55 protein-coding genes, 3 tRNA genes and 1 riboswitch (2 of these 59 only partly in view) are annotated in these 54981 nt (G+C 70.7%); of the genes, 24 read left to right on the top strand and 34 right to left on the bottom strand.

Features of this window, described 5'->3' with window-relative positions:
* Positions 1-1661 carry the 3' portion of a hypothetical protein gene (locus OIE67_RS01285; protein ID WP_326635830.1) on the top strand. 55 nt of this gene lie to the left of the window's left edge, so the window shows 1661 of its 1716 coding nt (coding positions 56-1716); its start codon lies off the left edge, out of view; it ends in the stop codon at positions 1659-1661.
* Between the two features lie 156 nt (positions 1662-1817).
* Here OIE67_RS01285 and OIE67_RS01280 read toward each other — a convergent pair.
* From OIE67_RS01280 to OIE67_RS01260, 5 genes are all read right to left on the bottom strand, one after another.
* Positions 1818-1890 (bottom strand) — tRNA-Glu (locus OIE67_RS01280).
* Between the two features lie 18 nt (positions 1891-1908).
* A tRNA-Glu gene (locus tag OIE67_RS01275) sits at positions 1909-1984 on the bottom strand.
* 78 nt (positions 1985-2062) lie between these two features.
* Positions 2063-2644 (bottom strand): hypothetical protein, encoded by a 582-nt coding sequence (locus OIE67_RS01270; protein ID WP_326635828.1) that lies wholly within the window; start codon positions 2642-2644, stop codon positions 2063-2065.
* Positions 2645-2754: 110 nt separating this feature from the next.
* Positions 2755-3369, bottom strand: coding sequence for a response regulator (locus OIE67_RS01265; protein ID WP_106249281.1), 615 nt, complete (start codon positions 3367-3369; stop codon positions 2755-2757).
* Positions 3370-3478: 109 nt separating this feature from the next.
* Positions 3479-4681 (bottom strand): sensor histidine kinase, encoded by a 1203-nt coding sequence (locus OIE67_RS01260; RefSeq protein ID WP_326635826.1) that lies wholly within the window; start codon positions 4679-4681, stop codon positions 3479-3481.
* A gap of 110 nt (positions 4682-4791) precedes the next feature.
* Between OIE67_RS01260 and OIE67_RS01255 the strand changes: the two genes are divergently transcribed.
* Positions 4792-5748: an alpha/beta fold hydrolase gene (locus tag OIE67_RS01255; RefSeq protein ID WP_326635824.1), complete on the top strand. Its 957-nt coding sequence runs from the start codon at positions 4792-4794 to the stop codon at positions 5746-5748.
* Between the two features lie 41 nt (positions 5749-5789).
* Here the strand turns inward: OIE67_RS01255 and OIE67_RS01250 are convergent.
* Positions 5790-5861 (bottom strand) — tRNA-Gln (locus OIE67_RS01250).
* 166 nt (positions 5862-6027) lie between these two features.
* Here OIE67_RS01250 and OIE67_RS01245 point away from each other — a divergent pair.
* Positions 6028-7998: a M3 family metallopeptidase gene (locus tag OIE67_RS01245; protein ID WP_326635822.1), complete on the top strand. Its 1971-nt coding sequence runs from the start codon at positions 6028-6030 to the stop codon at positions 7996-7998.
* A 112-nt stretch (positions 7999-8110) separates the two neighbouring features.
* On the opposite strand, the gene OIE67_RS01240 is transcribed toward OIE67_RS01245, so the two are convergent.
* Positions 8111-8659 (bottom strand): PadR family transcriptional regulator, encoded by a 549-nt coding sequence (locus tag OIE67_RS01240; RefSeq protein ID WP_106249287.1) that lies wholly within the window; start codon positions 8657-8659, stop codon positions 8111-8113.
* Positions 8660-8714: 55 nt separating this feature from the next.
* Here OIE67_RS01240 and OIE67_RS01235 point away from each other — a divergent pair, with 55 nt between their 5' ends.
* Complete coding sequence (locus OIE67_RS01235) at positions 8715-9965, top strand: MATE family efflux transporter (protein ID WP_326635819.1); 1251 nt, start codon at positions 8715-8717, stop codon at positions 9963-9965.
* Here OIE67_RS01235 and gltX read toward each other — a convergent pair.
* Both gltX and OIE67_RS01225 read right to left on the bottom strand, forming a co-directional pair.
* On the bottom strand, positions 9859-11232 hold the full coding sequence (gene gltX, locus OIE67_RS01230) for a glutamate--tRNA ligase (RefSeq protein WP_326635817.1): 1374 nt from the start codon (positions 11230-11232) through the stop codon (positions 9859-9861). The genes OIE67_RS01235 and gltX overlap by 107 nt on opposite strands.
* Positions 11225-12001, bottom strand: a complete 777-nt coding sequence (locus OIE67_RS01225; RefSeq protein WP_106249291.1) for a fumarylacetoacetate hydrolase family protein — start codon at positions 11999-12001, stop codon at positions 11225-11227. The genes gltX and OIE67_RS01225 overlap by 8 nt, the downstream gene beginning before the upstream one ends.
* A 182-nt stretch (positions 12002-12183) precedes the next feature.
* Between OIE67_RS01225 and OIE67_RS01220 the strand changes: the two genes are divergently transcribed.
* From OIE67_RS01220 to OIE67_RS01190, 7 genes are all read left to right on the top strand, one after another.
* On the top strand, positions 12184-12726 hold the full coding sequence (locus OIE67_RS01220; RefSeq protein WP_407674883.1) for an Asp23/Gls24 family envelope stress response protein: 543 nt from the start codon (positions 12184-12186) through the stop codon (positions 12724-12726).
* Positions 12727-12953: 227 nt separating this feature from the next.
* Positions 12954-13214, top strand: coding sequence for an Asp23/Gls24 family envelope stress response protein (locus OIE67_RS01215; RefSeq protein WP_326635812.1), 261 nt, complete (start codon positions 12954-12956; stop codon positions 13212-13214).
* Positions 13211-13399, top strand: a complete 189-nt coding sequence (locus tag OIE67_RS01210; RefSeq protein WP_326635810.1) for a hypothetical protein — start codon at positions 13211-13213, stop codon at positions 13397-13399. Before OIE67_RS01215 ends, OIE67_RS01210 begins: the two co-directional genes overlap by 4 nt.
* A 92-nt stretch (positions 13400-13491) precedes the next feature.
* Positions 13492-13842, top strand: a complete 351-nt coding sequence (locus tag OIE67_RS01205) for an Asp23/Gls24 family envelope stress response protein (protein ID WP_326635808.1) — start codon at positions 13492-13494, stop codon at positions 13840-13842.
* Positions 13839-14702, top strand: coding sequence for a DUF6286 domain-containing protein (locus OIE67_RS01200; protein WP_326635806.1), 864 nt, complete (start codon positions 13839-13841; stop codon positions 14700-14702). Before OIE67_RS01205 ends, OIE67_RS01200 begins: the two co-directional genes overlap by 4 nt.
* Positions 14703-14724: 22 nt before the next feature.
* Entirely contained in the window at positions 14725-15312 is a 588-nt protein-coding gene (locus tag OIE67_RS01195) for a hypothetical protein (RefSeq protein WP_326635804.1), read from the top strand.
* Between the two features lie 16 nt (positions 15313-15328).
* Positions 15329-15706, top strand: a complete 378-nt coding sequence (locus OIE67_RS01190; RefSeq protein WP_326635802.1) for an antibiotic biosynthesis monooxygenase family protein — start codon at positions 15329-15331, stop codon at positions 15704-15706.
* A 60-nt stretch (positions 15707-15766) separates the two neighbouring features.
* On the opposite strand, the gene OIE67_RS01185 is transcribed toward OIE67_RS01190, so the two are convergent.
* Positions 15767-16363 (bottom strand): HD domain-containing protein, encoded by a 597-nt coding sequence (locus OIE67_RS01185; RefSeq protein ID WP_326635800.1) that lies wholly within the window; start codon positions 16361-16363, stop codon positions 15767-15769.
* A gap of 110 nt (positions 16364-16473) precedes the next feature.
* On the opposite strand from OIE67_RS01185, the gene OIE67_RS01180 reads away from it, so the two are divergent.
* On the top strand, positions 16474-18108 hold the full coding sequence (locus tag OIE67_RS01180; RefSeq protein WP_326635798.1) for a heparinase II/III domain-containing protein: 1635 nt from the start codon (positions 16474-16476) through the stop codon (positions 18106-18108).
* Positions 18109-18127: 19 nt separating this feature from the next.
* Here the strand turns inward: OIE67_RS01180 and cimA are convergent, their stop codons facing one another.
* Entirely contained in the window at positions 18128-19705 is a 1578-nt protein-coding gene (gene cimA / locus OIE67_RS01175; RefSeq protein ID WP_326635796.1) for a citramalate synthase, read from the bottom strand.
* Positions 19706-19963: 258 nt separating this feature from the next.
* Complete coding sequence (locus tag OIE67_RS01170; RefSeq protein WP_326635794.1) at positions 19964-20608, bottom strand: DsbA family protein; 645 nt, start codon at positions 20606-20608, stop codon at positions 19964-19966.
* 248 nt (positions 20609-20856) lie between these two features.
* Here OIE67_RS01170 and OIE67_RS01165 point away from each other — a divergent pair, with 248 nt between their 5' ends.
* A complete protein-coding gene (locus OIE67_RS01165; protein WP_326635792.1) occupies positions 20857-21363 on the top strand; it encodes a Uma2 family endonuclease in 507 nt (168 codons plus the stop codon).
* A 51-nt stretch (positions 21364-21414) separates the two neighbouring features.
* Here the strand turns inward: OIE67_RS01165 and OIE67_RS01160 are convergent, their stop codons facing one another.
* Both OIE67_RS01160 and OIE67_RS01155 read right to left on the bottom strand, forming a co-directional pair.
* A complete protein-coding gene (locus OIE67_RS01160; protein ID WP_326635789.1) occupies positions 21415-22512 on the bottom strand; it encodes a branched-chain amino acid aminotransferase in 1098 nt (365 codons plus the stop codon).
* A gap of 286 nt (positions 22513-22798) precedes the next feature.
* On the bottom strand, positions 22799-23845 hold the full coding sequence (locus tag OIE67_RS01155) for a 3-isopropylmalate dehydrogenase (RefSeq protein WP_106249313.1): 1047 nt from the start codon (positions 23843-23845) through the stop codon (positions 22799-22801).
* 99 nt (positions 23846-23944) lie between these two features.
* Positions 23945-24092: riboswitch (cyclic di-AMP (ydaO/yuaA leader) on the top strand.
* 180 nt (positions 24093-24272) lie between these two features.
* Here OIE67_RS01155 and OIE67_RS01150 point away from each other — a divergent pair.
* A complete protein-coding gene (locus OIE67_RS01150; RefSeq protein WP_326635786.1) occupies positions 24273-24680 on the top strand; it encodes a C40 family peptidase in 408 nt (135 codons plus the stop codon).
* Between the two features lie 75 nt (positions 24681-24755).
* On the opposite strand, the gene OIE67_RS01145 is transcribed toward OIE67_RS01150, so the two are convergent.
* Positions 24756-25727 (bottom strand): ArsR/SmtB family transcription factor, encoded by a 972-nt coding sequence (locus OIE67_RS01145; protein WP_326635784.1) that lies wholly within the window; start codon positions 25725-25727, stop codon positions 24756-24758.
* A 136-nt stretch (positions 25728-25863) separates the two neighbouring features.
* Between OIE67_RS01145 and OIE67_RS01140 the strand changes: the two genes are divergently transcribed.
* Together OIE67_RS01140 and OIE67_RS01135 are read left to right on the top strand one after the other, a co-directional pair.
* Entirely contained in the window at positions 25864-26394 is a 531-nt protein-coding gene (locus OIE67_RS01140) for a dihydrofolate reductase family protein (protein WP_326635782.1), read from the top strand.
* Between the two features lie 63 nt (positions 26395-26457).
* On the top strand, positions 26458-27273 hold the full coding sequence (locus tag OIE67_RS01135; protein ID WP_326635780.1) for a class I SAM-dependent methyltransferase: 816 nt from the start codon (positions 26458-26460) through the stop codon (positions 27271-27273).
* Between the two features lie 489 nt (positions 27274-27762).
* Here the strand turns inward: OIE67_RS01135 and serA are convergent, their stop codons facing one another.
* On the bottom strand, positions 27763-29352 hold the full coding sequence (serA, locus tag OIE67_RS01130) for a phosphoglycerate dehydrogenase (RefSeq protein WP_326635778.1): 1590 nt from the start codon (positions 29350-29352) through the stop codon (positions 27763-27765).
* Between the two features lie 242 nt (positions 29353-29594).
* Here serA and OIE67_RS01125 point away from each other — a divergent pair, with 242 nt between their 5' ends.
* The gene (locus tag OIE67_RS01125; RefSeq protein ID WP_106249324.1) at positions 29595-30449 is read left to right on the top strand and encodes a hypothetical protein; all 855 of its coding nucleotides are present in this window, start codon (positions 29595-29597) and stop codon (positions 30447-30449) included.
* A 91-nt stretch (positions 30450-30540) separates the two neighbouring features.
* Complete coding sequence (locus OIE67_RS01120; protein ID WP_326635774.1) at positions 30541-31902, top strand: MFS transporter; 1362 nt, start codon at positions 30541-30543, stop codon at positions 31900-31902.
* On the opposite strand, the gene OIE67_RS01115 is transcribed toward OIE67_RS01120, so the two are convergent.
* The 3 genes from OIE67_RS01115 to OIE67_RS01105 are packed head-to-tail and all read right to left on the bottom strand — an operon-like array spanning position 31862 to position 35573.
* The gene (locus OIE67_RS01115) at positions 31862-34393 is read right to left on the bottom strand and encodes an FtsX-like permease family protein (protein WP_326635772.1); all 2532 of its coding nucleotides are present in this window, start codon (positions 34391-34393) and stop codon (positions 31862-31864) included. The genes OIE67_RS01120 and OIE67_RS01115 overlap by 41 nt on opposite strands.
* Positions 34390-35070 carry an ABC transporter ATP-binding protein gene (locus OIE67_RS01110; RefSeq protein ID WP_326635770.1) on the bottom strand — a complete coding sequence of 227 codons (681 nt, stop codon included), beginning with the start codon at positions 35068-35070 and terminating at the stop codon, positions 34390-34392. The genes OIE67_RS01115 and OIE67_RS01110 overlap by 4 nt, the downstream gene beginning before the upstream one ends.
* On the bottom strand, positions 35067-35573 hold the full coding sequence (locus tag OIE67_RS01105) for a PadR family transcriptional regulator (RefSeq protein WP_326635768.1): 507 nt from the start codon (positions 35571-35573) through the stop codon (positions 35067-35069). Before OIE67_RS01105 ends, OIE67_RS01110 begins: the two co-directional genes overlap by 4 nt.
* A gap of 88 nt (positions 35574-35661) precedes the next feature.
* Here OIE67_RS01105 and OIE67_RS01100 point away from each other — a divergent pair, with 88 nt between their 5' ends.
* Positions 35662-36210, top strand: a complete 549-nt coding sequence (locus tag OIE67_RS01100) for a DUF1707 and FHA domain-containing protein (protein WP_106249333.1) — start codon at positions 35662-35664, stop codon at positions 36208-36210.
* Positions 36211-36308: 98 nt separating this feature from the next.
* Positions 36309-37853: a D-alanyl-D-alanine carboxypeptidase/D-alanyl-D-alanine endopeptidase gene (gene dacB / locus OIE67_RS01095; RefSeq protein ID WP_326635765.1), complete on the top strand. Its 1545-nt coding sequence runs from the start codon at positions 36309-36311 to the stop codon at positions 37851-37853.
* Between the two features lie 59 nt (positions 37854-37912).
* On the opposite strand, the gene OIE67_RS01090 is transcribed toward dacB, so the two are convergent.
* A complete protein-coding gene (locus OIE67_RS01090) occupies positions 37913-38686 on the bottom strand; it encodes a class I SAM-dependent methyltransferase (protein WP_326635763.1) in 774 nt (257 codons plus the stop codon).
* A gap of 242 nt (positions 38687-38928) precedes the next feature.
* On the opposite strand from OIE67_RS01090, the gene OIE67_RS01085 reads away from it, so the two are divergent.
* Positions 38929-39741 (top strand): CAP domain-containing protein, encoded by an 813-nt coding sequence (locus tag OIE67_RS01085; RefSeq protein WP_326635761.1) that lies wholly within the window; start codon positions 38929-38931, stop codon positions 39739-39741.
* 227 nt (positions 39742-39968) lie between these two features.
* Here OIE67_RS01085 and OIE67_RS01080 read toward each other — a convergent pair whose 3' ends face one another.
* Genes OIE67_RS01080 through OIE67_RS01065 form a run of 4 tightly spaced genes read right to left on the bottom strand, consistent with a single transcriptional unit; the run spans position 39969 to position 43289 of the window.
* On the bottom strand, positions 39969-40748 hold the full coding sequence (locus OIE67_RS01080) for an ABC transporter permease (protein ID WP_326635759.1): 780 nt from the start codon (positions 40746-40748) through the stop codon (positions 39969-39971).
* Positions 40745-41494 carry an ABC transporter permease gene (locus OIE67_RS01075; RefSeq protein ID WP_326635757.1) on the bottom strand — a complete coding sequence of 250 codons (750 nt, stop codon included), beginning with the start codon at positions 41492-41494 and terminating at the stop codon, positions 40745-40747. The genes OIE67_RS01080 and OIE67_RS01075 overlap by 4 nt, the downstream gene beginning before the upstream one ends.
* A complete protein-coding gene (locus OIE67_RS01070; RefSeq protein ID WP_106249344.1) occupies positions 41491-42243 on the bottom strand; it encodes an ABC transporter ATP-binding protein in 753 nt (250 codons plus the stop codon). The genes OIE67_RS01075 and OIE67_RS01070 overlap by 4 nt, the downstream gene beginning before the upstream one ends.
* Positions 42240-43289, bottom strand: a complete 1050-nt coding sequence (locus OIE67_RS01065; RefSeq protein WP_106249346.1) for an ABC transporter substrate-binding protein — start codon at positions 43287-43289, stop codon at positions 42240-42242. Before OIE67_RS01065 ends, OIE67_RS01070 begins: the two co-directional genes overlap by 4 nt.
* A gap of 217 nt (positions 43290-43506) precedes the next feature.
* On the opposite strand from OIE67_RS01065, the gene OIE67_RS01060 reads away from it, so the two are divergent.
* Positions 43507-44694, top strand: a complete 1188-nt coding sequence (locus tag OIE67_RS01060; RefSeq protein WP_326635751.1) for an amidohydrolase family protein — start codon at positions 43507-43509, stop codon at positions 44692-44694.
* Here OIE67_RS01060 and OIE67_RS01055 read toward each other — a convergent pair.
* The gene (locus OIE67_RS01055; protein WP_326635749.1) at positions 44659-45801 is read right to left on the bottom strand and encodes a PucR family transcriptional regulator; all 1143 of its coding nucleotides are present in this window, start codon (positions 45799-45801) and stop codon (positions 44659-44661) included. The two genes, OIE67_RS01060 and OIE67_RS01055, sit on opposite strands and share 36 nt — an antisense overlap.
* Before the next feature lie 88 nt (positions 45802-45889).
* On the opposite strand from OIE67_RS01055, the gene OIE67_RS01050 reads away from it, so the two are divergent.
* Positions 45890-46840: an adenosine deaminase gene (locus OIE67_RS01050; protein WP_326635747.1), complete on the top strand. Its 951-nt coding sequence runs from the start codon at positions 45890-45892 to the stop codon at positions 46838-46840.
* A gap of 68 nt (positions 46841-46908) precedes the next feature.
* Here the strand turns inward: OIE67_RS01050 and OIE67_RS01045 are convergent, their stop codons facing one another.
* The 5 genes from OIE67_RS01045 to OIE67_RS01025 all read right to left on the bottom strand — a co-directional run bounded on the left by OIE67_RS01045 (position 46909) and on the right by OIE67_RS01025 (position 50089).
* A complete protein-coding gene (locus tag OIE67_RS01045; protein WP_326635745.1) occupies positions 46909-47169 on the bottom strand; it encodes a hypothetical protein in 261 nt (86 codons plus the stop codon).
* A gap of 325 nt (positions 47170-47494) precedes the next feature.
* On the bottom strand, positions 47495-48262 hold the full coding sequence (map, locus tag OIE67_RS01040) for a type I methionyl aminopeptidase (protein WP_326635743.1): 768 nt from the start codon (positions 48260-48262) through the stop codon (positions 47495-47497).
* A 63-nt stretch (positions 48263-48325) separates the two neighbouring features.
* Positions 48326-49048 (bottom strand): siderophore-interacting protein, encoded by a 723-nt coding sequence (locus OIE67_RS01035; RefSeq protein ID WP_326635741.1) that lies wholly within the window; start codon positions 49046-49048, stop codon positions 48326-48328.
* Positions 49049-49133: 85 nt separating this feature from the next.
* Entirely contained in the window at positions 49134-49664 is a 531-nt protein-coding gene (locus OIE67_RS01030; RefSeq protein WP_326635739.1) for a PadR family transcriptional regulator, read from the bottom strand.
* A gap of 62 nt (positions 49665-49726) precedes the next feature.
* Entirely contained in the window at positions 49727-50089 is a 363-nt protein-coding gene (locus tag OIE67_RS01025; RefSeq protein WP_326635737.1) for an ester cyclase, read from the bottom strand.
* A gap of 169 nt (positions 50090-50258) precedes the next feature.
* Between OIE67_RS01025 and OIE67_RS01020 the strand changes: the two genes are divergently transcribed.
* Positions 50259-51014: a TetR/AcrR family transcriptional regulator gene (locus OIE67_RS01020; protein ID WP_326635735.1), complete on the top strand. Its 756-nt coding sequence runs from the start codon at positions 50259-50261 to the stop codon at positions 51012-51014.
* A 162-nt stretch (positions 51015-51176) separates the two neighbouring features.
* On the opposite strand, the gene OIE67_RS01015 is transcribed toward OIE67_RS01020, so the two are convergent.
* The 4 genes from OIE67_RS01015 to OIE67_RS01000 all read right to left on the bottom strand — a co-directional run.
* Positions 51177-52154, bottom strand: coding sequence for an NAD(P)-dependent alcohol dehydrogenase (locus tag OIE67_RS01015; protein ID WP_326635732.1), 978 nt, complete (start codon positions 52152-52154; stop codon positions 51177-51179).
* A gap of 275 nt (positions 52155-52429) precedes the next feature.
* Positions 52430-53413, bottom strand: coding sequence for a ketol-acid reductoisomerase (gene ilvC, locus OIE67_RS01010; protein WP_106249500.1), 984 nt, complete (start codon positions 53411-53413; stop codon positions 52430-52432).
* A gap of 21 nt (positions 53414-53434) precedes the next feature.
* On the bottom strand, positions 53435-53959 hold the full coding sequence (gene ilvN, locus OIE67_RS01005; protein WP_326635730.1) for an acetolactate synthase small subunit: 525 nt from the start codon (positions 53957-53959) through the stop codon (positions 53435-53437).
* Positions 53952-54981, bottom strand: the 3' portion of a protein-coding gene (locus OIE67_RS01000) for an acetolactate synthase large subunit (protein ID WP_326635728.1). It continues 710 nt past the right edge of the window; only the last 1030 of its 1740 coding nucleotides appear in the window; the start codon falls outside the window, past its right edge; the stop codon is at positions 53952-53954. The genes ilvN and OIE67_RS01000 overlap by 8 nt, the downstream gene beginning before the upstream one ends.

Here is a 54981-nt window from a genome sequence, read left to right as displayed (position 1 = left end):
TCATCATGTGGGCGCGTGCGAACGCGCCCGGGAGCGACCCCGAGCTCGTGGGACCCGCCGCACTGTGGCACCGTCTCGCCTTCTCGCAGGACCTCGGCACGTGGAAGCGTGCCGACCTGCGTAACCTGCTGCTCGACCGCATGCCCAAGGTCGTGGAGGATCCCGACGCCGCCGCCGACGGCATGCTTCCGGCCGTGGACGCCTACCTGACGTTCCTGTCCCAGACCGGCCGGCTGGCCAAGGGCTCCGACAGCCTCGCCGATCTGCAGGCCGAGCTCGACGACGTCGAGGACGAGTTCGTCGACCTCATGGAGGAGATGCTGGACGACTCCGAGGGCGACGACGAGGCCGAGGCGGCCGAGTCCGGCGACCTCGGCGACTTCGAGCCGTTCGCCGACGAACTGGCCGACCTCGACACGATCAGGCTGCGGCCCGACTCCGAGCTCGCCGCGGCGGCCCGCGAGGTGCCGCTCGTCGCCAAGGCCCGTGATCTGGCCGTGTGGGTCGGCTCGGGCCGGCGGGTGGGCGAGGACACCCTGCTCACCGACGCCGAGGTGGAGGAGGCGCTGCGGGCCACGGGCCTGCCCAGCCCGGAGACCGACGGCCCCATCGCCGAGGCCGTGCCCCAGCTGTGGAACATCTGGAACCTCGCGGTCGACCTGGAGTTCCTGGAGCCGGGTGAGGCCGGCACGGTCGCGGTGCAGGACGACACCTCCGAGTGGCCGTTCGACGACGACGAGGACGTGCTCGACGCCTGGATGCTCGGGCTCCACTCGGTCGACTACGGCGACCCCGAGCTGGAGGACGACGACCTCACGATGGCCCTGGCGGGCCTGACCAGGGGGCTGCTGGTGCGGCTGCTGCTGGCGGGCGGCTCGCGTGATCTCGGTGAGCTGTCGCGCGATCTGGCCGAGGCCGCCGCCGAGCTCGACGAGCTGGGCGCGGACGCCTGGGAGGCGGCCGGCGACCCGGTGGCCTCCGCCGTCGAATGGCTGACCGGCTACGGCATGGTCGAGCTCGACGACGGCACGCTGCGCCTCACGCCGCTCGGCACCGAGGGCGTCATCCACCTGGTGGACGACGCCGACATCGAGGTCGACGCCCGGCCGGCGATCGAGTCCATGAGCGCCCACGAGCTGCTCGCGCTGAGCGCCGAGCTGCCCGAGGAGGAGGCCGACGCCGAGTTCGCCGCCTGGATGCGGCTGCGCGAGCCCGCCAAGGCGGCCGAGGAGCTGCTGGACGCGGCGGCCGAGGACGAGAGCGACGCGCTGATCAGGGTGCAGGCCGCGAGCGTGGTCGGCACGCTGGGCGAGGCCGCCGTGCCGGCCTGGCAGGCCGCGCTCAAGCAGTCGTCGCTGCGTCCCTACGCGGCGACGCAGCTGAGCCAGCTCGGGGTCGAGGGCGCGCCCGAGCCGACGACGGACGACACCCACTGGCTCATCCTCGACATGTGGACGATCTCGGCGGGGCTGGGGCGCTCGGAGTTCGTGAGCAGCCTGCGCGACATCGGGCCCGACATGGTCAACAGCCTGCTGGAGGTGATCTGGAAGATCCCGCACGCGCACGTGGAGGAGCTGCTGGATCTGATCTCGCAGGTGCATCCGGACAAGCAGGTGGCCAAGGCCGCCAGGCGGGCGCTGTTCAAGGCCCGCTCCGCCTGATCCGGCTCGACCGACGATCCCCCCGCCGCCGGCCGCGGCGGGGGGATCTCCGCGTTCCAGGGTCGTACTCGCTTCGGGGACACGCGGACTGAGATCGGGTGGGGAAAACAAAAACGCTCCGGGCTATGTGCACCGGAGCGATTGTTGCTGCAGACGTAGTCCCGACCGGATTCGAACCGGCGCTACCGCCTTGAGAGGGCGGCGTCCTGGGCCACTAGACGACGGGACCTTCGCGAGCTTGTGACAGTGGTAGTCCCGACCGGATTCGAACCGGCGCTACCGCCTTGAGAGGGCGGCGTCCTGGGCCACTAGACGACGGGACCCTGTCCACAAGCTGGTGTGCCGGGCCTCCCCGGCGACGCAGGTAACTCTACCGCACCCGGAAGACCACACCAAACCGCTTATCCGCCTACCAGATCGGCTCTGTGGCGCCGGACCCAGTCGCCCATCGGGCCTCGTTCCCACTGCGGATCGAACTCACCCAGCGGGATCGCCACCTCCGGCCTGCCGGTGGCGGGGTCCACGGGGACGGCGGCGAGGCGGGCGCGCATCCAGCGGGGAACGCGGGGCGGGACCGTGCGCTCGCCCCATCCGATCAGCCCGGTCGAGCGCAGCGGCCGCACCCGCGCCCTGGCAGCGGCGGGACGCCCGATCACGCGGGGATCGGCCTGCTGCGTGTCCACGACGCCGACCCTGGTGATGTCCGGCCAGCGGAGGCGGACGCGGAAGCCGTGGGAGTCGGCCAGCTCGACGCCGTCGGCGGAGAAGCGGACGACGGTGCCCGTGACGAGGCGGCGGTGCTTGCCGGCCAGGACGGCGACCAGCACGCCGGTGGCGAGCGCGCCGATGACGACGCCGAGCGCGGTGTCGTTCGTGAGGATGGCGCCGAGGAGGAGGCAGACGGCGAAGAAGAGGACGAGCGGGGCGATGAACGGAAGCAGGAAGCGCGGGAAGCCACCCGCGCGAAGACGAAATTCAGCCATAAGTGGGGCGCGACTCTACCGGATCCGCCCGAACTGCCGTCCCAGGACAAACGAGCCCAGATCGACGAGCGAGGACCGGCGACCTCGATCGGCGGGCGGGGAGGCGAGGGCTAGCGGGCGAGCAGGCCGCGGCGGTAGGCCTCGCCGACGGCGGCGGCGCGGTCGCGGACGTCGAGTTTGGCGTAGATGTGCAGCAGGTGCGTCTTCACGCTGGCCTCGCTGATGAGCAGGCCGGCCGCCGCCTCCTTGTTCGTCGCTCCCCCGGCCACCAGCCGCAGCACCTCCAGCTCGCGCTTGCTCAGCTGTCCCCTCGCGGGCCTGCGCAGGTGGTCGGCCAGGCGGCCGGTCACGGCGGGGGCGAGCACGGTCTCGCCCCGGTGGACGGCGTGCACGGCCCGGACCAGTTCCTCCTTCGGGGCGTCCTTGAGCAGGTAGCCGCCGGCGCCGGCTTCGAGCGCGGGCACGACGTCGCCGTCGAACGTGGTGAGGACCAGGATGCGCGGCCCGGTGCCGCTGAGCCGGCGGATGGCGCTCAGCCCGTCGAGGCCGGGCATGCGCAGGTCCATGAGCACGACGTCGGGAACGAGCTCGGCGGCCAGCCGCACGGCCTGGTCGCCGTCGGCCGCCTCGCCGACCACCTCCAGGCCGGGCTCGCCGTCGAAGGCGGCGCGCAGTCCCTCGCGCACGATCGGATGATCGTCGGCTATCAGCAGCCGCAGGGGCATCGGTCCTCCTCGTCCCGTGGGCGTCGGCTCGGCGGGCATCCGTCCGCACCAGGATCTCATCAGCGGCCGGAATCGCGCCCCTGGCCGGAGTGTCGCGCTTGTCGGGATCTCACCGCTCGCCGTGCCCGGGGAGGGCGGGGACGGCCGCCGCGACGGTCGTGCCCCGGCCCGGTTCCGACTCGATCTCCAGGGTGCCGCCCACGCCGCGGACGCGCTGGCGCATGCCGTCCAGGCCGAAGCCGTCAGTACGCTCCTGCGGGGCGAAACCGGCTCCGTCGTCGCGGATGTCCAGCAGGACGAGTTCGTCCGTGTACGAGAGGGTCAGCGCCGTCCTGGTGGCTCCGGCGTGCTTCGCCACGTTGGCCAGGGCCTCCTGGGTGACCCGGAAGAGGACCTTCTCCACGTCGGCGGAGAGCGGCACGGGCTGCCCGGTGACCTCGTACCGGAGCTCCACCCCGGCGGTGTCGGCCCACGACCTGGCCAGGTGGCCGATCGCGTCCGGCAGCCTGGCCTCCTCCAGCGGCTCGGGCCGCAGGGCGCTCACGGATCTGCGGGTCTCGGTCAGGCCGCGGCGGGCGAGTTCGGAGGCGCGGTCGAGGTGACGGCCGCGGACGTCGTCCCGGCCGGCGCGGGAGGCCGCGTCGAGCTGGCCGATCAGGGCGACGAGATCCTGGGCCAGCGTGTCGTGGATCTCGCCGGCGACGCGGTGCCGCTCGTCGAGCACGCCGGCCCGCCTGGCCTGGTCGAGCAGCCTGGCGTTGAGGTCGGCGTTCTCGTCCATGGCGGCGCGCAGGCGGGTGACCAGGCGGCGGCGTTTGTCGTGCTCGGCGGAGACGTACCAGCCGGCCAGGACCAGCGGCAGCGCGACGCCGGCGATCACCGCGAGCAGTGTGGCCCGCGCGCCGGGCGCCGACTGGGTGGTGACGTTGACCAGGGCGGTCAGCGTGACGCCCGCCATGATCAGCCGGGCCGGGAGCATGGCGATGGCCAGCGGGTAGCCGATCGAGGCGAAGACGACGAAGGCCGTGCTCCGGAACGACAGGGCGGCGGCGAGCGCGAGCAGCACCAGGTAGTGGCTTATGACGAACGCGCGGCGCCGGTCGCGGCGCGGGTAGAGCCAGGGGACGGCGGCCAGCCAGACGGCGGCGAGCAGGACGAGCACCGGCCAGGGCACCGACTGCCAGGGCGGGAACGGCCACTCCGGCGGCGCGGCGGGGACGCCCAGGAGGGCGGCCGAGGTCGCGGAGATCGCGAGCAGTGCGTAGGCGAGCGCCGGGTAGACCCAGCGTTCGCGCCCGTCGAGCCAGCTCATGGGGTCAAGCCTGGCACGGAGGTCCACCGATCGGTTGATGGCCGCCGTCGGCCGCATGTCCGCCCCGGCGGGCGATGTGCGCCCCCTGCCTCCGGCGCGAGCATCGAGGCATGAACGAACCGACCCGCAGAGCGGCCCTCCGGCTCGCCGCCGCCACCGGCGCCGCCGCCACCGCGTCCGCCACCATGTCCGTCCTGAGCTCGTCCGCCTCCGCCCAGGGAAAGAGCAGAGAAGTGACCACGTACGTCTTCGTGACCGGTTCCAACGGCATGGCCTCGGGCGATGCCGAACTCGTGCTGCGCGGCCACCGCACCGTGGGCGTGAGCCTGCCGGGGCACGGCGCCGAGGAGCAGTTCCACGCCGCCTACCAGGCGCCGCAAGATCTGAAGGCGCTCGCCGCGATCCCCTCCCCCATGGCCGGGGTGACGCTGGACGACTACGTGGAGGCCACCGTGAACGTGGTGCGCCGGGCCGCCCGGTACGGCCCGGTCATCCTGGTGGGCGGCAGCCTGGGCGGCTCGACGATCACGAAGGCGGCCGACGAGGTGCCCGGCCTGATCGACCGGCTGGTCTACGTGGGCGCGTACTGCTGCACGAAGCTGCGGTCGCCGGCCGAGTACCTGGAGACGCCGGAGGGGAGCACGAGCCTCGGCGCGGCCATCCTGCCGGCCGTCGTCGGCGATCCCGCCGTGCTCAAGGCGATCAGGCTCAACTGGCGCACGAACGACGCGAAGTTCCTGGCCGCGGCGAAGGCGGCGTTCATGGCGGAGGGGACCGACGGGGAGTTTCTCGCCATGCTCAACTCGTCGCTGCCGGACGAGAGCCTCCAGGTGTCCAGCGCCGACGCCAGGGGCCGCAAGGACGCCTGGGGACGGGTGCCGCGGGTCTACGTCAGGCAGACGCTGGACCGGGTGATCCCGCCGGCGCTGCAGGACCGCATGATCAGGGAGGCGGACGAGGCGACGCCGGGCAACCGGTTCGAGGTCTTCTCGGTGAAGGGGCCGCACGCGCCGACGCGGAAGTCGTACCGGCGGATCACGGAAATTCTCGCCGGGCTGGCCCGGTAAAACAGAAACGGACATCTCGTTGAGAGATGTCCGTGTAAATGCTGGGGTACCAGGACTCGAACCTAGACTAACTGAACCAGAATCAGTCGTGCTGCCAATTACACCATACCCCACCGCTGCGATCTCCTCGCGGAGCGCGCTTGGCGACGTCCGAAAGAATAGCCCAGCTCTGGGGCTAAGACCAAAACGATTCGCCGACCCGCGCTCCGCCGCTCCCCTCACGTGCCCGGCCGTGCCAAGCTGAAGGGGACAAAACACGCACGTGGAGGAGCCCAAGCGTTGGCTGAGAATCCGTTGTTCGCCCCCAGCGACCTGCCGTACGAGCTGCCGCCCTTCGCCGAGATCCGCGAGGAGCACTACCTGCCGGCCTTCGAGCGCGGCATGGCCGAGCAGCTGGCCGAGGTCGACGCGATCGCGAGCGGCACCGAGCCGCCGACGTTCGCGAACACGATCGCCGCGCTCGAGCGGTCGGGCCGGATCCTCGACCGCACGGCCACGGCCTTCTTCACCGTCTCGGCGTCCAACACGACCGACGGCCTCATGGAGATCGAGAAGCGGGTCTCGCCCCAGCTGACCCGCCACAGCGACGCGATCCGGCTCAACCGGGCCCTGTGGGCCCGGGTCAAGCAGGTCACCACGGAGGACGCCGAGGAGTCCTGGCTGCTGGAGAAGTACCGCGACGACTTCATCAGGGCCGGGGCCGACCTGTCGGAGCCGGAGCAGGACCGGCTGCGCGCGATCAACGAGGAGCTGTCGAAGCTCTCGACGACGTTCGCGCAGAGCCTGCTCAAGGCGTCCACCGAGTCGGCGCTGCGGGTGACGGACCCGAAGGAGCTCGACGGGTTCGACGAGGCCGAGATCGAGGCGCTGCGCCAGGACGACGGCACGTACGTGCTGCCGCTGCTCAACTACACCCTCCAGCCGGGCCTGGCCCGGCTGACCGACCGCGACGTGCGCCGCCGCCTCTACGAGCTGAGCGTCAACCGGGCGCCGGGCAACTTCGAGCTGGCGGTCACGATGGCGACGCTGCGGGCGGAGCGGGCGGCACTGCTCGGCTTCCCCAGCCACGCCGCCTACTCGGTCGCCGACCAGACGGCCAAGACCGTCGAGGCGGTCGAGAACATGCTCGGCCAGCTCGTCGGCCCCGCCGTGCGCAACGCCAAGAAGGAGGCGGAGGCGCTGGCGGAGCAGGCCGGGTTCGCGATCGAGCCGTGGGACTGGTCCTACTACTCCGAGAAGGTGCGCCAGGCCCGCTACGACTTCGACGGCGCGGCGATGCGGCCGTACTTCGAGCTCGACCGCGTCTACCGTGACGGCGTGTTCTTCGCGGCCACGAAGTTGTACGGGATCACCTTCGCCGAGCGGCCCGACCTGGGCGGCTACCACCCCGACGTGAGCGTGTTCGAGGTGGCGGACGAGGACGGGACCCCGCTGGGGCTGTTCGTGCTCGACCCGTACGCCAGGCCGGGCAAGCGCGGCGGCGCGTGGATGAACAACCTGGTCGACCAGTCGATCCTGTTCGGGCAGAAGCCGGTGGTGATCAACAACCTCAACGTGACCAAGCCGGCCTCCGGGCCGACGCTGCTGACGTACGACGAGGTGAACACGGCCTTTCACGAGTTCGGCCACGCGCTGCACGGGCTGTTCTCGAAGGTGCGCTACCCGCGCGTGTCCGGCACCAGCGTGCCGCGCGACTTCGTCGAGTACCCGTCGCAGGTCAACGAGATGTGGGTGACCTGGCCCGAGATCCTGGCCAACTACGCCAAGCACCACGAGACGGGCGAGCCGATGCCGGCCGAGCTGGTGCAGAAGCTGAAGGCGGCCGAGATGTTCAACCAGGGCTTCCAGACCGTCGAATACCTGGCCGCCACGCTGCTCGACTGGGCCTGGCACAAGCTGGCCGCCGGCGAGAACGTGACCGACCCCGAGGCGTTCGAGGCGACCGCCCTGGAGGCGGCCGGGATCGCCTTCCCGCTGGTGCGGCCGCGGTACCGGACCAACTACTTCGCCCACATCTTCACGGGCGGCTACAGCGCCGGCTACTACTCCTACATCTGGAGCGAGGTGCTGGACGCGGAGAGCGTGGAGTGGTTCAAGGAGAACGGCGGGCTCACCCGGGCGAACGGCGACCACTTCCGCCGCGAGCTGCTGTCCAGGGGCGGGAGCATCGACCCGCTGACGGCCTTCCGCAACTTCCGCGGGCGCGAGGCCACGATCCAGCCGCTGCTGGCCCGCCGCGGCCTCACCTGAGCCGCCGCCCGTACGAGCACCCGCATGACCGCCCGTACGGACACCGCTTGACCGCTGACACCCGAGCGGCCCGCCGCGCACGACGCGCGGCGGGCCGCTCGCGTTCCGGCGGTCAGTGGGGCGCGGCGTCCAGTTCTTCGAGGCGTTCACGGAGCCATGCGCGCTCGGCCAGGCTGACGGCGCGGGCGATCTTGAGCATGCCGCGCCGGTACGGGTCCGGCTCGTCCTTCGCCCTGACCGGCCTGCCGCCCTCGTAGAAGAAGCTCGCCGGGGCCTCCAGGAAGGCCAGCCGGCGGCGCAGCACCGCGGCCTGGTCGGCGGGATCGGGCAGCGCCGACAGGAACGTGAGCAGGGCGAAGAACCGGCTCTGGTCGCTGATGTCGAGGTCGGCGGGCTCACGCAGCCGCCGCAGCAACTCCTCGCGCCCGGCCGGCGTGATCGTCAGCACCTGCCTGCGCGCGGCCGCCGCGCCCGCCTCCTCGTGCCGCTCGACCAGCCCCTTGCCCTCCAGCCGGGAGATGGCCGGATAGAGCGCGCCGTCGCTGACCGGGCGCAGGTGGCCGGTCAGCGCCGTGAGCCGCGACTTGAGCTCGTAGCCGTGCATCGGCCGCTCGTGCAGAAACCCCAGGATGGTGAGGCTCAGGTCACCGCCGCTTGCCATGGGGTGCATCGTAACGCTATACCTCTAAACGATATACATCGAAACGAGGTATGTGATGATCCGGCTCGCCCTGCCCATCTATGTGGAGCTGCTCACCGCCGTGGTCGCCGTCGGCCTGATCGACCTGCTCTGGGTGTCCGGGCTGGGCGAGGGGGCCATCGCGGCGGTCACCGTGGGCACCACGGCCGAATACCTGGCCTACGGGCTGTTCCTGGCCGTTCCGACGGGGATCACCGTGCTGGTGGGCCGCCGCGACGGGCGCGCTCCCCTGGGGCCGGTGATCAGGACCGGATGGCTGCTGTGGGCGGTCTGCTCCGTGGCCGTCGCCGTGCCGGGCGTGCTGCTGCGCGAGCCGCTGGCCGCGCTGTTCACCGACGATCCGGCGCTGACGGCGGACTTCTTCCTGATCTCGCTGGGCGGGCTGCCGGTGTACTACGCCCAGACGGTGGTGGACGGCGTGCTCAAGGGCCTGGGCGACACCCGGCGGCCGATGCGGCACGCGATCATCTGCAACGTGCTGGTGGTCGCGCTGGACCCGCTGTTCATCTTCGGGTTCGGCATGGGCGTCCAGGGTGCGGCGCTGGCGACGGTGATCGCGCGGGCCGTCACGCTGGCGATCGCGCTCCTCTATCTGGTACGCCTGCGCGTCCCCGCCGGGCACGGCCTGACGACCGGCGAGGTGCTCCGCACCGGGTTCCCCATGTCCGGAGATTTCCTGGCCCGTGCGGTCGTGGGCATGGCGCTGGTGGAGATCGTGGCCGGGTTCGGCACGTCGGAGGTGGCCGGTTACGGCATCGGGCAGAAGATCATGCTGGCCGGCGTCATGGTCTTCTACGCGTTGCGGCAGGCGGCGATGATCCGTACGGCGCGGTCGGAGGCCGTCAGGTCACCGCTCCTGCTCGGCCTCGGGTCGGGCGCGGCGGTCGCGCTCGTGCTGAACCTGCTGGCCGCGCCGGTCGCCGGGATGTTCACCGGCGATCCGGCCGCGGCCGTCTCGTTCCTGCGCTGGATGACGCTCTACCTGGTGCCCTTCGGCGGGCTGATCGCCGTGGGCGGGGTGCTGCAGGCGAGCGGCAGGGGCGGCCGTCTGCTCGCCGCCACGCTGGCGGGCTTCGCGGTGCAGCTGCCGCTCGCGTACGCGCTGAGCTCGTGGCTCGGCGTCACCGGCGTGTGGCTGTCGATGGCCGCCGGGGCGTCGATCAGCCTCGCAGCCGCGCCAGCGCGGCGCGCAGGCGCTCCCGCGCCCGCTCACGACCGAGCACCTCGATCGACTCGAACAGCGGCAGACCCACCGTCCGGCCGGTGACGGCCACCCGCACCGGGGCCTGGGCCTTGCCCAGCTTGAGCCCGTGGGCCGCGCCGACCTGCTCCAGCGCCTCCTTGAGCGACTCGGCGTCCCAGCTCACGCCCTCCAGGCGCTCCAGGTAGCCGGTGAGGATCTCCTCGGGGGAGTTCTTCATCGCCTTGTCCCAGGACGCCTGGTCGAAGACGGGCTCGTCGAGGAACAGGAAGTCGACGTTCTGCCGGATCTCCGACAGCACGGCGATGCGGGTCTGGGCCAGCGCCGCGACCTTGCTGAACAGCTCGCGGTCCCACGCTTCGCCGAGGTAGGGGGCGCAGCGCTCCTCGAACGTCTCCAGCGGCAGCGCCCTGATGTATTCGCCGTTGAACGCGCGCAGCTTCTTCTCGTCGAAGAAGGCGTTGGAGGCGTTGACCTCCTCCAGCCGGAACAGCGGCACCATCTCCGACCACGGCATGATCTCGCGGTCCTCGCCGGGCCCCCAGCCGAGCAGCATGAGGTAGTTGACCATGGCCTCGGGCAGGTAACCCTCGGCGCGGTAGTCCTCAAGCGCCACCTTGTCGCGGCGCTTGGACAGCTTCTTGCGCTGCTCGTTGACGATCACCGGCAGGTGGGCCCAGACCGGCGGGGTCGCGCCCAGCGCCGGCCAGAGCAGCTCCTGGCGGACCGCGTTGGGCAGGTGCTCCTCGCCCCTGGCCACGTGGGTGATGCCCTGGGTGATGTCGTCGACGGCGTTGGCCAGCACGTAGAGGGGCGAGCCGTCGGAACGCGCGATGACGAAGTCCTCCTGCGCGTTGTTGGGGAACTCCACCCGGCCGCGCACCAGGTCGTCGACCACGGTGACGCCCTCGTCGGGGGTGCGGAAGCGCACCGCGCCCTCGCTCAGCCCGCGCTCGCGGCAGAAGCCGTCGTAACCCTTGTCCTTCGAGCCGGTGCGCTCCTGGACCTGCTCGCGGGTGCAGTCGCAGTAGTAGGCCTTGCCGTCGGCCAGCAGCTTGGCCACGGCCTCGCGGTGCTGCGGCTCGTAGGCCGACTGGAAGTAGGGGCCCTCGAAGACCGGATTGCCGCCGTTGATGCCGATCCAGTCGAGCGCCGAGATGATGCCCTCGGTCCACTCGGGCCGGTTGCGGGTGGCATCGGTGTCCTCGATGCGCAGGATGAACCGCCCCTTGGACTGCTCGGCCACGGCCCAGTTGAACAGCGCGGCGCGGGCGCTGCCCACGTGGAACATGCCGGTTGGTGACGGGGCGAACCGCACCCGTACGTCAGTCACGGGAGACCACCTTGTTCGTGAGTGTGCCGATGCCTTCGATGCCGACGCTGACCTCGTCGCCGATCTGCAGAGGACCGACGCCCGCGGGGGTGCCGGTCAGGATGATGTCGCCGGGGATCAGCGTCATGACGGCGCTGACGTAGGCCACCAGCGCCGGAATGTCGTGGATGAGCTGGTTGGTACGGCCGCTCTGCCGGATCTCGCCGTTGACCGTGGTCGTCAGCGCCAGGTCGCTCGCGTCGAGATCGGTCTGGATCCACGGCCCGAGCGGGCAGAACGTGTCGAACCCCTTGGCCCGGGTGAACTGCACGTCCTTCTTCTGCAGGTCGCGCGCGGTGACGTCGTTGGCGCAGGTGTAGCCGAAGATGACGTCCTTGACCCGCTCGACCGGCACCTCGCGGCAGAGCCGGCCGATCACCACGGCCAGCTCGCCCTCGAAGTCGACGCGGTCGGACAGCGTCGTGGGGTAGGCGATGTTCTCGCCGTGGCCGATCACCGTGGTGGACGGCTTCATGAAGATGAGCGGCTCGTCGGGCACCTCGTTGCCCAGCTCGGCCGCGTGCTCGGCGTAGTTTCTGCCGATGGCGACCACCTTGCTCGGCAGCATCGGGGCCAGCAGCTTCACCTGGGACAGCGGGAATCGCTCGCCCGTGAACTGCACCTGGCTGAACGGGTGGCCGGAGATCGCGGAGACGAACTCCTCGCCCGGACCGCCCTCGACCACGCCGAACGAGACGCCTTCGCCTGTGGAGAACCTCGCTATACGCACCCGACAAGGCTATCGCCGACGCCAGAGGGGTCCGCCCACCTTTTACCCGCCCCGCCTGCGGGCGAGTCAGGGCCTGCCCATTATTCGACCTTAAGTCCGTTTTAATGGGCTTCGGTCGTGTAGCAGGGGTTATGTGGACTTGTAAGGAGATATCTAGGGGGTGACCGATCGTGTCGGACACGATGTCGAACCGGCCCGGCGGAACCGGTGCGACCGGAACCGTGCCACGGGCCAGGACACAGGAGAGCTCCGGCTCGCCACGCTCGCTCGTCACGGACAAGGGCACGACCACCATCGAGGACGGCGTCGTCGCCAAGATCTCCGGCCTGGCCGCCCGGGAGGTGTCCGGTGTCTACGCCATGGGCGGAGGCGCCGCGCGGGCCCTCGGCAGCATGCGCAACATCGTCGGCGGCGACCCCAGCGTGGCCCAGGGCGTGTCGGTCGAGGTGGGCGAACGGCAGGCGGCCGTGGACCTGGACCTGGTTGCCGAGTACGGGACCGCGATCCCGGAACTGGCGGCGGCCGTACGCAGGAACGTCATCGGGGCGGTCGAGCGCATGTGCGGGCTGGAGGTGACCGAGGTCAACATCCGGGTGGACGACGTCCACCTGCCCGACCAGGACCGTGACCGTGATCGGGACCGCGATCAGGAGCGTGATGGCAAGCGGGCCCGGGGGCAGGACGGGCACAGGGGGGACGCGGAGCAGGAGTCCCGCGTCCGATGACCGGCACCCCGACCGGCCCCGGCACCCCACCCACCCCGGCTGCCCCGCTCGTCCAAGGCGGCCCGGTCGCACAAGACGGCCCAGCCTCGCATGGTGACCCGGTCGCGCAAGGCGGCCCGGTCGGGCCGGGTGGGGCGCCTGCCGGACCGGCCCGTGGGCCCGTCGCGGATGATCCGGGCGGAGCCGGCGGGGCGGGTGACGGCGGAGGGGCGTCGTCCGAGGTTCGGATGATCGCGGGGCGGGTGCGGAAATGCGCCGGGGTGGCGGGGCTGTCCGGGGGGCCGTTCGGGACGGTGGCCACGTACCTGCCGAACGAGCGGTTCGTCGGCGTGTCGGTGGACGGGCGGGCGGTGGAGATCGCCATCGTCGCCACGCTGGCCAGGCCGCTGCCCGAGACCGCCGACGAGGTCCGGCGGGCCGTGGCCGACCTGGCCGGGGACCGTCCGGTGAACGTTCGCGTCGACGACATCATCGTGGAGGGACCATGAACAACATCCAGTGGATGCCGGTGATCGGCATGGCCGTGGGCATCGTGCTCGGGCTGACCGGAGCGTTCGGGGGGCTGGGCGCGTTCCTGCTCGTCCTCGTGCTCGGCGCGGTCGGCTTCGTGATCGGCCGAATCGCCGAAACCGGCGAGGTGAACCTTTCCGGCCTGTCCTTGAGACGGAAATGACCGACATAGTCCCCGGCCCTGGCCCGGACACGACACCAAGCACCGGTCCGAACACGGCCTCAGGCGTCGCTCCCGATGTGAGGGCGGGCCGTGTGGTGGTGCCGTCGCAGCGGCCTGCTCCGCTGCCGTCGCCGGAGCGGCGCGGGCGTACGGAGATCTCGGACCGGGTGATCACCAAGATCGCGTGCTCTGCCGCCATGGAGGTGCCCGAGGTGCGCGACGTGCGGCCGCGCGGGCTCCCGTGGACGCGTGCGTCGAGCGGTGCGGTGCACGGGGACCAGGTCACGCTGCGGCTGAACGTGAGCGTCGGCTATCCGTCACCGCTGCGAGCGGTGGCGACGCGGCTCAGGGAGCACGTGACCCGGCGCGTCGCCGCCCAGACCGGGCTGGACGTCACCCGCCTGGACATCACGATGACCGACCTGGGCGGCGACCTGCCATGACCTCACGCATCCCAGACCCCGACCCACGCCGCGACCCACCCACCCAGCCGTACCCGGAGCAGCACCGCAACTCGCCCACCGAGCCTTACCCCGAGCAGCACCCCGATCCGCCCACCGAGCGGTATCCCGAGCAGCACCGCGACCCGCGCGCGGCCGAGCACGACCTGTGGACGGACGGGCAGGGCGCCGGGGCGAACGAGCAGAGTGACGGCGGCCCGCCCGAGATGTGCCTCATCCCGGACTCGGCCGGCGGCGAACCTTCGGGGGCGTATCGGGCGCCGTTCGACGTGCCGCGGTCGAAGGCCGCTGATCGTGCGGCGGTGCGGGCGTTTCGGCCGCAGCGCCGGGTTCCCGCCGTCGTGGTCGCCCTCCTGCTCACCCTGCTCGGCCTGCTCGTCGCCGTCGAGACGCTGTCGGGGCTGTTCGGGCGGCCGCTGCGGTGGATCCCGTACGAGGGCTTGCTGAACTGGGCGGCCTCGACCCTCTGGTCGGACCCGCTGATGCTGCTCGCCTCAGCCGTGGTGACGCTGCTCGGGCTGGCGTTGCTGATCACGGCGCTGGTGCCGGGGCGGCCGAGCATGGTGCCCGTACGCAGCGGCGACCCTGACGTGATCATCGGCCTGCGCCCCAAGAGCGTCACCCGGGCCCTGGCGCACGCGGCCGAGCAGGTGCCCGGCGTGCACTCGGCGCGGGCCGTCCGGCACGGGCACACCTTCGAGGTGCGGCCGACCACGTACGGGCGGGACACCGGCGAGTTCGGCCAGGAGGTGCGCGGCGCGGTGCTGACCAGGCTGGCCGCGCTGGACCTGGTGGAGCCGTACCGGGTGACGGTGCACGTGAAGGAGCGCCGGCGCGGATGATCAGACGACGACAGGGGGCGCGGTGAACAGGAAGACAGGGCGGGGGAACCGGCTGGGGCTGGCGCTGGTGGGGCTGGTGCTGGCCGTTCTGGGCGGTTCGGCGCTGGCCAGGGGGCTGGGCGCGTTCCCGCGGGACTGGGCGGCGGCCGACACGCCGGTCGTGGACGGCAACGTGGTCGGCTTCTTCGCCCGCAACAGCCCGTGGATCTGGTGGCTGGTGGCCCTGGCGGGGCTCGTCGTGGCGGTGCTCGGGCTGCGCTGGCTGGTCGTGCAGGGACGCAGGGAGGCGCGCGGGAGGCTGCGCGTCGAGGGCGGCCCGTCCGGGGTCACCGAGGTGTCGCCGGGCGGGATGGAGCGGGCGGTGGCGGCCGACGTGGCGACGAGCCCCGCCGTCCTCAGCGCCGACGCGAACGTACGGTGCCCGCGCGGCCATCCCGAGGTACGCCTGCGCCTGGTGGCCGACGAGTCGGCGCCCATGGGCGAGCTGGCCGAACATCTGACCATGGTGGCGCTGCCGCACATGCGGGACGCGCTGGACCGGGATCAGGTGCCGGCGCTGGCCCGCGTTAGCCTGGAGCCCTCACCTTCGCCGCACCGGATCGTGCGCTGACGAGAGGGGTCCTCTGTTGTCCGTAGTGAAGATCAACGTGCTGACCGTGCCCGCCGAGATGCGCGCGGAGCTGGAGAAGCGTTTCTCCAATCGCGCGGGGATGGTGGAGTCGGCGGACGGGTTCGAGTGGTTCGAGCTGCTGCGGCCGGTCGAGGGCACCGAGCAGTACCTCGTCTACACGCGCTGGCGCAGCGAGGAGGACTTCCAGAAGTGGCAGCAGGGCGAGGCGTTCCGGCGCGGTCACGCGCAGGCGGCGGCCCAGGCCGGCGAGAACCAGGGCCAGGAGCCGGGTCAGGGCCACGGGCACGGGCATGGTCACGGCCAGGGGCCGGCGGCGTCGGGCTCGGAGGTGTGGACCTTCGAGGTCGCCGAGAGCACCGGCCCCAAGGCGTAGTCCTTCAAGGCTTCGAGCGGGTCGCGCGGGACCCGCTCAGCAGGTGAGCGCGGGACCCGTTCAGGCGTCGAGCGGGTTGCGCAGGATGCGGTCCACGATGCCGTCGCGGACGAACCCGGCCGCGAAGCTGGCCGGCTTGCGCGCGCCCTGATCGGCCACGCACACGCTGAACTCCTTGGCGATCTCCAGCCTCGGATGGCGTTCGAGCACCTCCCGCCGCACCTCGGCCGGGATCTCGTCGGTACGGCGGCCCGAGATGTCCATGCCGGTGGACAGTTCGAGCAGGTGCCCCTCCGGGTCCTCGGCCACCGGCACCTCGGCCCACATGTGCTTGACGATCACCTCGTACGCGCGTGACCTGCGCTCGGGCGACCAGCCGGCCCCGGCGCAGAAGGCCCAGGCCACGTGCCCGCCGGCCTCCTCGTACGGCACGACGTTGCTGTCGAACTCCGGCACCAGCCCGATGTCGTGCAGCATGGACGAGACGTAGAGCAGCTCGGCGTCGAAGGCGATGCCGTTGCCCTGCGCGTACGCCGCCGCCCACAGATAGGCGCGGATCGAGTGGTTGAGCAGCGATGGCGTGTGGTAGCCGGTGGCCACTTCGAGCGCGCCACGGCAGGCGGGCGTGTCGGGGATCACCAGGTCGTCGAATCTCACAGGTACCAGCATGCATCGGGCGGCTAACGAATCGGGCACTCGGCTTGACCTCTTGATCGAATTTCCGAAAGCATGTCCCGCCCTCATCGTTTTGTCCGGAAGGAACTGGCGTGCGCCGGCTCGCGATCCCTCTCGCCCTCATGCTCTCGGTCGGAGCTCTGGGTAGCCCGGCTCAGGCCACCGACAAGGTGACCCGCACCGCCGAGTGCCAGGGCGACTGGTTGCCCGGCACGCCGACGGCGAACGACGTCATGAAGGGCGAGATCTCGCTGGTGGGGCTGCCCGCGTACAAGCTGGGCAAGGACATCAAGTGGGCCGCGAGCCCGTTCAAGAACCGGTCGTGGGAGTTCGTGTTCCAGTCGCTGCGCTGGATGGGCACGCTCGTCGTCGAGTACGAGAACACCGGCGAGCGCCAGTACCTCGACCGCGCCACCGACATCGCCAAGGACTGGGTGGCGAGCAACAGGTACGGGGCCAAGGGCACCCCGTCGTACGTCTGGAAGGACCACCCGGTCTCCCTGCGCACCCAGCCGCTGCTCTGCCTGAGCAGGCACGTGAACGCGGGCTGGCTGAAGGAGAGCCTGGCCGCGCACGCGAAGCTCCTGTCGAACCCGAGGCTCTACAAGAAGGGCCACAACCACGGCATCGACCAGGACATCGCGCTCATGGGCATCGGCTGCAGGTACGCCAGGAAGGACTGGGCGAACCTGGCCTCGCGCCGCCTCACCGGCACGGTCAAGCTGGACGTGGACGCGCAGGGCGCGCTGATGGAGCAGGCCCCGCGCTACGCCGTCTACGTCTACGGCCGGCTCCAGGTGGCCATGACGAACATGAAGGCGTGCGGCCGCAAGGTACCCGGTGAGATCTCCAGGCGGGCGGAGGCGCTGAAGGACTTCATCGCCCACTCGACCCTGCCGAACGGCTTCATGGTGCCCATCGGCGACGGCAGCGCCGAGACCGAGCCGAAGATGGAGACGGGCACGCCGAAGCAGAAGGTGAAGACCTACCGGGCCGGATACGTGTTCGGCCGCACCAAGTGGGGCGAGCCGGACTCGGCGTACTACTCGATCAGGTACGGCCCCGGCATGAAGTTCCACGGCCACGAGGACCACCTGGGCGTGACCTACTACGCGCAGGGGCGCGACATCCTGATGGACGGCGGGTTCCACTCCTACGAGAAGAGCTCCTACCGCTACTGGACGCTCTCCCCCGAGGCGCACAACGTGCCGACCGTCGTGGGGGCCAGGTTCCGGCCGCGCACGGCCAGCAAACTGATCAAGTCGTCGTACGGGGACGACCGGCAGGCGTTCAAGCTCACCGACAAGGCGTACGGGGTGAGCCGCACCCGTTCGGTGCTGGTCAACCACGGCGAGGACCTGATGGCGGTGCTGGACACCGCCTCCGGCGGCAAGAAGGTCAGCAGCATCTGGCGCTTCGCCCCGTCGTTCAAGGTCGTCTCGAACGGCGGCGGCAAGGTCGTCCTGGCCGACGGCAAGTTCAAGGTGACGCTGCTGCAGTACTCGGCGTCGTGCGGCCGGACCGGCGGGCAGAAGGTGGAACGCGGCGGCAAGCTGGGCTGGGTGTCGCCGACGTACCTGGCCAAGCAGCCGGCCAGCGTGGTGAAGTCCCCGGCGGCGAAGTCGCTGCTGACGATCATCGTGCCGGGGACGGACTCGCCCAAGGTGTCCTGCTCGGGCGGCAAGGTCAAGGTGGACGGCCTGTCGTTCTCCACCAAGCTGCTCTGACGAGCGGCAACCGCGGCGCCTACGTGAGGTCGCGGCCGGCCCGCAGCAGGCCGTAGGTGACGGCCTGCTCCAGGGCCTGCCAGGACGCGTCGATGATGTTCTCGGCGACCCCGACCGTGGCCCACTCGCTCTTGTCGTCGCTGGAGGTGATGAGCACCCGGGTGACGGCGTCCGTGCCGTGGGTGCCCTCCAGGATGCGCACCTTGTAGTCGATCAGCTCCAGCTTGGCCAGCTCGGGGTAGAGCTGCTCCAGCGCCTGGCGGACGGCCTTGTCGAGGGCGTTGACGGGGCCGTTGCCCTCGCCGGTGGCGACGATGCGCTCGCCCTTGGCGTACAGCTTGACCGTGGCCTCGCTGACCAGCTCGCCGCCCTTGGTGCGCTCGACGATGACCCGCCAGGACTCGACGTCGAAGTGACGCTTGCGCTCGCCCTGCACGGTGTCGCGCAGCAGCAGCTCGAACGAGGCGTCGGCGGCCTCGAACGTGAAGCCCTCGGCCTCCAGCTCCTTGACCCGCTCGACCAGTGACTTGGTGTGCTCGGGGGTCAGCTCGTAGCCGAGCTCGCGGCCCTTGAGCTCGACCGAGGCCCGCCCGGCCATGTCGGAGACGAGCATGCGCATGTCGTTGCCGACCTGCGCCGGATCGATGTGCTGGTAGAGGTTGGGGTCGACCTTGATGGCGCTGGCGTGCAGCCCGGCCTTGTGGGCGAAGGCGGAGGTGCCGACGTAGGGGGCGTGCGAGTTGGGGGTGACGTTGGTGAGCTCGGTGATCGCGTGGGCGATGCGGGTCATGTCGGCCAGCGACTCTTCCGGTACGAGGTCGTACCCGCGCTTGAGCTGCAGGTTGGCCACGACCGTGAAGAGGTTGGCGTTGCCTGAGCGCTCGCCGTAGCCGTTGGCGCACCCCTGCACGTGGGTGGCGCCGGCCCGGACGGCGGCCAGGGTGTTGGCCACGGCGCAGCCGGTGTCGTCGTGGCAGTGGATGCCGACGCGGGCGCCGGCGCGGGCGGCGTCCTGGACGATCTCGGCCAGCTCGTCGGGGAGCATGCCGCCGTTGGTGTCGCACAGGGCGATGACGTCGGCCCCGGCTTCGGCGGCGGTGCGCAGGACCTCCAGCGCGTAGGCTGGATTGGACTTGTAGCCGTCGAAGAAGTGCTCGGCGTCGAGGAAGACTCGCTGTCCCTCCGCACGAAGGTGAGAGACCGTGTCGCGGATCATCGCGAGGTTCTCCTGGAGAGTCGTGCGGAGGGCCAGCTCCACGTGCCGGTCGTGACTCTTGGCGACAAGGGTCACGACCGGCGCGCCGGATTCGCGCAACGCGGCAACCAGAGGGTCGTCGGCTGCCTTCATACCTGCCCGGCGGGTCGCGCCGAACGCGGCGAGTTGCGCGTGCTTCAGGTCGAGCTCTGTTTGAGCGCGCCTGAAGAACTCTGTGTCCTTGGGGTTGGCGCCCGGCCAGCCCCCTTCGATGAAACCGACGCCCAGGCCGTCCAGGTGCCGCGCCACGGCGAGCTTGTCGGCGACGGTGAGGGTGAGCCCCTCCTGCTGCGCGCCGTCCCGCAGTGTCGTGTCGTATACGTGGAAGCGGTCGTCGGCCATGAGTGGTCTCTTCTCTGCGGAAGGTTCGGTGTCTTCGGGAAAACAAAAAGACCCCTCACGGACGTGAGAGGTCTGCGCGCCGGCGGTGTCCTTCGTCAGCCGGCGCGCCTGCCGATAATGAGCAGACTGTAGAACATGGTGCCGCCCAGTCTGCCACATGGATTCACCATCTGGCACACCGGTCTCACCCCATGGACACCTTCCGTGTGCACGCCTGGTCAGAGCGCGTGCACACGTTCGGGTTTCACCCCGCTCTGGTCACACCTGGACGCCGACGCCTCCGGTGATGAGCTTCTCCAGCGCGGCCGGGTCGAACGCCTCGTTGCCCAGTAGTTGCCCGTCGAGGACCACGGTCGGCGTGCCCTCCAGCGGGATCTTCGCCGTCTCCGCCACGTGCACGTCCGCGTACGACTGTGACGTCACGCACGAGTCCACCGACGCGCCCGCCTTCCTCGCGGCGGCGGCCAGGTCGGCGACGGCGAACCCGGACGCCTGGCCGTGCGGCGCGGGCTGCATGGCGTACAACGCGTCCCTGAAGGCCAGCCAGTTCGCCTCGGGCACGCAGCGGGCGGCCGCGGCGGCGCGGATGGAGTTGGAGCGCATGGGCTCGTCACGGAAGATCGTCACGGTGTGGAAGACGACCTTAACCCTCCCCTCCCTGGCCAGCCGCTGAATCGTCGTGTCCACTTTGCCGTGCATGTCTTTGCAGACCGGGCAGTCGAAGTCCTCGTACACGTCCAGCACCGGGGCCATGCTCCCCAGGTCGGCCAGGACCATCGAGCCGTCCGCCTGCCTGCTCAGGGTCACGCCGTCGGACGACTCGCCCGGCTCGGAGAACGCCAGCACCCCGAGCACGGCGATCGCCAATCCCGCCACCGCGACCGCCAGCAACCGCTTCATCATCAGCCCACTCTCACGTCGTCGATCGCGCGAACCTTACCGGAAACGGAAACAACGCCCGTATAAGGCCCGCCCGCTGAACGCGGGCGGCGGCGCGGATCGTGAAAGCCGGCGGGGCCATACCTGTCCGGCCTCGGCGGGCGACGATCACACCCTGTTGTCACACACCCGTCCGGCCGTACGCTCGATCAACCCGACGCAGGTGAAGGACGGAAGGCATGGCCGGGCCACTCGAAGAGCGATTTCGCAGCGTGCGCGATCTGCTTCCGGAATATCGGGTGGAGACGGCCCGCGGCCGGATCGTGGTGAACGAGTCCGGAACGTGGCAGCACAACACGCTCGTCTTCCAGATGGTGTGCCGGCTGATCGGCCCGGCGGTCGAGCGGGGCTGGGAGATCTGGCCGAACATCACCGTCTATCTGGGCCAGAACGCCGACCGCTACGTGCCCGACCTGGCCGTGGTGCCCCGCCGCCCGCGCATGCGGATGGAACACGCGGTGTACGGCGACGCGACCGTGCTGCTCGTCGACATCGTCACCGCCGGCAGCGTCTACGAGGATTATCACGTCAAGCCGGGCGAATACGCGCGGGGCGGGGTGCCGCTTTATCTGCTGGTCGATCCGCTGGAGTGCACGGTGAAACTCTTCGGCCGGCCGGAGGGCGGGAAATACGGGACGGAAATCCTGGTGGCGGGCGCCGAACCGCTCATTCTTCCGGCGCCCTGGGAATTCGCCGTGGAGACGCGGGAACTGTGGTGAACCGATTCCCCGGGGCCCGCGGCCTCGGGGAACGCAGCACGGCTCCTGGAATCAGACGATCTTGTGGATCCAGTTGTGGGTGTCGGGGCGGGCGCCGTACTGGATGCCCACCAGCTCCTCCCGCACGCGCATGGTCACCGGGCCCGGCGTGCCGTCGGCGATGGTCCAGGAGCGGTCGGCGCCCTTGACCGTGCCGACCGGCGTGACCACGGCGGCGGTGCCGCACGCGAACACCTCCGTGAGCTCGCCCGACTCGCACGCGGCCTGCCACTCGTCCACGCTGATGAGCCGCTCCTCGGTCTCCAGCCCGAGGTCCCCGGCCAGCTCAAGGATCGAGTCCCTGGTGATGCCGGGCAGCAGGGTGCCGGTGAGCGAGGGGGTGACGAGCTTGCCGCCGAAGACGAAGAACAGGTTCATCCCGCCCATCTCCTCCACGTAGCGGTGCTCGTGGGCGTCCAGCCAGACCACCTGGTCGCAGCCGTTCTCCACCGCCTGCCGCTGCGCGACGAAGGCCGCGGCGTAGTTGCCGCCGCACTTGGCGAAGCCGGTGCCGCCGGGGGCGGCCCTGGTGTACTCGGTGGACAGCCAGACGGAGACGGGCTTGATGCCGCCGGTGAAGTACGAGGCCGCCGGCGAGGCGATGACCATGTACTTGTAGGTCTTCGACGGGTAGTTGACGCCCAGCCCCGCCTGGGTGGCGATCATGAAGGGGCGCAGGTAGAGGCTGTGCCCCTCGGTGGTGGGCACCCACTCCTTGTCGGTCTGGACGAGCAGCTCCAGCGAGTCGACGAAGGTCTCCTCGGGCAGTTCCGGCATGGCCATGCGCGCGGCGGAGCGGTTGAAGCGGGTGGCGTTCGCGTAGGGGCGGAAGGTCACGATCGACCCGTTGAGCTGGCGGTAGGCCTTGAGCCCCTCGAACAGCTCCTGCGCGTAGTGGAAGACCGCGGTGGCCGGGTCGAGCTGGAGCGGCCCGTACGGCAGCAGCCGGGCGTCGTGCCAGCCCTGGCCCTCGGTGTAGTCGATCGAGATCATGTGATCGGTGAAGGTCTGCCCGAAACCGGGGTCCGTCAGTACCTGCTCCCGCTCGGCCGCGGTGCGAGCGTGGTCGGATAGCTGCACGTCGAAGCTGAGCTTCTGAGCGATGGTCATGACGGCGGTCCTTCTCTCTGCGGTCTACCGAAAATCTACCGAAATCTAGCGGATGTACGGGATCTGCTTGCTGACTGCGGCCCCGCCGCGGTGAGCGGCCATGCCCGTAAGGGCAGTCCGTACTTCCTATTGTCTCGCCATATGGGATAGCAAGGGGCCAAAGGGATGATTAGTCCTTTTGACACTGAGCGCTGCACGCGTGGCCGCCGGAACCCGAACCCGCACACGAAAAAGCGCCCGGCAGTCCTCCTCGGACCGCCAGGCGCTTGATCGGGGCTAGGCGGTCCTAGCCGGATACTCGCGCGGTGATGTCGTCGCCGATCTCGTGCGTGGTGCGACCGGCCCAGCCGGCCAGGCGCTCGACGATGTCGTCGGCGACCGCCTGCTCGACCTTGGCCGCCTCGGCGCGCAGGCCGAGGTGGTCGAGGAGCATGGCGACGGACAGGATGGTCGCGGTGGGGTCGGCCTTGCCCTGGCCGGCGATGTCGGGCGCGCTGCCGTGCACCGGCTCGAACATGCTGGGCGCGGTCCGCTCCGGGTTGATGTTGCCACTGGCGGCCAGGCCGATGCCGCCGGCGATGGCCGCGCCGAGGTCGGTGATGATGTCGCCGAACAGGTTGTCGGTGACGATCACGTCGAAGCGCTCGGGCTGGGTGACGAAGAACATCGAGGCCGCGTCGATGTGGCTGTAGTCGGTGGTGACCTCGGGGTATTCCTCGGCCACCCGGTTGACCGTGCGCTGCCACAGGTCGCCGGCGTAGGACAGCACGTTCGTCTTGTGGACGAGCGTGAGCTTCTTGCGCGGCCGCGACTTGGCCTGCTCGAACGCGTAACGCACCACGCGCTCGACGCCGTGGGCGGTGTTGAGCGACTCCTGGGTGGCGATCTCGTGCGGCGTGCCCCGCCGCATGACCCCGCCGGTGCCGGCGTAGAGGCCCTCGGTGCCCTCGCGGACGACGATCATGTCGATGTCCTCGGTGGGCGTGTCGGCCAGCGGCGTCTCCACGCCGGGGAACAGCTTGACCGGGCGCAGGTTGACGTAGTGGTCGAAGGTGAACCGCAGGCGCAGCAGCAGGTCGCGCTCAAGGATGCCGGGCGGCACGCTGGGGTCGCCGATGGCGCCGAGCAGGATCGCGTCGAAGCCGCGCAGCTCCTCCAGCACCGAGTCGGGCAGCGTCTCGCCCGTGCGGTGGTAGCGTGCGGCCCCCAGGTCGTAGTGGGTGGGCTCGATCTTGGTGCCCACCGCCTCCAGGACCTTGAGTCCTTCGGCGACGACCTCGGTGCCGATGCCATCCCCGGGGATGACGGCCAAGCGGATGTTACGCGACTCCATGGGCGGTACCTTACCGGCTCGTCTCGTCTGACGAACACACCATCTCAACTTCCGGACGTCCGATTTTTGGGGGTTTACTACCTTTTGACCCATTCGCTAGAGTCCATCGGGCCTAATCCACGCAGCCGCTGCGTGGAGCCGGGGACCCATCTCTCCCCCAGGGGCGAATCGGCGCCCAGCGCGCCGTAGGGCTGTCTTCCAGGCCCGAGCCCGTCAGCTAACCCGGCCGGCCTCATGGAAGGACAGTGCTCTGTCTCGTATCGCCATCGTCCTGGCGGCGGCCGCCGCCGGACTATTCCTGGCCACCCCAGCAGCCCAGGCAGCAACCGACGACGACGACACCACCACCCTGACCGGCGCCGAGATCAAGCGCATCCAGGAGAAGCAGACCCCCGCTCCGCCCTGGAAGGTCGCGATCAGATACGCCATGGACAAGCGCGGCACCCCGTACGTATGGGGCGGCGCGAGCAGACAGGGATACGACTGCTCGGGGCTCATGCTCCGGGCCTACGAGGCGGCCGGGATCGAACTCCCGCGCACCGCCAGCGAACAGTACGGGGCGTTCTCCAGGAAGATCTCCTGGGACCACCTCAAGCCCGGCGACCTGGTCTTCTTCAGCGGCCTCGGCCACGTGGGCATGATCTCCAAACCCGGCTACATGGTGCACTCCCCCCACACGGGCGACGTGGTCAAGGAGGAGAAGCTCTCCGACTGGCGCAGGCAGGCGTTCGTCGGTGCGGTCCGGCCGGACCGCGCGGGCGTACGCCAGTGGAAGCACGTGCTCGAACAGCGTGAGGAGTCCGGCCCCGCCCCGCTCACCGCCTCCGTGTTGTGAGCCGGGGCTAGACGGCGGGTGGGCGGCGGCCGCGCGGGGCCGCCGCCCACCCGCACACCCCCCCGGCCCGCGGGATCAGCCGTCCAGCAGAGCCTGGGCACGCGGGGTGCGGACGTAGAGCACGGACCTGCCGACGCGGTGCTTGGTGACCAGGCCGGCCGACAGCAGCAGGGTGAGCTGCTCGGAGACGCTGGCGGAGGCCAGGCCGGTGCGGCGGGACAGGTCGGTGGTGGAGGCGGGGGCGTCGAGCTCGCCCAGCAGCAGCGCGCGGGAGCGGCCGACGACCGCGGCCAGCGCGCCGGGGGCGGGCGCGGCGCCGCGTTCCCACAGCGTGGCGATGGCGCGGACCGGGTAGGTGATGGCCACCTGGCCCGGGGAGTCGGTGCGGTAGAGGAATCCGGGCCAGACGAAGATGGACGGGGCCAGCAGCAGGCCCTCGCCGTTCAGCGTCCTGGACCACTCCGCCGGGCGGCGCTCCAGGTAGAGGGTGCGGCCTTCCCAGCGGATCGCCGGGTGCAGGTCCGCGAACACCCCGGCGGGGCCGAGTTCGGCCAGTCGCCGGGCCCGATGGAGCAGGTCGCCTTCGAGCAGGGTGCGCATACGCGGCCAGTGCGGCGCCATGGCCAGCCGCCAGTAGGTCTCGATGGCGTCCACCAGCCGGTCGAGGCCGGCGGCCGGATCCCGGTACAGCTCCATGGCACGCCCGGTCAACGAGCCGGGTGTCTCGTCCGCCATGCGGTCGAGGTCCGCGCGGATGATCTCGTGGGGGGTCGCACGCAGCATCGCCAGTTCGCCGGCCAGGTCAGGGAGCGGGCTGGTGGGGACGGGGCACAGGAAGTCGGGGATGTACGAGCCGCCGGGAACGAGGTCGAGCAACGGGGCCAGCTCGCCGCCGAGCCGGGCGCCCACCTGCTTGAACCACGGCAGATGCAGGACGCGCCCGGCGGGGGTGCGCAGGGCGTGGACGCCGGTGGAGACCTCCCTGAGCGGGGAGTACGCGAACCTGATCGAGGTCAGGTCATGGACGGAGAACGTCACGGTGAGCATGCCCGACTCCCCCCATGGATTCGGCTGCCGCCGAATCTATCGCGGAGACCCGTGCCCCGGCCACACCATGGGACACACGACGGGCTCGCCCCACCGCCCAAGTGATCGACCCAAGTGATCGAGCAGGAGAACTCACATGCGCAAGGTCGTGCTCTACCACCTCATGTCCCTCGACGGCATCGCGTACGAGGAGGGCGACTGGCTCGCCGACGACGGCCCCCAGCTGATCGCCTACCTCAACCGGGTCATCGCCACCCAGGACGACGTCCTGCTGGGACGCGGAACCTACGACTACTGGGCCGGCCACTGGCCCACCTCGGACTTCCAGCCGTTCGCCGGCTTCATCAACGCCACCCGCAAGCACGTGCTCACCTCCGGCACGCCCGCCCTGTCATGGGCCGGCTCCACCTTCGTCGCCACTCCCGCGCCCGAGTACGTCACCGCGCTCAAGCAGGAGACGGGCGGCGACATCGGCATCCACGGCAGCATCGACCTGACCCGGTCGCTGATGCGGGCCGGGCTCGTCGACGAGCTGCGGCTGGTCGTCGCGCCGGCGGTGGTGGGCCAGGGCAGGCGGGTGTTCGACGGCGAGGAGGTCCGGTCGTGGCAGCTGACCGAGGTCGAACGCGGCAAGAACGGCACCTTGTTCCTCGACTACAGCCGCTGAAGGTCCCGGGCCACAGCCGCCGGGATCGCCTCGCCCGCCGCCCGGCGGACGTAGCGTGAAGGCATGTCGCCGGAGAAGGTGCACCTGACGGAGGAGAAGGCCACTCTCCTCGCCACCCTGTACGGCAGGGCGCTGGACGCCCGGTCCCCGCACCCGATCCTCGGTGACGATCTGGCCGCCGAGACGGCCGGCCGGATCGACCACGACTTCGGCGGGGTGGGCATGAACGCGGGCAGCGCCGCCGCGGTCGCGCTCAGGGCGCGGTTCCTGGACAGGTGGGCCGCCGGGTTCCTCGACGCCCATCCCAAGGTCACCGTGCTGCACCTGGGCTGCGGGCTCGACACCCGCGTGCACCGGCTCGACCCGCCGGACTCCGTCCGCTGGTACGACGTGGACCATCCCGAGGTGGTCGAGCTGCGCCGGCGGCTGTTCCCCGAGCGCAGGGCCTACGCCACGGTCGGGACGTCGGTCACCGACCTGGCCTGGCTGGAGCGGATCCCCGCCGACGCCCCCGCGCTGGTCGTGGCCGAGGGCCTGCTCTACTACCTGGACCCGGACGGTGGCCGGGCGCTGCTGCGGGCGATCGTGGACCGGTTCCCCAGCGGTCTGTTCGTCTTCGACGCGCTGAGCCGGTTCGGGCTGCGGCTGCAGCGGTTCAACAAGCCCGTGCGGAAGGCCGGGGCCACGATGCACTGGGGCATCGACGGCCCCGCCGAGCTGCTGGCGATCCATCCGGGCCTGCGCTGCCTGTCGGCCGTGAGCGCGTTCGACATCGACGGGTTCGACCTGCTGTCGCCCGCGCACCGCGCCGTGGCCAGGATCGCCTCGCTGGTGCCGGGGATGCGGAGGACCGCGACGTTCTACCGGCTGGAGTTCTGAGGACTCCGCGTCCGGCCGGCCGGACGTGCGCGGGGCGCCCGCGTGCTACCGGCTGGAGTTCTGCGGGGCGCCGCCGTTGTCACGCCGGTCCAGCGCCATCTGCACGGCCTCGACCGCCTCGTCCTCGTGGTCGTCGGCACGGTTCCAGGCATACATCTCGTACATCTCACTCATCTCATTTCGCGGACGTCGTTCGACTGGGAAGCCGGACTCCGGTCGGGAATCCGACCGGGCCTGATCTCGTGGTCCGGGTCACGGACCGGACGAAGGGACTTATCGGCCGACGCACACGCCGCACACCGCGGCGAGTCGTCGACCTGCCCTAACAGGCCCCGCCGCGGCAGGTAATAAGTACGAGAACCTGGCGCATTACCGGTAAGAGTACCTGAGCATACTGCTCGGATGTCCTACTATCTCGCATCGTGAGACAAGAAAGGCCGTCCCGTGAAACGGAACGGCCTTCCCCACTGATCGGACGAGGCGGGTGTGTCAGTCCTCCAGGTCCACCGAGCGACCGCTCTCGGCGCCGATCTCGGCGCCGATCTGCTCGACGACCTCGGCCGGGATGGCCGAGTCGACGGTCAGCGCGATGAGCGCCTTGCCGCCCTTGACGTCACGGGCCACCTGCATCGAGGCGATGTTGATGCCGTGCTCGCCGAGGAGGCGGCCCACCACGCCGACGATGCCGGGGCGGTCGGCGTAGGTGAGGAAGCAGAGGTGAGCCGTCGGCTCGATCTCCATCTCGTAGCCGTTGACCTCGACGATCTTGGTGATCTGCCGGGGGCCGGACAGCGTGCCCGAGACCGAGACCGTGCGGCCGTCGGCCAGCACGCCGCGCACGGTCACCACGTTGCGCCAGTCGGGGCTCTCGGCGCTGGTCACCAGCTCGACGGCGATGCCGCGGTCCTTGGCCAGCAGCGGCGCGTTGACGTAGGTGACCTGCTCCTCGACCACGTCGGCGAAGACGCCCTTGAGCGCGGCCAGCTCGATCACCCGGACGTCCTGGGCGGCGATCTCGCCGCGCACCTCGACGTCGAGCTTGGTGGCGACCTCGCCCGCCAGCGCGGTGAAGACCCGGCCGAGCTTCTCGGCCAGCGGCAGGCCCGGCTTGACGTCCTCGGCCACGGCGCCGCCCTGGACGTTGACGGCGTCCGGCACGAACTCGCCCGCGAGCGCCAGCTTCACGCTGCGCGCGACCTGGGTGCCGGCCTTCTCCTGGGCCTCGTGGGTGGAGGCGCCCAGGTGCGGCGTGACGACGACCTGGTCCAGCTCGAACAGCGGGCTGTCGGTGCACGGCTCCTTGGCGAACACGTCCAGGCCGGCTCCCGCGACCCGGCCCTCCTTGATCGCCGAGTAGAGCGCGGCCTCGTCCACGATGCCGCCGCGGGCGACGTTGATGATGCGCACGTTCGGCTTGACCTTGTGCAGCGCCTCGTCGCCGATGATGCCCAGGGTCTCCTTGGTCTTCGGCAGGTGCACCGTGATGAAGTCGGCCTGCTTGAAGACCTCGTCGAGGCTCACCAGCTTCACGCCGAGCTGCGCGGCGCGGGCGGGCGGCAGGTAGGGGTCGTAGGCGATGATCTCGACGCCGAACGGCTGCAGCCGCTGCGCCACGAGCTGACCGATCTTGCCGAAGCCGAGGATGCCGACGACCTTCTCGTCCAGCTCGACACCGGTGTACTTGGACCGCTTCCACTCGCCGTTCTTCAGCGCGGAGTGCGCCTGGGCCGTGTTGCGGGCGCTGGCCAGGACGAGGGCGACGGTCTGCTCGGCGGCGCTGGTGATGTTGGAGGTCGGCGCGTTGACGACCATGACACCGGCCTTGGTCGCCGCCTCGACGTCGACGTTGTCGAGACCGACGCCGGCGCGGGCGACGACGCGCAGCTTGGGGGCCGCGGCGATGGCCTCGGCGTCGACCTGCGTGGCGGAGCGGACGATCAGTGCGTCCACGTCGGCGAGGGCGGGCAGGAACTGGGACCGGTCGGCGCCGTCGGTGTGGCGGACCTCGAAATCCGCACCGAGTACGGCGAGGCCAGCCTCGGACAGCTCCTCTGCGACCAGAACGACGGGCTTGTTCACAGGTGTGGATCCTTTTGGTCACGGCGGCTTGGGAGGGTTCACGTCCATGGATCCCCCCGGCGGTCCCACAGAGTCTAACCGCCGCTTGTGAACGCGTTCACGAGGGACCCACCATGTGAGACGGGGACCGGCGTACCCACCGCTCGGCAAACTCATCCACTCTGAATGCATCTTTGTCTTGATCGGGGGATTTATTGGCCATTAGCCTGATAAGCCGTGGCCGACTACCTATGGTTCGTCATATGAGCATCGGGAATCCTGCGCTTGCCGACGTGCTCGCCCAGCATGGCGCTCCGCATCGCCTGCTGGGCGCTCTTGCCGACGGTGGAGTCCTGGTGGCAGTGCGACCAGATCGTTCCGTCGTCCTGGGGACGACGCAGGCGGGTGACCGAGTGCTGCTCGGATACACCAGCGCCGCTACCTATGCCAGGCACCGCGGCAGCCATTCCCTCTCGGCGTGCGACGCCGACACCATCCTGGACATCCAGCGCGTCACCGGAGTGCGCGAGATCGTCATCGACGCGGCCGGACCAGCCGCCGCGGCCGTGCCCATCGACGACCTCCAGCGCTTCATCACCACGACGCGCACGGGACCGACGCCCGTCCTGTCGGGGGCCGTGCCGGCCGCCTACGCGACGGGCGCCATGGCCACCGTGTCGCGCGGTGCCGCGCTGGCCCAGGTGGCCCCGCCGACGCCGCACGCCCCCACGCTGCCCTGGGTGCCCGCGCCCCGGCCGCACCTGTCGGGGCCGATGCAGCAGGTGGACCCGGGATATCGGCGGTGCACGCATCCGATCCTGCCCGCGCTGCGGAAGGCGATCGGGTACCTGCTCATGGACTTCCCGCTGGTGCACCACGTCTGGATCTCGGAGGCCCGCACGGCGTCCGGGGCGCCGGGAATCATGCTGCACGTGAAGGTGCACATGTCGGCGGCCGAGGACGTCGTACGCGACCTGCACCGCCTGGTACGCGCCCGGCTGCCGCAGTTCGCCGCGTCCGGTGCGCCGATCCTCATGGCCAGGGTGGCCGACTCGCGCAGCGAGCAGCGGATGATCGAGATCGGCGCGCACGTGGTCTGCGCCAACGTGTCCGACTGAACGGGCTCGGGCCGAGCGGGTCGGACCGAACGGGCGGGTCCGCGAAAAGTGGGCCCTCCCGGACCGGCCCCCGCTCGGCTTCAATGAGGGAATGATCACACCGGCGGCCGGCACGGCCACCGTTCCGAAGGGCGTGCGCCTCGGTTACGGGGTGGGCTCCTTCTGCACCGCCACGGTCAACGCCGTGCCGGGCCTGCTGCTGCTGTTCTACATGACGAACTTCCTGGCCGTGCCCGCGTGGCTGGCCGGCGTGGTCGTCACCGCGCCCAAGGTCTGGGACCTGATCATCAACCCGCTGGTCGGGCGCTGGTCGGACCGGACCACCTCGCGCTGGGGGCCGCGCCGGCCCTGGCTGCTGGCCGGGGCGTGCACGCTGCCGATCGCGTTCTTCCTGGTCTTCGCCGGGCCGCCGCTGACCGGGGTGCCGGCCGCGCTCTACGTCGGGCTCTGCTTCCTGGCCACGGCGACCGCGTACGCGCTGTTCGAGGTGCCGTACAAGGCGATGCCGGGCGAGATGACGCACGACTACCACGAGCGCACGTCGCTGCTGCAGTGGCGGATGGTGTTCATCGGCGCGGCCACCGCGATCAGCGGCGTGCTGGCTCCGGCCATCGCCCACAGCGAGGGCGTGGACGGCACGCTGGGCAGCTACCGGCTGATGGCGCTGACGATCGCGATCGTGCTGTTCGCGGCCATGCTCGGCTCCTTCTTCGGCACCGCCCGCGCCCCCATGACCGGCGCCCCCGAAGGGGATCGGGGCACGTGGCGGGAGCAGTTCGCGGCGATCAAGGGCAACTCGGCGTTCGTGTGGCTGACCGTGCTGGCCTGCGTCCAGATGCTGGCGGTCAGCATGATGCTGGCGGCGGCGCCGTACTTCGCGACGTACACGCTGGGCTCCTCGGGGGCCACGCAGACGCTCTTCGCCGTGCTGGTCGGGCCGATCCTGCTGACCATGCCGCTGTGGGTGCGCGTGGCCAGGCGCCTCGACAAGCGCGGCGCGATGGTGGTGGCGGCGCTGCTGTTCGGGGCTGGAACGACGGCCGCCATGGCGACGCCGCTGTTCGGCCCGATCTGGGCGCACCTCACGATCCTGGTGGTGGGCGTCGGGTACGCGGGCGTGCAGCTCATGCAGTTCTCCATGCTCGCCGACGTGATCGCGGTGGACGCGGCCAGGACGGGCAGGCGGCGGGCCGGCGTGCTGACCGGGCTGTGGACGGCGATCGAAAGCGGGTTCAGCTCGTTCGGCGCGCTGATCTTCGGGGTGATCCTGTCGATCAGCGGCTTCGTCGAGTCCCAGCCGAGCAAACCGGTCGAGCAGCCGGACAGCGCGGTGACCGCGGTCCTCATCGGACAGACCACGGTCCCCGCGCTGATCATCTTCGCGTCGGTACTGATAACGCTGAAGTACCGCCTCACGCCACCCGGCGAGCCGGAGCCGGCCGCGTCCGAGTGAACGCCCCGGCGATCAGCGCCGCCAGCAGGGGCAGCCCCAGCACGAGCACGGCCAGGAAGGGCCACGGCATCGCCAGGCCGCCGGACACGCGCGCCGTCCGCAGGCCCTGCGTCATGGCCGTGGCGGTCACCAGGCCCGCCACCAGGCCCGTGACAGCGCCCAGTCCCGCGATGTAACCGGCCTGCGTCGCCACCACCAGCCTGCGGGTCAGGGGACGGCCGCCCACGGCCGACAGGATGTCGAGATCGCGGCGCATGTCGGCCGCGGCCAAGCCCGTGGCCGCGAAGGTGCCGCCGAGCACCAGGATCACGGCCGCGGCCAGCAGCGCTCCGAGCATGAGGGCGTACTGCTCGTCGCTGTCGTCGTCGATGACGACGACCGCCGCGCCGATCGCCAGCGCCTGCAGGTCCGGCTCCAGCTGATCCGGCACGGGCTGGGGCAGCGTGGCGTACAGCCTCCGCTCGGCGGTCTCGAACCCGGCCTTCTTCAGGGCCGACGCGGGGATCACGGCGCCGCCCTGGCCGGCCTGGGCGGCACCGGCCCGCACCGCCGGGATGCGGATCGGGACCCCGTCGGCGTCCTCCCCTCCCTGGACGGTCACGTCCAGGGCGCCGTCGCTGATCAGCCGGGGGTCGAACACCACGGCCCGGCCGGCCGCCAGCGCCGCCTCGGCCGACGGGTCCCGCCGCCCCTGGAGGAGGGCGAGCAGCCGGGCGTCGCCGGTGATCGGGAGGTCGAACGGCGATCCGTAGTAGGGGGAGGAGGTCCCATCCGCCGGTGACCGCAGGAAGGTCGCCAGCTCCCGCCCCTGGTCGTCCACCGCCGCGAGCCCGGGGACGAAGGTCGCCGCGGGCAACCGCTCACGCATAGTGTCGCGCACCTCCGACCAGACCTGATCGTCGGCGCTCTGACCGTAGACGATCAGGGTGCCCTCGGGCGCCGCGAGCCTGGACTCCCTGCGGCGCTCGGCGTACGTCGTGTGGTACGCGATGCCGACCGTGACCGCACCCATCGTGGCCGCCATGACGGCCGCCACCGCCGAGGCCGTGCGGGCGCGATGGCGGGCGCCGTCCCGGATCGACAGCCGCGCCGGCAGCGGCATGCGGGCGGCGAGCCGTCCGGTACGGGCCACGAGCCACGGCGTCAGCGCGATCAGCCCGAAGAGCGTCACCGTGGCCGAGGCCACCACGCCGAGGTCGTTCCTCGACGCGACGGTGAACATCATGGCCACCCCCAGCAGCACCAGCACGAGCCCGAGCACCGGAACGCCCACACGCTCACGCGCCTTCGCCGCGCGCCCGGCGAGCACCTGGGCCGGGCTCTGCCGCGCCGCCCCGGCCGCCGGGGCCACCGCCGCCACCAGAGCGCTGACCAGGCCGAGCGCGGCGACGCCGAGCACCTGCCACCACGGGATGTCCGGCGGCCCGCTGGTCCAGTCCATGTATCTGGCCGCGACCGCCTCGGCGATCGCGCCCGCGCCGACGCCCAGTGCGGCGCCGATCAGGGCCGCGGCGCCGCCCAGGAGCAGGCCGTCGGCCAGCACGATCGTGCGCAGGTGACGCGGCGAGCCACCCTGCGCGGCGATGGTGGCCAGCTCCCTGCCGCGCCGGCGCAGCCCGACGGCGAACGCGGGCCCGGCCAGCAGCACCGTCTGCGTGACGACGAGCAGCACGGCGATGGCCGTCCACAACCGCTGGTCAGGGCGGCTGGAACCCGCGTCGAAGGCGTCCGTGCGCGGGCTCTCGACGACGGCTCGGGAGGCCACGCGCACTCCCGCCCGGTTCAGCCGTTTCACGTCCTGCCAGGTGACGGGGGCCGGGGTGTCGGCCAGCCAGCCGGGGCCGCGCCAGGTTCCCTCGGGCGGCCGTACGGAGTCGTACAGGGCGACGACCTCGCTGATGCCCGGGCGGTTCGGGTGCTCGACGACGCCCACGACGCGCTTCGGCTCGCCACTCCTGGTCACCTGGAGCGTGCTCCCGACGGTGACGCCCGCGTCGAGCAGCGCGGGCGTGACGGCGATCTCCTGCGGCGTCGCGGGGTGGCGGCCGCGCACGAGCGGCCTGACGCCGGTGCCGAGCGGGTCGCGCAGGTCGATCTCCAGCAGGTCCACCCGGCCGAAGCCGGCCGGCAGGCGGGCCTCGGTCGTGTACTGGTGGAAGGGCAACAGCCGGCCGCCGGTCAGCGCGGTGACCTCGGCGGTGGTCCAGCCAGGTGGTCGTGCTCCCGTCTGCGGCTGGTCGCCGAACCTGCCGGCCGGATCCTGGGTGATGTGTGTCCTGCGCAGGTGCGCGTACACGGCCGCGTCGGCGACCGAGCCCAGCCGGGAGGGCAGCTTGTCGCGCGCGGACAGGTCCGTCGTCTGCGACAGCGTGAGCAGCCCGGTGATGAGCAGGACCGGCAGGCCGATCATGACCATGATCAGCGCGCTGCGGCCCTTGGCGCGGGCGGCGTCCCTGCGGGAGATGCGCAGTGCGGCGCGGAACGCGCTCACCTGGCGCTCTCCAGCCGTACCGCGTTCGCCTCGGCGATGCGGCCGTCGCGCAGGTAGATCACCCGGTCCGCCCAGGCGGCGTAGCGGGGCTCGTGGGTGACGAGCAGCACCGCCGCGCCCGCGTCGGCGCGCGTGCGCAGCAACTGCAGGATCTCATCGCCCGTGGCCGTGTCCAGCGCGCCGGTCGGCTCGTCGGCCAGCAGCAGCCGGCGCTCGCCCGTCAGCGCCCTGGCGATGGCCACGCGCTGGCGCTGCCCGCCGGACAGCTCCTCGGGGAAGCGGCCGGCGACCTCCTCCGCGCCCACCTCGGCCAGCGCCTCCAACGCCTCGGCGCGGGCGCGGCCCGATCTGACGCCGTCGAGCTCCCTGGGCAGCATCACGTTCTCGGCGGCCGTCAGCGACGGGATCAGGTTGAGGTCCTGGAAGACGTAACCGACGCTGGTACGCCGGATCGCGGCCAGGTCCTTCACCTTCGCCAGGTCCCTGCCCTCGATCGTCACGCCGCCCGAGGTCGGCCGGTCGAGGCCGCCCGCCAGGTTGAGCAGCGTGGACTTGCCCGAGCCCGACGGGCCCATGACCGCGACCAGCTCACCGGCCGCGACCTCCAGGCTCACCCCGCGCAGGGCTTGCACCCTGCCATGCTCGCGGGTCACCTCCCGCAACTCCACCACAGTCATCGGTTCTTCTCCTTGGACACGGCCTCGCAGTGGTCCAGCCAGCGCTGTTCCGCCTCGGCCTTGAAGATCAACGAGTCGAGCACGAGCCGCTGCGCGAGCCCATCGGCCTCGCGTTTGTCCTTCGTGAGCTGCTGCAACGCGCGCATGGTGGCCACGCGCTGGGTCTGGACGACCTCGGCGACGTCGACGCCGGCGGACACCGCCATCGCGATCTTGATGGCCAGCTCGTCCCTCGGCCGGTCGGTCTGGGCGACGGGGGTGCCGAACCAGTGCTCCAGCTCCTCCCGGCCGGCCTCGGTGATCGTGTAGACCGCGCGGCCCTGGTCGTCCTCGCCGCCGGGTGCGACCAGCCCGTCACGCTCCAGGCGGGCGAGCGTCGTGTAGACCTGGCCGATGTTGAGCGGCCAGGCCGCCCCTGTGGACGCCTCGAACTCCACCCGCAGCTGATAGCCGTAGCGGGCTCCGCCGTGCAGCAGCGCCAGCAGTCCGTGTCTGATCGACATGGATACTGAGTATGCATACGGAGTATGTCCATCGCAAGTGATCCGCGTATTCTGGACACGAAGCGAGGTTCAGGCCGATACTCGCTACATGAGCTCCACGCATCCGCCTTTTCGCGCCTCAGATGGAGAGCGTGACCGTGCGATCGACGAGCTCAGAGACCGCGCCGTGGAGGGCCGCATCTCCCACGACACCTTCGTGGGCCGGGTCGACCAGGCGTTGCGCGCGCAGAACCAGCGCGAGCTCGACGAACTGGTGGCCGACCTGCCGCGGCGGCCCACGTTCCGGCAGCGGCTGACCGACGCCGTCTCCTCGGTGTCGGAGTTCACCACCCGGGTGCAGTCCGCGTGGCGGCGTCCGCGCCTGCCGCGCCTGGCCCTGCCCGACGACGATCGGCTGCGTTACGTGGTGGGCCGGGGGTCGGCCTGCGATCTCGTCCTGTCGGACCTGACGGTCTCCCGCGTCCACGCCGAGCTGCGCCGGGAAGGCGACGGGGCGTGGCTGCTGGTCGATCTCGGCTCGCTCAACGGCACCCGGCTCAACGGGTGGCGGCTGATGGGGCCGGCGCGGGTGAAGTCGGGCGATGAGATCTCGTTCGGCGACTGCGGGTTCATGGTGACCTCACACCAGCCGTCCTGATCTTGCCAGTTGGTGCCACAAATACGGATATTTGCGGATTACAGGGTGACTGTGGTGATCCATGCTTCCAGGCGATCCCCCAGTCACTTGGAGACCCCATGCGGCGCACCTCAGCATCCCTCGTCGCGGGCGCGCTCGTCGCGGCCCTCGCGTGGGCGTCAGGACCTTCCTCCCCCGCCGTGGCGCTCGACCCCTCCGTGGGCGCGGCGGACCTGACCCAGGACATCAACCAGATCCTCAGCGACTCGCGGCTCACCATCGCCAGAGCCGGCGTCGTGGTCAAGAGCGCTCAGACCGGCGAGGAGCTGTACGCCACCGACGCCGGCAAGCAGCTGATCCCCGCCTCCAACACCAAGCTGTTCACCTCGGCGGCGGCGGTCGAGACCCTCGGCCTCGACTACCGCTTCCCCACCACCGTGCTGAACACCGGCCGCAAGGCGGGCTCGGTGCTGGCCGGCGACCTGGTGCTGCGGGGCACCGGCGACCCGACCATGCTGGCCGAGGACTACGACGCGCTGGCCGCCGACGTCGCCAAGGCCGGCATCAAGGTCGTCACCGGCAAGCTGGTGGCCGACGACACCTGGTTCGACGACCGGCGGCTCGGCAACGACTGGGCCTGGGACGACGAGACCGCGTACTACGCGGCGCCGATCTCGGCGCTGACCGCCTCGCCCGACCGCGACTACGACGCCGGCTCGGTGATCGTGGGGGTGGCAGCCGAGAACGGCAAGGTCAAGGTGACCACCACGCCCGCGACCGACTACCTGAAGATCGTGAACAAGGCCACGGCCGGCGCCGAGACCGACGTGCTCATCGAGCGGCAGCACGGCACGCGCACGGTGGTCATCACCGGCACGGTCGCCGACCCGTACCAGGAGTGGGTGGCCGTGGACGACCCCACCGCGTACGCGGCCTCGCTGTTCCGCAAGGCGCTGGGCAAGCATGGCGTGAAGGTGCTCGGCTCGACCGAGACCGCCGCGGCTCCGGCGAACGCCAATAAGCTGGCCGAGCACCAGTCGATGACGCTGGGCGAGCTGCTGGTGCCGTTCCTGAAGCTGAGCAACAACATCCACGCGGAGATCCTCACCAAGGCCATGGGCCGCAAGGTGTCCGGCCAGGGCACGTGGTCGGCCGGGCTCAAGGTCAGCACCGACTTCGCCAAGGCGAACGGCGTGCAGGTGATCAACATGCGGGACGGCTCGGGGCTGTCGCGCCGCGACGGCTTCTCGCCGGGCTCGATCGTGCAGCTCCTGTCGGCCGTACGCGCCAAGCCGTGGTTCTCCACCTGGTACGAGGCCCTGCCCATCGCCGGCAACGCCGACCGGTTCACCGGCGGCACCCTGCGCAGCCGGATGGGCGGCACGCCGGCGGCGGACAACGTACACGCCAAGACCGGCTCGCTGACCGGTGTCACCTCGCTGTCCGGCTACGTCACCAGCGCCGACGGCGAACCGCTGATCTTCTCGATCATGCTCAACCAGTACCTGTCCGGCTCCCCGAAGGACATCGAGGACAAGATCGCCGTCAGGCTCGCCCAGTTCTCCAGGACGGCGGCCGCGGGCGAGACCGCGCAGCTGCGCGCCACGGACGCGGGCCCGGCGGGCGACCTGGAGTGCTCGTGGCTCAAGCCGGTCCAGTGCTGAGGTGAGACAGCGATGAGCGACTGGGCGCTTCAGCCGGGCTGAAGCGCCCAGTCCATTGATCAGCCGGCTTCGAGCACGAAGAACAGGAAGCTGAGGAACCGCGTGCGGGAGGGGTCGATCTCGCGGAACTCCTCGGGGAACAGCTCACGGGCCTCCGGCACGAACGGCGGCTCGCTGATGACGCTGATGCGGAAGCCGGCCGCGGTGAAGGCCTCGGTCATCGCATGCAGCGGCCGGTCCCAGAAGCTCATCCGCGCGTTCTGCCCGCCCATGGTCCACTCTTCGACCCGGTTGCGGACCTCGAAGTACTTCGGCCGCTTCTCCCCCGCCATGGCGGCGAAGAGAGTGAACACGAAGGGATGGTCGACCGAGACGAGCAGCCGGCCGCCCGGCTTCAGCACGCGTCGCAGCTCGGCCAGCGCCGGTCCCCAGTCCTTCAGATAGTGCAGCACCAGGGACGCGGTGACGTCGTCGAACGTGTCGTCGGGGAAGGGCAGCGGGGCGGCCAGGTCGGCGACCCGCAGGTCCGCGTCCGGGCCCAGCCGCTTCCTGGCCAGCTCCAGCATCCCGGCGCTCGCGTCGATCCCGGTCACGACGGCGCCCCGATCGCGTAGCTCGGCGAACAGCGGACCCGAGCCGCAGCCCGCGTCGAGGATCCGCCGGCCGGCCACGTCACCGGCCAGCTCCAGCATCGCCGGGCGCTCGTAGTACGCGTTGACGAGGCTGTTCGCGTTCTCGGTCGAGTACCCCTCGGCAATGGTGTCGTAGTCGTTGAGCGGGCCGGGGTTCGCGGTCTCGATCTGATCTTCGGGCGTCGTAGGCATGCGGGCCATTCTGGACCAACAGCCCGATCATCGAGCGCTCACGGCCCAAGCCGATCCTGCGCGGCCGGCCCACGTGAGTTCACGGCCCCGACGCGCGGAGGTCCGCTCTGGTTTACCGACTTCCATCAGGGGCGTATTACGATTCGGCTACCTGGAACTCCAGGTATGGCGCGGAATTTCCGTACAAAGCCGACTTGAGGGGACCAGAATGCGGTTCGACGCAGTGTCGAGCCCCCGACCGGAGGACTGAAATGCGCAGACAGCTCCAGGCGATCGCCTGCCTCGGAAGTCTGGCGGCATTGAGCATCCCCTCGCCGGCCGCGGCCTCCAGCGACCGGAACACCCAGCAGATCGCCCGGCAGGACACGCAGCAGGCGTGCCGGGTGCTCGCGCTCAAGCCGTTCGTCTCCAAGGGCAGGGTGCGCGGCACCGTCGCCCGGACGGGCTGCGCCGACCAGGCCCGGCTGCGGGTGCGCATCAAGGTCTCGGCGGCGGGTCCCGACCGGGTCGTCAAGAGCGGCTCCAAGGTCATCGGCAACGGCCGGATCACCGCCAACGTCCGGTGCGGCAGCACGCCGCGCCGCTACTACATGGTCGCGCTCGACTCCCAGGGCCGGACGAACACCTCCCGCGCGCCGGCGCTGGCGTGCGGGCGCGCGGCCTCCAACTCCCGCTCCAGCGGCTTCGCCTCCGCCGCCGAGACGGCCGTCGTCACGCTCACCAACCAGGCCAGGGCCAGGAACGGCTGCCGTCCCCTCACCCATGACGCCAAGCTGCACCGCGCCGCCGAGCGGCACTCGGCGGACATGGCGCGCAACAACTACTTCTCGCACGAGTCGCGCGACGGCCGCACGTTCGACCGGCGGATCAAGGCCGAGGGCTTCGCCTTCCGCCTGGCCGGCGAGAACATCGCCAAGGGCCAGCCGAGCGCCGCCACCGTGGTCAGGGCCTGGCTCGACAGCCCGGGACACCGGGCCAACATCATGAACTGCTCCTTCACCCACATCGGCGTCGGACACGCCGGCCAGGGCCCCACCTGGACGCAGGACTTCGCCGCCCGTTAGGGCATCTCTCCCTGGACCAAGGGAGCGTCGGGCTCACACCGGCCACACCCGAGCCGGTTCCCCACCGCACGCCCACGCGCTCCCCTTCCGGGCGGACCCGGCCGCGCCTCCCCCCCGCACACAGGACCGCGGCCGGGTCCGCACACCCAGCCACCCGCACACCCGGCCACCCGCACGCCCGTCCATGCGCGGGCCGCCGCACGCCGCCCGCGCCGTCCATGCGCCGGCTACTCGGGCGGCCGGTCCGAGAAGCGGGCCAGGACGAGCGCCTCGACGACGCCGACGACCGCGTACGCCAGGATGGACACCCCCGTGACCACCACGATGTCCGCCCACACCTCGTCGTAACGGAACCCGCCGATCGCGCGCAGGATCTCGGCCCCGATGCCCTGCCCGGTGGCCAGCCACTCGGCGATGAGCGCGCCGATGATCGAGGCGGGCACGCAGATCCGGGCCGAGGCGAACACCGAGGGCATCGCGGTCGGCACCGCCACCTTGCGCAGCACGGTCAGCCGGGTGCCGCCGTACGCCATGATCAGGTCGGTGGCCTGCGGCGAGGCCGATCTCAGCCCGAAGGCGACGTTCACCAGTGCGGGGAAGAAGACCACGATGCCGCCGATGACGGCGACGCCCACGAGGTCGCGGCCGAAGATCAGCGTGATCAGCGGCGTCATGACGACGAGCGGCACCGAGCGCAGCAGCATCGCGACCGGCATGAACGTCTGCTCGACGGTCCTGAACAGCACGAACGTGACGGCGACAACGGTCGCGGCGATCATCCCCGAGGCGAAGCCGACGGCGGCGTCCCTGACCGTGATGCCCAGCGCGCCGAACACGGCCTCGCGGTGGGCCGCCGACGACGTCAGGTACTCCCAGACCTGCGGCGGGCGCTTGCCCACCAGCGGGCTGATCCCGAACGCCTCCAGAGCCAGCCACCAGGCCGCCACGACGATGACGACAGAGGGCGCGAGCGGCCCCACGATCCGCAGCACGATCCGGCCGATCACCGCGACTCCCCTCTCGACCAGGGGGTGACCACGCGGGCGACGAGCGCCACGAGCGCGTAGCCGAGCCCCGCGATCAGGCCGGCCACGAGCGCCAGCCCCCAGGTGCGCGGCACCTGGAACTGCTGCTGGGAGATCATCAGCGACACGCCGAGCCCCTGGTCGTTGCTGCCCAGGTACTCGCCGATGATGGCGCCGAGCAGCGCGGACGGCGCGGAGATCTTCAGCCCGGCGAACGTGCCGGGCAAGGCGGAGATGATCTGTACGTAACGCAGCCGCGCCAGGCGTCCGCCGCCGTACACGGTGACGAGGTCGAGGCTCGCCCGGTCGGCGGAGCGCAGGCCGAGCAGGGCGCCGATGAGGGTGGTGAAGAAGACGGAGATGGCCGCGAGGAACACCACGGTCGCCTCGCCGCCGAAGACCACCAGCACGATCGGCCCGATGGCCAGCAGCGGAACGCAGTAGCTGATCACCGCGAGCTGCGTGGCGACGGCCTCCAGCCTGGGGACGAGCAGCACCAGCAGCGCCACCCCGATGGCCAGGCCGTTGCCCCACAGGAAGCCCTGGACGGCCGCGGTCAGGGTGGCGGAGGCGTTCGGGCCGTAGAAGGACCAGCCGTCGCGGCCCATGGACGCGAGCACCGCGGCGGGGGTGGGCACCGCGCCGCCCTCGGCGAACACCGTCGCCGCCAGCAGCCACCAGAGCGCGACGAGGGCGACGACCCCGATCAGTCCCTGGACCCGTCTCATGCGCCGTGCCCGAACAGCAGGTCGCTGAGGTGGTCGTGGATGGCGTGGAACTCGGGCGTACGCATCATCTCCGGCGTACGCGGGCGCGGCAGGTCGATCTCCACCATCTCGATCACCCGCCCCGGCCGCGCGCTCATGACGGCCACCACGTCCGACAGGAAGATCGCCTCGCCGATGCCGTGGGTGACCATAAGGGTGGTGGCCGGCTTCTCGGTCCAGATGCGCAGCAGCTCCAGGTTGAGCCGCTGGCGGGTCATGTCGTCCAGGGCGCCGAACGGCTCGTCCAGCAGCAGCACGCTGGGCCTGACCACGAGGGCGCGGGCGATCGAGACCCGCTGGCGCATGCCGCCGGACAGCTCGGCGGGCCGGGCCTTCTCGAAGCCGTCGAGGCCGACCAGCTTGATCAGGTCCTCGATCACTCCGGGCTCCGGCCTGATCCCCGCCACCTCCAGCGGCAGCCGGATGTTGGCCGCGACGCTGCGCCAGGCGAGCAGCGCCGAGTCCTGGAAGGCGATGCCGAGGTGGTGGCTTCTGCGCAGCTCCTGGGGCGTCTCGCCGTTCACCGAGACCTCGCCCGCGGTGGGCTCCTCCAGGCCGGCCAGGATGCGCAGCACGGTGGACTTGCCACAGCCGGACGGGCCGAGCAGCGACAGGAACGAGCCCTTCGGCGTGCGCAGGTCCACACCCTCGACGGCGGTCACGCCCTTGCCGAAGGTCTTGCTCAGCCCGGCGACGCTGATGCCGCTCATGCCGGCTTCAGGCTCGGGTCGGCCTGGTAGATCTCGTTCAGGATCGACAGGTCGAACAGCTGCTCGGCCTTGATGTTCAGGCCCGCCTTGGCCAGCGACTCGATGTTCTGCCCGATCAGCTCGGGCGTCATCGTGAACAGGCCGTTGGCCTTGGCGTCGGGGGTGACGACGAGCTCGTTCTGCATCTTCGCCTCCTCCGTCTGCTCCTTGACGTCGAGGTTCTGGTCCTTGCCGTAGACGGTGGCGGCCAGCTCGGCGGACTTGGCCGGGTCGGCGACGGCGTCCTTCCAGCCCTTGATCTCGGCGGTGAGGAACGCCTTGAGCTTGTCGCGCTCGTTGTCGATGGTCTCCTGCGTGACCGTGAACGTCTCGGCGACCAGCGGCAGCCCGGCGTCGGCGAGCAGCAGGTACGCCGGGTCGTGCCCCTGCATGCGCAGGTTGACCGGGCCGCTGGTGACGAAGCCCACGTACCCGTCGAGCTGCCCTGAGGTGAGCATCGACGGGTCGGACTGGAACGGCACCCTGGTCACGCTGGAGGCGTCGAGGCCGTTGGCCTTGAGCAGCGCGTTCCAGACCAGCTCGTTGGAGTCCTGCACGCCGATCTTCTTGCCGGCCAGGTCCTTGGCCTCCTTGATCGGGTTCTTGTTCAGGGAGACGATGGCGAACGGGTTCTTCTGGAACGTCGCGCCGACGATCTTCAGCTGGGCGCCCTGGAGCACGGCGGGGGCGGTGATGGTGGGGGCCGACAGGCCCGCCCAGCAGCGGCCGGTGGCCAGGCCCGACTCGACCGAGGTGCCGGAGCCGCCGCCGGACAGCAGCTCGACCTGGGTGAATCCGGCGTTCTTGAAGTGGCCGTTGGTGTCGGCGAAGTACTCGCCGGCGAACTCGACGTTCTTCTTCCAGGAGAGCTGCAGCTTGACCGCCCCGAAGCCGCCGCCGCTCGCGGAGCCCGTCGTGCCGCCGTCGTCGCCGCAGGCGGCCAGACCGAGCGCCAGACCGGCCAGACCGGTTGTCCGCAGGAACGCGCGACGGTCGAGGATAGCCATAATTCTCCTTGAACGGCCTAGACGTGCAGGTCAGGAAGGTATCTCTCGATTATTACCATCGTGTGACGGTCATTTCGGACAACGGGGCGATCCGAGGGCGGGAGACGGAGAAGCCGGGAAAAGCGCTGGCGAGCCCTGTAGGTCCCTACGAGAGGGCGGCGTCAGGACCGTAGATCCCTCCAGCGGCCCAGGGGCTCGGGTAGCGTCGGGCCTTGAGATGAGACTCGACGGAATCCCCCTTTGGGACGGTACCGAATACCGGGGCCCGGTCGATCTGGCCTGGGAGCCCGACCGGATCACGGACCTCAGCCCGGCGGCGCAGCGCCACGACGACCTGTGCGTGCTGCCCGGCCTGGTCGACACGCACGTCCACCTGGTCGGTTACGCCGGCGCCGGCGAGCCGCCCGACTTCGCGACCTGGCCGCTCACCACCACCCGCGACGAGCAGGTGCTGCACGGCGCCGCCCACGCCCAGCGGGCCATGCGGCACGGCGTGACGACGCTGCGCGACCTGGCCGGCGACGAGGCCCAGATCGCGCTGCGCCGGGCCTTCGACGCCGGGATCCTCGCGGGGCCGCGCATCCAGGTGCACGGCGTGGTGGGGATGACCGCCGGGCACAACGACCTGTTCGTGCCGCCCGCCGTGCCGCTGCCGCTGCGCAAGCCGACCGCCGACGGGCCCGACGAGTGCCGCAAGCTCGTCCGCACCTGGGCCAGGGCCGGCATGGACGGCATCAAGCTCACCACCAGCGGCGGCGTCCTGTCGATCGGCGACAGGAACGTCTGGCGCAACTACACGCGCGACGAGATCAGGGCCGTCGTGGACGAGGCCCACGCCCTCGGCATGCGGGTCGCCTCCCACGCCCACTCCGAGGACGGCATCCGGGTGGCCGCCGAGGAGGGCGTCGACTCCATCGAGCACGGCACGCTCATGAGCCGCGACCTGGCCGAGACGCTGGCCGCCCGGCGCACTCCCGTGGCCCCCACGCTGCTCATCAACGAGGCCATCGCCGAGGGCCGGGTGCCGGTCACCCGCGAGGCGATGGACAAGGCCGCCGAGCTGGTCGCCACCCGCAACGTGCTGCTGGCCCAGGCCGCGGCGCTGGGCGTGCGGTTCGTGCTCGGCACCGACGCCAACGGCCACCACGTGCGGTTCGGCGACCAGCTCGCCGAGGTCGTCCACATGACGCGCGTCCTCGGCCTGGACGCCGATTCGGCGCTGCGCGCGGCCACCTCCGACGCCGCCGACGCGATCGGCATGCCGGTCGGCCGCCTGGCGCCCGGCCTGGGCGCCGACCTGATCGTGCTGCGCGGCCGCCCCTGGGAGCGGATCGAGGACCTGGCCACGGAGAACATCGTGGCCGTGGTCTCACGTGGCCGGCTCGTCGCGGGCCGGCTGCCCTGAGCGCAGCGCCAGATACAGGTCCGTACGGTCGCGCATCGACGTCATCCGCCGGCCGGTCAGCTCCTCGATCCGCTGCATCCGGTAGCGCAGGGTGTTGACGTGCACGTACAGCTCGTCGGCGGTGCGCTGCCAGGATCCGCACGTCTCCAGGAAGATGTCCAGCGTGCGCAGCAGCTCGGAGCCGTGCCGGGCGTCGTACTCCTCGACCGGCCCGAGCAGGTGGTCGCGGAAGGAACGGCGGGTGGCGGCGGGCAGCGAGGCCAGCAGCAGGTCGAAGCTGTCGATGTCGGCCAGCGACATGATCGACACGGGGCCCGGCCCGGTCCTGGCCGACTCCATGCCGCGCCTGGCCGTCTCCAGCGCCTCGCCGAGCTGTGACACGCTGGCCGCCATCTCGCTGATCCCGGCGGCGATGCTCGTCCCCTGCCGCCCGGCGACCAGGCCGCGCAGCTCGTCGGCCAGGCTCTTGCGCGAGGCGCGGCCGTTGACCAGCACGACCGCCTCGTGCGGGGTGCCGCCCACGACCAGATGCCGGCCTTTCCTGGCCAGGCCCTCGTGCAGCAGCTCGGGCAGGTCGAGATCGGGACCGCCGGTCAGGGTGACCGCCATGGCGGCGGTGGGCAGCCCGGGGTCGGCCCCGAGCAGCCTCAGGTGCGCCGACACCTCGCCCGGCGGAATCCGGCCGAGCACGTCGAGCAGCGTCTGCGCCCTGACCCGTTCGGCCCTGCGCTGCTCGGCGGCGAACCCTTCCGCGGTCACCACCTCGGTGATCGCGCCGAACGCCTGGTCGGGCGCGGCCAGGAGGAGCGGCAGCCGCCGGCGTTCGCACGCCTTGACCAGCTCGCCCGGCAGCTCGCCGAGCACGATCAGGCCGACGACCAGGCCCGCCGCGTCGCTGGCCCACAGCGCGTCGGCGAAGCGTTCGCAGTCGGACGGCTCGGCGTACCAGACGCCGCTGGTGAGCACGAGATCGCCGGAGCGCAGGTAGCGGCGGGGGTCGGGCAGGTCCGTCGGGTACGCCCTGCGGATCTCCCGGTCGAGCGGGCCGGCCTCGGTCACCAACGTCAGCCGCAGGTCCTCGCGTGCGAGCAGATCCTCCAGCCTCATGAAATCTGATGTTATGCCAGCTCAAGGGGTGAGAGTTCAGAGGTTCGCACGATACCTCCCACTACGTGGGTCCGGTTTACTCGTTGCCATGCGTCCCAAAGCGGAACTCCACCTGCACATCGAGGGCACCCTTGAGCCCGAGCTCGTCGTCGAGCTGGCCCGGCGGAACCGGATCGACCTGCCGACCTACGACGTGGAGGCCATCCGCTCCCGCTACTCCTTCACCGACCTGCGCTCGTTCCTGGACGTGTACTACGAGCACCTCGCCGTCCTGCGCACCGAGCAGGACTTCTACGACCTGGCCGCCGCCTACCTGCGGCGGGCCGCCGGGCAGGGGGTGCGGCACGCGGAGATCTTCTTCGATCCGCAGGCGCATCTGAGCAGGGGTGTGACGCTGGAGACGGTGTTCGGCGGGCTGTCGGCGGCGATCAAGGACTCGGGGGCGTCGGCCGCGCTCATCCTGTGCTTCCTGCGCGACCGGGGCGCGGAGGAGGCCGAGCAGGTGCTGCGGGCGGCGCTGCCGTTCCGTGACCACTTCATCGGGGTGGGGCTGGACTCGGCGGAGGTGGGGTATCCGCCGTCGCTCTTCCGGCGGGTCTTCGACCTCGCGGCGGCGGAGGGGCTGCACCGGGTGGCGCACGCGGGCGAGGAGGGCGGTCCCGACTACGTGTGGGAGGCGCTGGACGTCCTGGGCGTGGAGCGGGTCGACCACGGCATCAGGGCGATGGAGGATCCGCAGCTCGTGGCCCGGCTGCGGGAGGAGCGCATCCCGCTGACCGTGTGCCCGCTGTCGAACGTACGGTTGCGGGCGGTGCCGTCCCTGCGTGACCACATTCTGCCCGCGATGCTGGACGAGGGCCTGGTCGTCACCGTCAACTCCGACGACCCGGCCTACTTCGGCGGCTACGTGGAGGACAACTACGCGGCGCTGCGGCGTGAGCTGGGGATGAGCGACGAGCAGCTCGACCGGATCGCCCGCAACTCCTTCGCCGCCTCGTTCGCGTACGAGGGCGCTGACGAGGGCGCTGACGAGGGCTGAGCACGACGAAGGGGCCCACCCGGCGGGTGGGCCCCTGGATAACGCTGCTCAGCTGCAGAGAAATGACGTTAGCTGATCGCGCACTTCGTCTCTTCGCTCTTGATGCCGAGGATCTGGCTCAGGATGTCGCCGGTCTGAACGACGAGGACGCCCTTCGTGCCGTTGTCGACATCGCCCTGGGCGAAGATGTTCTCGTCGCCGCAGAAGAAGAAGGTGCGCTGCGCGTCTTCGTTGGCCCGGGGCCACTCGGCCGTGGCAGCTACCGCGGAGCCGCCGAACATGACCATCCCGCCGACGAGACCGGCCAGGACGAGTCCTGATTTATACATGTGATTCTCCCTGATACCTCTCGACTACTCTCCGTAGCTATCGGGAGAAGATCTGCCCTGCCCCCAAGTTCGACAAACGCCGATAATTTCCGGCTTGACCAGGGAAAACCCGCCACATTACCGAACAGGTGAAGAAGAGAGCCCGGCTTGGCGCACGCCTGCGGGCGACTGAAGGACAGCCGCCCCGCCCATGGGGCTTCCATGACCGGGCCGCGCGCCCTCTCGCGGCTTTGGAAGGGGAGCATCGCGGGCAGACTAGTCGTGACTCCGCGTAGCGGACGATCCTCGCCGGATGACCACAGAACGGCACCCGCCCGACCGCCGCCTACGGCAGGGTCAGGACGACGGGGCCGTCCTCGGTGATGGCCACGGTGTGCTCGACGTGCACGCTTCTGCTTCCGTCGGCCGAGCACACCGACCAGCCGTCGTCCGCCATGTAGTACTCGTCGCCGCCGCCGGCCATCAGGCTGGGCTCGATCGCGATCACCAGCCCGGGGCGCAGCCGCAGCCCTCTGCCGGGTCTGGCCTCGTTGGGCACCCACGGCGACTCGTGCATGGACCGGCCGATGCCGTGGCCGCCGAAGTCGTTCTGCATGCCGTAGCCGGCGCCGCGCCCGACCGTGGACATGGCGTGCCCGATGTCGCCCATCCGGCCGCCGGGCACGGCCGCCTCGATGCCCGCGGCGAGCGTCTCCTCGGCGACCCTGATCAGCTTGAGGTCCTCGGCGCGGGCGTGGCCGACCGTGAGACTGACGGTGCCGTCGGCGTGCCAGCCGTCCACGATGGCTCCGCAGTCCACGCTGAGCAGGTCTCCGTCACGCAGCCGGTACGACGTCGGCAGCCCGTGCAGCATGGTGCCGTTCACACTGGTGCAGATGACACCCGGGTACGGCGTGGCGCCGAACGAGGGGTGGTATCCGAGGAACGACGCCCCGGCCTTGGCCTCCTCGAGCACGGTCCTGGCCACCTCGTCCAGCTGCCTGAGCGTGACCCCGATGTCCGCCCGGTCGCGCACCGCGCTCTGCACGGCGGCCACCACCCGGCCCGCCTCGCGCATCGCGGCGATCTCGCCGGCCGACTTCAGTTCGATCATGACTCCTCCTGAGCGATAACTATACCGGTATTTTTATCACGCTCAGCGGAGTCCTCGTACGGATCAGTCCAGGCCCTTCCTCCCGGGCGTCCAGAACGGCTTCGTCCGCACGTCCCTGCGGTGCCATCCGCGCTCGCCGACCAGATGGGCGCGCACGGCCTGGATCGTGCGGGCCTCCCCCGCCAGGTAGGCCACGCCGGGGGTGTCGGGCAGGTCCAGCTTCCTGACCGCGTCCACCAGCGCCCGCGACCCCGCCGCCGACGCGCCGCCGCGACACACCTCGACCAGATCGCCCGGCAGGCCGAGGTGGTCGCCCGGCCCCTCCGCCTCCACCGCCCCGTACGTCCGCGCCCCGGCGGGCAAGGCGCGCAACATCGGCCCGAACGCCACGGACGCCGTCTCCTCCCCCGCGAACAGGTGGTACGGGGCCTCCTCCCGCACCACGAAGCTCCCTTCCGGGCGGGTGAAGGCGATCTCCTGGCCGGGAGCGGCGTTCCTGATCCAGGTGACGCCCGGCGAGTCGCCGCCGTGGTCGTAGCCGACGAGGTCGAGGGCTTCCCACGAGGGATCGTGCCGCCAGACCGAGTACGTCCGCAGCACGCCACCCAGCGGGCCGCGGCCCTCGATCAGCAGCCGGATGTGCTGGCCGGGGGTCCACCGCAGGTACGCCAGGGCCGGCCCGCCGATCCTGACCCGCCGCATGCGCGCGGTGAGCTGCTCGACCTCGACCACCTCCCCCTTGACGAAGAACCGGTCGAGCAGCTTGCGGGGCATGATCGTGCTCACGACCGCCTCCCCTCGATGGCCACCTCGCGCACGGCGAAGGCCGGCAAGTCGAGTCCTTCGATTCGGCGGCGGAGGACACTCGGGCTCATGATCGGCTCCTCCTGGGGTCGAGGTCTTCGATCTGGCGGCGAGCGTCCACGAAGATCTCCTGGATCCGCTCGACCACCCGCGGATCCCCGTGGGCGTGAGCGAGTGCCTTCACCGCCGCCTTGACCAGGCGCAGCGCGGGGCCGACGATCTCCGCCGCCTCCGGCTCGCGGAACATCCCCCACTCGCCCCGGCCCGCGGCCCGGCCCCACAGGCGCTCGATCTCCTCGGCCCGCTCGGCGGCCACCCGCCCGCCCTCGTCAGTGACGTGGTAGACCTTGCGGCCGTCCTCGGACTCGGCGCGTACCAGGCCCTCGTCCTCCAGCAGTTGCAGGGTCGGGTAGATGGAGCCGGCGCTCGGCTCGTAGGTGCCGTTGAAGCGGTCGGCGAGCCGGCCCATGAGGTGGTAGCCGTGGCCGGGCCCCTCGGCGACCAGGGCGAGGATGGCCAGCCGCAGCTCACCCGGCCCGAAGAACCGCCCCGTGGGGCCTAAGCCACCGGCGCCTTGGTTACGACGTGCGTTCATCATGAGTCGGATGCTATATCGAACGATATATCGGAGTAAAGACGTACTATCTCGATGCCGGTCCCTCAGCGACGCGGATCCGGACCCTCGGTGACCCCCCAGGCCTCCGCGAGCCGGCCGCCGTCGATGCGGAAGATCTCGATCAGCACGGGACGGACGTCGCCGCCCTGAACGTCCATCCCCTCGACGGACGAGCGGACCGCCACCTTGTCACCGTCGATCAAAAGGTCCTCGGCCACGACCCGCATGTCCGGAAACCGGGCGACGACCTGCGCCCAGGCCGCCCGCCCCGCCTCGAACCCGATGGCGCCGAGCGGATGGTTGCGGAAGTCGGGCGTGAACAACTCGGCGGCCTGGTCGAACTGCCGCGTGTTGAAGCATTCCTGCATCCGCCGCACCAGAGCGCCGGCTTCCTCACGGCTGGTCATCGAAGAGACCTCCTCGTCATCGGCAGACCCGCCTCCGAGCGAGGCCGGCCAGTTAAACGGGGCGTCGCCCCGCTTATGCCAAGGAGCATACGGGGCGCCGCCCCGGTTAAGCTAGCCCGGTGATACGTCCAACCACGGACACCCCCCGGCCGATCCACCGGCGGACCCCGTGAACAACCGTGAGTCGCACCCCGACGCGGGCAATGACCGGGAGCAGCGTGCGGACGCGCGCAACAACCGCGAGTCGCAGCCCGACACGCGCAACAACCAGGTGCCGCGAGCCGACACGCGCAACAACCGCGAGTTGGGCGCCGACGCGGGCCACAACCAGGAGTCGCGGGCCGAGACGCGCAACGACCGGGAGATGCGGGCTGACGCGCGTCGCAATCGTGAGCAGGTGCTGCGGACCGCGCAGCGGCTGTTCGCCGCGCAAGGGCTCGGCATCTCGCTCGACGAGATCGCGCGCCATGCGGGGGTCGGCCCCGGCACCGTTCACCGGCACTTCCCCAGTAAGCAGGCGCTCTACCTGGCCGTCGCGATCGATCAGATCAGGCAGTTGGTCGCCGAAGGAGAGGCGCTCGCCGGCACCGGCGATCCGGGCGCGCTGTTCACGTTGCTGTCCCGGATGATGGCCTCGGGCGCGGAGAACGCGGCGGTGAAGAGCGCGCTCACGGCCGCCGAGTTCGACCTGCGCGACGCGGCACCCGATGCCGCCGCCGACCTCACGCACCAGGTCGCGCGCCTGCTCGATCGTGCCCACAGCGCCGGCGTCGTACGTGCCGATGTGACCGTCGACGAGGTGATGGCGATCGTCGCCGGGGCCTTCGCCGCGATCCAGCACGCCGGCGCGGACACCAGCCGCGAACGCTGCGCCCACCTCGCCCGAATCATCCTCGACGGACTACGACCCCCGTCCCGGCGGTAAGAACCCCGGGCCCGGCTCCACCGCCCATCCGCGCACACCACCCAGCCGCCCACCCAGGCAGACGGCCCAGTCGCGCGCACCACCCATCCGGGCACACCGTTCGGTGGCGCAGGACGCTCAGACACCGCCCAACCGGACACACCGCCCAGCGGCGCACGGCGCTCAGAGGGTGATGACGATCTTGCCTCTGGCGTGGCGGCCTTCGAAGTGGGTGATGGCTTCGGGGACCTCGCTGAGCGGGTACGTCCGGTCGATGACGGTGGTGAGCTTGCCTGTTTCGACCAGTTCGCGCAGGGTGCCGAGGTCCGTGGCGTTCTCCTGGGTGACGATGGTGACGAAGGTGTGCCGGACGAACGGGGACATCGCCCTCAACCGGATGAGGCGGCCTATCACCCCGAACCAGGGCCCGCCGCCGGTGCCGCTGTTGGGGACGAGGATCCCGTCGGGCGTGAGCGCGCGCCGCAGGTCGGCGACCGTACGGTTGCCCACGTTGTCGAGAATGAAGTGATATCTGCGGCCGGTGCGGGTGAAGTCCTCTTTGCCGTAGTCGATGACGTGGTCGGCGCCCAGTGAACGGACCAGGTCGGCGTTCCCGCCACTGCACACGCCCGTCACCTCGGCCCCGTACGCCTTCGCGAGCTGCACCGCGCACGTGCCGATGCCGCCCGAGGCCCCGTTGACCAGCACCCGCCGCCCCGCCCGCACCCGCCCTTCGCCACGCAGGGCCCGCAGCGCGGTCAGCCCCGAGGTGGGCAGGGCGGCGGCCTGCTCGAACGTCAGCCCTGCGGGCTTGTACGCCAGCGGCCCGTCCGCGCGCACGGTGACGTATTCGGCGAAGGCGCCCCGGGCGCAGCCGAAGACCTCGTCGCCGGGCTCGAACGCCGTGACGCCCCCGCCCACCGCCTCCACCACGCCGGCCAGGTCGTTGCCCAGGCCGGGGTGCTTCGGCCGGGCCGGGCCCGCCATGGCACGCAGGATGTACGGGCTGCCTCTGAGCAGGTGGTGGTCGCCGGGGTTGACCGCGGCCGCGCGTACCCGGACGAGCACCTCGCCGTCGCCCGGCACGGGCCTGGCCACGTCGCGCAGCTCGATGACGTCAGGCGGGCCGTAAGCGTGGTAGCGGATGGCCTTCATCGTCATGGCGTCTCCTCTGACACGTGAAAGGACTTTCTGACACGTGAAAACCATACCTCCCCCATGGGTGCTTGTGAGTGGGTCGCGGACGACAAAAAACCGCGGCGGCCGGAGGAGATCCTCCAGCCGCCGCGGCTCGCGTTCGTTCAAGCGTCCAGCCGTTCAGGCGCTCGGCCGTTCAGGCGCTCGGCCGTTCAGGCGCTCGGCCGTTCAGGCGCTCGGCCGTTCAGGCGCTCGGCCGTTCCGCCATCCAGCGTTCAGCCGGGCAGGCGTTCAGCCGTTCAGGCCTTGAGCCAGCTCATCATCGGGCGCAGCTTGGCGCCGGTCTTCTCGATCGCGTCCTCGGACAGCTCCCCGCGGTAGCGCTGGAACTCCTTCTGCCCGCCGTCGAACTCCTCGACCAGCTGCCGGGCGAAGGTCCCGTCCTGAACCTCGGACAGGATGCGGCGCATCTCCTGACGGGTCTCGTCGGTGATGACGCGCGGGCCACGGGTGTAGCCGCCGTACTCGGCCGTGTCGGAGACCGACCAGTACATCTTGGAGATGCCGCCCTCGTACATGAGGTCGACGATGAGCTTCATCTCGTGCAGGCACTCGAAGTAGGCCACCTCGGGCTGGTAGCCGGCCTCGATGAGGGTGTCGAAGCCTGCCTTGATCAGCTCGGAGACGCCGCCGCAGAGCACGGCCTGCTCACCGAACAGGTCGGTCTCGGTCTCCTCCTTGAACGTGGTGCGCAGCGCGCCCGCGCGGGTGCCGCCGATGCCCTTGGCGTAGGAGAGCGCGAGGTCGAGCGCCTTGCCCGAGGCGTCCTTCTCGACGGCCACGAGCACCGGGACGCCGCGCCCGGCCTCGAACTGGCGGCGGACGAGGTGGCCGGGGCCCTTGGGGGCGACCATGCACACGTCGACGCCCTCGGGGGCCTCGATGAGGCCGTAGCGGATGTTGAGGCCGTGGCCGAAGAACAGCGCGTCGCCCTCGACCAGGTTGGGGGCGACGTGCTCGGCGTACAGGTGGCGCTGGATGTGGTCCGGCGCGAGGATCATGGTGAGGTTGGCCTCTTCGACCGCCTCGGACGGCGAGAGCACGCGCAGGCCGTCGTTCTCGGCCTTCTCGCGGCTCTTGGAGCCCTCGGGCAGCCCGACGCGCACGTCGACGCCGGAATCACGCAGGGAGAGCGCGTGGGCGTGGCCCTGGCTGCCGTACCCCAGCACGGCCACGTGGCGCCCCTGGATGATCGACAGGTCGGCCTGGTCGTCGTAGTAGATCTCGGTCACTTGCTAAACCTTTCAGGCGGTACGGTCCAGTGCCCTGAGGGACCGGTCGGTGATGGAACGGGCGCCGCGGCCGATGGCCACCATGCCCGACTGGACGAGTTCTTTGATCCCGAACGGCTCCAGCACCTTGACGAAGGCCTCGAGCTTGTCGGGAGTGCCGGTGACCTCGATGGTCACCGCGTCGGACGCGACGTCGACGCAGCGGGCCCGGAAGAGCTGGACGAGCTCCAGCACGTGGGAGCGGCTCTCGGAGTCGGCCTTGACCTTGATCAGCATCAGCTCGCGCTGCACGGACTGCGTCGGGTCCAGCTCGACGATCTTGAGCACGTTCACCAGCTTGTTGAGCTGCTTCGTGACCTGCTCAAGCGGCAGTTCCTCCACGCTGACCACGATCGTGATGCGGGAGATGTCGTCGTGCTCGGTCGGCCCGACGGCCAGGGAGTCGATGTTGAAGCCGCGCCGGCTGAACAGCGCCGACACGCGTGCCAGCACGCCGGGCCGGTTCTCGACCAGCACCGACAGCGTGTGTCTACTCATCCTCGTTCTCCCACTTCGGCGCCATGTCACGGGCGATCTTGATGTCGTCGTTGCTGGTGCCCGCCGCGACCATGGGCCAGACCATCGCGTCCTGGTGGACGACGAAGTCGACCACGACGGGCACGTCGTTGATCTCCATGGCCTTCTTGATGACGGCGTCCACGTCCTCGGGACGCTCGCATCGCAGGCCCACACAACCATAGGCCTCGGCCAGCTTGACGAAGTCCGGGATACGGCGCGCCGTCTGCAGGTTGGTGTTGGAGTAACGCTGGTCGTAGAAGAGCGTCTGCCACTGGCGGACCATGCCGAGATTACCGTTGTTGATGACGGCGATCTTGACCGGCACACCCTCCAGCGCGCACGTGGCCAGCTCCTGGTTGGTCATCTGGAAGCAGCCGTCGCCGTCGATGGCCCACACGGTGGCGTCGGGCCGGCCCATCTTCGCGCCCATCGCGGCCGGGACGGCGAAGCCCATGGTGCCGAGGCCGCCGGAGTTGATGAACGTGCCCGGGTTCTCGTAGCCGATGAACTGCGAGGCCCACATCTGGTGCTGCCCGACCCCGGCCACGTAGTACGTCTCGGGCCCGGCGATCGCGCTCAGCCGCTCCATGACGTATTGAGGGGCCAGCGAGCCGTCCTCGAACTCGTCGTAGCCCAGCGGGTAGGTCTGCTTGTAGCCGTTGAGCATCGTCCACCAGTCGGCGTAGTCGCCCTTCTGGCCGGACGCCTCGATTGCGCCGATGAGGTCGGTGATGACCTCTTTGCAGTCGCCCACGATCGGCACGTCGGCGTGGCGGTTCTTGGAGATCTCCGCCGGGTCGATGTCGGCGTGCACGATCTTCGCGTACGGGGCGAACGACGCCAGGTTTCCGGTGACCCGGTCGTCGAAGCGCACGCCCAGGCCGATGATCAGATCGGACTTCTGCAGCGCGCCGACGGCCGACACGCTGCCGTGCATGCCCGGCATGCCCATGTGCTGGGGGTGGCTGTCGGGGAAGGTGCCCCTGGCCATCAGGGTCGTG

It is taken from the genome of Nonomuraea fuscirosea (assembly GCF_035917475.1).
Classification (GTDB): domain Bacteria; phylum Actinomycetota; class Actinomycetes; order Streptosporangiales; family Streptosporangiaceae; genus Nonomuraea; species Nonomuraea fuscirosea.
Note: the sequence above shows the minus strand (reverse complement) of the source record. Positions and strands in the feature narration are given on the sequence as shown.

What these genes read in the sequence shown, in the direction of transcription:
- OIE67_RS01270 (WP_326635828.1), bottom strand. Translation starts at nt 2,644, where the DNA reads ATGGCTGAATTTCGTCTTCGCGCGGGTGGCTTCCCGCGCTTCCTGCTT.
- dacB (WP_326635765.1), top strand. Translation starts at nt 36,309, where the DNA reads ATGCGGCGCACCTCAGCATCCCTCGTCGCGGGCGCGCTCGTCGCGGCC.
- OIE67_RS01105 (WP_326635768.1), bottom strand. Translation starts at nt 35,573, where the DNA reads ATGTCGATCAGACACGGACTGCTGGCGCTGCTGCACGGCGGAGCCCGC.
- OIE67_RS01150 (WP_326635786.1), top strand. Translation starts at nt 24,273, where the DNA reads ATGGACAAGCGCGGCACCCCGTACGTATGGGGCGGCGCGAGCAGACAG.
- map (WP_326635743.1), bottom strand. Translation starts at nt 48,262, where the DNA reads ATGATCGAACTGAAGTCGGCCGGCGAGATCGCCGCGATGCGCGAGGCG.
- OIE67_RS01065 (WP_106249346.1), bottom strand. Translation starts at nt 43,289, where the DNA reads ATGGCTATCCTCGACCGTCGCGCGTTCCTGCGGACAACCGGTCTGGCC.
- OIE67_RS01055 (WP_326635749.1), bottom strand. Translation starts at nt 45,801, where the DNA reads ATGAGGCTGGAGGATCTGCTCGCACGCGAGGACCTGCGGCTGACGTTG.
- OIE67_RS01160 (WP_326635789.1), bottom strand. Translation starts at nt 22,512, where the DNA reads ATGACCATCGCTCAGAAGCTCAGCTTCGACGTGCAGCTATCCGACCAC.
- OIE67_RS01015 (WP_326635732.1), bottom strand. Translation starts at nt 52,154, where the DNA reads ATGACGATGAAGGCCATCCGCTACCACGCTTACGGCCCGCCTGACGTC.
- OIE67_RS01210 (WP_326635810.1), top strand. Translation starts at nt 13,211, where the DNA reads ATGAACAACATCCAGTGGATGCCGGTGATCGGCATGGCCGTGGGCATC.
- OIE67_RS01220 (WP_407674883.1), top strand. Translation starts at nt 12,184, where the DNA reads ATGTCGAACCGGCCCGGCGGAACCGGTGCGACCGGAACCGTGCCACGG.
- OIE67_RS01030 (WP_326635739.1), bottom strand. Translation starts at nt 49,664, where the DNA reads ATGATGAACGCACGTCGTAACCAAGGCGCCGGTGGCTTAGGCCCCACG.
- OIE67_RS01045 (WP_326635745.1), bottom strand. Translation starts at nt 47,169, where the DNA reads ATGTATAAATCAGGACTCGTCCTGGCCGGTCTCGTCGGCGGGATGGTC.
- OIE67_RS01200 (WP_326635806.1), top strand. Translation starts at nt 13,839, where the DNA reads ATGACCTCACGCATCCCAGACCCCGACCCACGCCGCGACCCACCCACC.
- OIE67_RS01240 (WP_106249287.1), bottom strand. Translation starts at nt 8,659, where the DNA reads ATGGCAAGCGGCGGTGACCTGAGCCTCACCATCCTGGGGTTTCTGCAC.
- OIE67_RS01135 (WP_326635780.1), top strand. Translation starts at nt 26,458, where the DNA reads ATGTCGCCGGAGAAGGTGCACCTGACGGAGGAGAAGGCCACTCTCCTC.
- OIE67_RS01255 (WP_326635824.1), top strand. Translation starts at nt 4,792, where the DNA reads ATGAACGAACCGACCCGCAGAGCGGCCCTCCGGCTCGCCGCCGCCACC.
- OIE67_RS01265 (WP_106249281.1), bottom strand. Translation starts at nt 3,369, where the DNA reads ATGCCCCTGCGGCTGCTGATAGCCGACGATCATCCGATCGTGCGCGAG.
- ilvN (WP_326635730.1), bottom strand. Translation starts at nt 53,959, where the DNA reads ATGAGTAGACACACGCTGTCGGTGCTGGTCGAGAACCGGCCCGGCGTG.
- OIE67_RS01235 (WP_326635819.1), top strand. Translation starts at nt 8,715, where the DNA reads ATGATCCGGCTCGCCCTGCCCATCTATGTGGAGCTGCTCACCGCCGTG.
- OIE67_RS01125 (WP_106249324.1), top strand. Translation starts at nt 29,595, where the DNA reads ATGAGCATCGGGAATCCTGCGCTTGCCGACGTGCTCGCCCAGCATGGC.
- OIE67_RS01090 (WP_326635763.1), bottom strand. Translation starts at nt 38,686, where the DNA reads ATGGCCCGCATGCCTACGACGCCCGAAGATCAGATCGAGACCGCGAAC.
- OIE67_RS01145 (WP_326635784.1), bottom strand. Translation starts at nt 25,727, where the DNA reads ATGCTCACCGTGACGTTCTCCGTCCATGACCTGACCTCGATCAGGTTC.
- OIE67_RS01155 (WP_106249313.1), bottom strand. Translation starts at nt 23,845, where the DNA reads ATGGAGTCGCGTAACATCCGCTTGGCCGTCATCCCCGGGGATGGCATC.
- OIE67_RS01170 (WP_326635794.1), bottom strand. Translation starts at nt 20,608, where the DNA reads ATGATGAAGCGGTTGCTGGCGGTCGCGGTGGCGGGATTGGCGATCGCC.
- cimA (WP_326635796.1), bottom strand. Translation starts at nt 19,705, where the DNA reads ATGGCCGACGACCGCTTCCACGTATACGACACGACACTGCGGGACGGC.
- OIE67_RS01060 (WP_326635751.1), top strand. Translation starts at nt 43,507, where the DNA reads ATGAGACTCGACGGAATCCCCCTTTGGGACGGTACCGAATACCGGGGC.
- OIE67_RS01260 (WP_326635826.1), bottom strand. Translation starts at nt 4,681, where the DNA reads ATGAGCTGGCTCGACGGGCGCGAACGCTGGGTCTACCCGGCGCTCGCC.
- OIE67_RS01140 (WP_326635782.1), top strand. Translation starts at nt 25,864, where the DNA reads ATGCGCAAGGTCGTGCTCTACCACCTCATGTCCCTCGACGGCATCGCG.
- OIE67_RS01075 (WP_326635757.1), bottom strand. Translation starts at nt 41,494, where the DNA reads ATGAGACGGGTCCAGGGACTGATCGGGGTCGTCGCCCTCGTCGCGCTC.
- OIE67_RS01120 (WP_326635774.1), top strand. Translation starts at nt 30,541, where the DNA reads ATGATCACACCGGCGGCCGGCACGGCCACCGTTCCGAAGGGCGTGCGC.
- OIE67_RS01070 (WP_106249344.1), bottom strand. Translation starts at nt 42,243, where the DNA reads ATGAGCGGCATCAGCGTCGCCGGGCTGAGCAAGACCTTCGGCAAGGGC.
- OIE67_RS01215 (WP_326635812.1), top strand. Translation starts at nt 12,954, where the DNA reads ATGATCGCGGGGCGGGTGCGGAAATGCGCCGGGGTGGCGGGGCTGTCC.
- OIE67_RS01110 (WP_326635770.1), bottom strand. Translation starts at nt 35,070, where the DNA reads ATGACTGTGGTGGAGTTGCGGGAGGTGACCCGCGAGCATGGCAGGGTG.
- OIE67_RS01025 (WP_326635737.1), bottom strand. Translation starts at nt 50,089, where the DNA reads ATGACCAGCCGTGAGGAAGCCGGCGCTCTGGTGCGGCGGATGCAGGAA.
- OIE67_RS01085 (WP_326635761.1), top strand. Translation starts at nt 38,929, where the DNA reads ATGCGCAGACAGCTCCAGGCGATCGCCTGCCTCGGAAGTCTGGCGGCA.
- OIE67_RS01100 (WP_106249333.1), top strand. Translation starts at nt 35,662, where the DNA reads ATGAGCTCCACGCATCCGCCTTTTCGCGCCTCAGATGGAGAGCGTGAC.
- OIE67_RS01050 (WP_326635747.1), top strand. Translation starts at nt 45,890, where the DNA reads ATGCGTCCCAAAGCGGAACTCCACCTGCACATCGAGGGCACCCTTGAG.